This window comes from Streptomyces rubradiris (assembly GCF_016860525.1).
In the GTDB taxonomy this organism is placed as follows: Bacteria; Actinomycetota; Actinomycetes; order Streptomycetales; family Streptomycetaceae; genus Streptomyces; species Streptomyces rubradiris.
The window spans coordinates 692,060-747,481 of record NZ_BNEA01000015.1 but is presented as its reverse complement, the minus strand read 5'-3'; the positions used below and the strand labels follow the sequence as shown (position 1 = coordinate 747,481).

Here is a 55,422-nt window from a genome sequence, read left to right as displayed (position 1 = left end):
CCGGCTGCTGGGCGCGGCCCCCGACCCGGCCGCCGAACGCGCCGCGCTGGAGGCCCGCCAGCCCACCGGACGACTCGTCTCCGCCGCCGAAGTGGCCGCCGCCATCGCCTACTTGGCCAGCCCCCTGGCCGGCGCCACCACCGGCACCGCGCTCGCCGTCGACGGCGGCATGCAGGGCCTCAGGCCGCGGCCGGCGGCGCACCGGTGACCGTCCTCGGCCGCACCGGCGTCCAGGTCACCCGGCTCGGCTTCGGCGCCGCCGCCCTCGGCAACCTGTACACCCCGGTGAGCGAGGAGCAGGCGCACGCGGCGGTCCGGGCCGCCTGGGAGCGCGGCATCCGCTACTTCGACACCGCCCCGCACTACGGCCTCGGCCTGTCCGAACGGCGCCTGGGGGCGGCCCTGCGCGCCTACGACCGCGCGAGCTACACCCTCTCCACCAAGGTCGGCCGCCGCCTGGAGCCGGCCGACGGCACCGGCGACGACCGCGCCCACGGCTACGCCGTCCCCGCGACCCACCGGCGCGTGTGGGACTTCAGCGCCGACGGCGTCCGCCGCACCCTGGAGGCGAGCCTGGACCGCCTCGGCCTCGACCGGGTCGACGTCGTCTACCTCCACGACCCCGACGACCACGCCGAACAGGCCTTCCGAGAGGGCTACCCGGCCCTGGAACGGCTGCGCGCGGAAGGCGTGGTGGGCGCGATCGGCGCCGGCATGAACCAGGCCGGGATGCTCACCCGGTTCGTCCGCGACACCGACGTGGACGTGGTGCTGTGCGCCGGCCGGTACACCCTGCTCGACCAGAGCGCGGCCGACGCGCTGCTGCCCGAAGCGCTGCGGCGCGGGGTGGCGGTGGTCGTCGGCGGTGCCTTCAACTCCGGTCTGCTGGCGGCGCCGGCGCCCGGGGCGACGTACGACTACACCCGCGCCCCGAGGGAGTTGCTGGACCGCGCCCTGCGGCTGAAGGCGGCGGCCGAGCGGCACGGCACCACCCTGCGCGCCGCGGCCCTGGCCTTCTGCACCGCGCACCCGGCCGTGGCGAGCGTCCTGGCCGGCGCCCGTTCGGCGGCCGAAGTCCACGACTGCGCCGAGCAGTTCACCACGCCGGTGCCGGACGCCTTCTGGCGGGAGCTGCGCGACGACGGCCTGCTGCCCCCGGCGGCGGAGGAGCCGCCGTGACCCGCCTCCACGCCCCCTGAGCCGGCTGCCGCCTCCGAACCGGCTACGCCAGCCGCGTCGGCGGCAGATACTCCCGCACATACGTCCGCTCCCAGCACGCCCCCGTCTCCCGGAGCTCCCGCCAGCCGGTGTACCGGTAGCGGAACAGCCGGGCGCGGACATAGCGGGGCGGGGTGTCCGGCGGGAACGGGGAACGGCGCAGCAGCCTGAGGGTGTCCCGGTCGTTCTCCAGCAGGCGCTCCACCAGGCCGCCGAACCACTCACCGGCGTACGCGGGCGACAGCGCGGCGAACCACATCAGCCAGTCCAGGCGCAGGTGGTAGGGGGCGAACTGGCGCGGCCAGCGCCGGGGATCACCGGGCTTGCCCTTGAAGTCGTACTCCCGCCAGTCGGAGTCCGCGTGCGGCCGCTCGTCCAGGGTGCCCTCGACCACCACCTCGTAGCGGACCCGGCTGACGCTGCCGAACGCGCCGTAGGTGTTCACCAGGTGCAGCGGGTCGAAGGAGCGGTTCATCACCTGGCGGCGGGAGATCATGTTCAGCACGGGGTGGTAGCTGAGGAAGACCAGCAGCGCGCCGACCGCGAGCACCAGCACCTCGTACCACAACGGCGCCGCGGGCACCGAGGGCGCCGTCGCCGGCAGCCGCAGCGCGGACAGGGCGAGCACGATGGTGATCCAGTTCAGCCAGGAGAAGTTCCCGGAGAGCACCAGCCACAGCTGGGTGACGATCATCAGGGCGGCGGCGGCCGAGGCGATGGGCTGCGGGGCGAACAGCAGGAACGGCACGACCAGCTGGGTGACGTGGTTGGCGGCCACCTCCACCCGGTGCAGCGGCCGGGGCAGATGGTGGAAGAACCAGCTCAGCGGGCCCGGCATCGGCTGGGTCTCGTGGTGGTAGTCCAGACAGGTCAGCTTCCGCCAGCAGGCGTCGCCACGCAGCTTGATCAGCCCCGCGCCGAACTCCACCCGGAACAGGATCCAGCGCAGCAGGAAGAGCACGACGACCGGCGGCGCCACCTCGTCGTTGCCGAGGAACGCGGCCAGGAAACCGGTCTCCAGCAGCAGCGACTCCCAGCCGAACGCGTACCACGTCTGGCCCACGTTCACGATCGACAGGTACAGCGCCCACGGCACCAGCCACAGCACGATCCCCGCCCACAGCGGCAGCGCCGAGTCCGCCCCGGCCAGCAGCGCCGCCGACACCGCGCACCCCGCCCAGGCGCACCCCGCGAAGAAGCGGTCGGAGTAGTGCAGCTGGAACAGGCTGGGGGCGCGCCGGAAGGGCACCCGGGCCGTGAAGCGGGTGACGGGCAGCATGCCGCGTTCGCCCAGCAGGGCCCGGAACTGCAGGGCCGCCGTCAGGAACGCGACCAGGTAGACGGCGGCCAGAGCCCGCTGGAGGACCAGCCGGCTCAGCCAGTAGTCGGGTGCGGTGAACCAGTCCACGGCTGTGCGCGCCCTTCCGTACGGCGTCGCCGTCGCCACTCCCGGCGCGGCGTTCCCCGAGTTGCCAGCCAAACCTGAGCAATGCCAACAATAGGGCGTAATCACCCATAGTGATGTGGAGTGTGCGGTGCGGATACCCACCCGAACCCTGGTCACGGCCTGCGTGCTGTCGGTGGCGCTGCTGGCCGCCGGCTGCGCGGGTGCGGGCGTGAAGCAGACCCGGGTGGGCGACCTCGTCTTCCTCCAGGCCGCCGGGGAGCGGGGGCCCGGGCCCTTCACCGACTCGACGGCGACCGGCCCCGCCGCCTCCGAGTCCCCCCGGATCGGCGCCAAGGCCTCCGCCGGTGAGCTGGCGGCGCCCCTGCGCGCGGCCCGTACGGTGTCCGGGGCGACCCCCGGTCTGTACCGCGGCAGCCCGCGCGTCGCCCGCTGCGATGTCGAGCGGCACATCCGCTACCTGGCCGCGGACCCGGCCAGGGCCGACGCCTTCGCCGGTGTCGTCGGGGTCCGGCGGGCGGCGCTCCCCGGCTATCTGCGCGGCCTGACCCCGGTCGTGCTCGGCGCCGACACCCGCGTCACCAACCACGCCTACCAGGCCCGCCGGGCGGACGACTACCAGGCCGTGCTCCAGGCGGGCACCGCCGTCCTGGTGGACGACCGGGGCCTGCCGCGGGTGCGCTGCGCCTGCGGCAACCCGCTCGCACCGCCCGCGCCGACCCGCGGCGGGGCCAGCGCGCGGGGCACACCGTGGCCCGGGTACCGGCCGAACAAGGTGATCGTGGTCAGCCCGGCACCCCGGGCCGTCACCAGCCTCACCCTCGTCGACGCCGGGCACCGCACCTGGACCGAGCGCCGGACCGGCCACGACGTCCGCCGGGACCGCGTCGTCCCCCCGCCCGCCCGGACCACCACCAGCCCGTCCCCGACGACCCGCGCGACCGCGACCCCGGCCCCGACGGCCCCGACCACCCCGGCGGACAGGGCACCGAGCCGTACGGCTCCGACCACCCGGACGCCCAGCGCGCCGCCCGGCGGGCCCGGCACCCCTGGCCTCCCCGCGGCCGGCGGCGCCTGAGCGTGGGCCCCTCGCGCCCGCGGCCCGGTCGGCGAGTCGAAGAATCGGCCGGATGCTGGCAAGGTGGCCCCATGGCCGATCGGGGTGCGAGCGCCCTGTCACTCCCGGAGGACCGGCCCGTCCGCCCGGACCCGGTCCTCGCGCTCAACGGCATGGGCAGCTTCGACTGGGACCTGGACGCCGGTCTGTTCCACCTGGACGCCCAGGCCCTCGAGGTGCTCGACCTGCCGCCCGAGGAGTACGACGGGCGCCTGGACACCCTGAACGCCCTCCGGGTGCCCCCGCCGGAGGCCGCCCGGCTCGACGCCACCGTCGCCCGGGCGATCAAGGACGGCAGCGACCACTACAGCGCCTACTTCCGCATCCGCTGCCGCGACGGCACCATGCGCTGGACACACACCCGGGGCCGCCTGCGCCGCGACGACTCCGGCCGCCCGCACCGCGTCGTCGGCATCCTCCGCGACGCCACCGAGGAACTCGCCGACAGCACGGCACGCAGCCTCCGGTCCGCCCAGGAGGAGGCGTTCCGGCAGCAGACCGGCGTCGTCCAGGTCATCTCCGCCGCCCTCGCCCACGCCCGCAGCGTCCAGGACGTCATCGACGTGCTCAAGGACACCCACGGCGTCCGCCACCTGGGCGCGACCAGCCTGGTGATGGGCCTGGTGGAGGCCGGCCGCATCCGGCTGGTGGCCGAGGGCCCCGCGGGCAGCTTCGTCCCCGGCACCCGGGTCACCCGGATCGACGAGCCGTACCCGATGAGCGAGGTCGTACGCACCCTCAGCCCCCGGTTCATCGAGTCACCGGAGGAGTTCGCCGCGCACTACCCCATCCTGTGGCCGCACCTCACCGGCCTGCGCATCACCTCGGCCGCCTACCTCCCGCTGATCGCCCAGGCCCGCCCGATCGGCGCGATGGGCCTGCTCTACGACGACCGGCGCGGCTTCTCCGCCGAGGAACGCGCCGTCCTCGTCGCGCTCGGCAGCAGCATCGCGCAGAGCCTGATGCGCGCCATGCTCTTCGAGCAGGAGAAGGACCTCGCCCAGGGCCTCCAGCAGGCCATGCTGCCCCGCTCCATCCCCAGCGTGCGCGGCGCCGACATCGCGGTGCGCTACCGCTCGGCCGCCCTGGGCCGGGACATCGGCGGCGACTGGTACGACCTGATCCCGCTGCCCGGGGACACCCCCTCGGGAGAAGGCCGGGTCGGCGCGGTCATCGGGGACGTCCAGGGCCACGACACGCACGCCGCCGCCGTCATGGGCCAGCTGCGGATCGTGCTGCGCGCCTACGCCACCGAGGGTCACACCCCGGCCACCGTGATGGCCCGGGCCTCCGTCTTCCTGCACGAACTCGACACCGACCGGTTCGCCACCTGCCTGTACGCCGAGACCGACCTGGCCACCGGGGTCGTGCAGATGGTCCGCGCCGGGCACATCGACCCGCTGCTGCGCCACCGCGACGGCCGCTGCTCCCGCGTCCCCGTCGAGGGCGGGCTGCCGCTCGGCCTGTCCGCCGAGTTCGGCCGGCTGGAGTACCCCGTCGCCACCCTGGAACTCGACCCCGGCAGCACGCTGCTGCTGTGCACCGACGGACTGGTGGAGCTGCCCGGCACCGATCTGGACGACGGCATGTCCGGCCTCATGGGGCTGGTGTGCGAGGGACCCGCCGAGGTGGAGGCCCTCGCCGACCGGCTGATCCAGGCGGCCGAGGAGCGCGGCGGCGAAGACGACGTGGCGCTGCTCCTGCTGCGCCGCCGCGCCGCGCGGGCCGCCCGGCCCGGCCGCCGGCTCCGGCAGCACGTGGCGGCCGGCGATCCGGAGGGCCTCGCCCAGGCCCGGCACCTGGTCCGCGCCACCGCCCGGGCCTGGGGCGCCCGCGCACCGTCCGACGAGATCGAGCTGGTGGCCGACGAACTGATCACCAACGCCCTGCTGCACACCGGGGGCTCCGCGGTCGTCACCGTGCGGGTTCTGGAGGGCTCCGAGCGCCGGCTGCGCATCGAGGTCGAGGACTGCTCCAGCGCCCTGCCGCGGCGCCGCGACGCGGGCGAGAGCGGTGTGTTCGGCCGCGGCCTGCTCCTGGTGGAGCGGCTCGCCGACGCCTGGGGCGTCCAGGCGCGGGGCTCCGGCAAGGCGGTGTGGTGCGAGTTCCGGCTGCCGTAGCCACCGCGCCCGGCGGCGACGTGGCGTTGTCGGTGCCGGCTGGCACCCTGTACGTATGCCCGAACTGCCCGAGGTGGAAGCGCTGACGGACTTCCTGACCGAGCACCTGGCCGGCCGCCGGGTGGTGCGGCTGCTGCCGGTCGCCGTGAGCGTGCTGAAGACGTACGACCCTCCGCCCGGTGCCGTCGAGGGCGCCGAGGTGACCGCCGTGCGCCGGCACGGCAAGTTCCTGGACATCGAGACGGACGGCGGACTCCACCTGGTCGTCCATCTGGCCCGCGCGGGCTGGCTCCAGTGGCGCGACCCGCTCCCGGACGGCCCGCCGAGGCCCGGCAAGGGACCGCTGGCACTGCGCGTGGCGCTGGAGACCGGCGAGGGCTTCGACCTGACCGAGGCCGGCACCCAGAAACGCCTCGCCGTGTACGTGGTCCGCGACCCCGCCGAGGTGCCGGGCATCGCCCGCCTCGGCCCCGACCCGCTCGCCGAGGACTTCACCGAGGACCGCTTCGCCGCCCTGCTCCGGGACGAACGGCGGCAGCTGAAGGGCGCCCTGCGCGACCAGTCGCTGATCGCGGGCGTCGGCAACGCCTACAGCGACGAGATCCTGCACGCCGCGCGGATGTCCCCGTTCAAGCTCGCGGCCTCCCTCACCCCGGAGGAGGCCCGCCGGCTCTACGCGGCGCTGCGCGGCACGCTCGGCGAGGCGGTCGAGCGGGCCCGGGGCCTGGCGGCGGGCCGGCTGAAGGCGGAGAAGAAGGGCGGTCTGCGCGTCCACGGCCGCACCGGTGAACCGTGCCCGGTGTGCGGCGACACCATTCGTGAGGTCTCCTTCAGCGACTCCTCGCTCCAGTACTGCCCGACCTGCCAGACGGGCGGCAAGCCGCTGGCCGACCGCAGGCTGTCCCGGCTGCTGAAGTGAGGCCGACGGCCCGCCCCGTCACCGGACGGCGCGCCCCGTCACCGTCCCCGGACCGTGACCAGCACCTTTCCCCGCGCCGTGCGGACCTCGTAACGGGCGATCCGGTCCGGGCGCAGCGCCGTGGCCCCGAGCACGGTGACCGGCCGGCCGCCCGCGCCCGGGCCGGACCAGCCGGCCACGACCTGTTCGGAGCCGTCCCGGCCGACCGCGACCAGCAGGCGGGGGCGTGGCGGCCCGGCGCCGTCCCCCGCCTCCACACGCAGCTCGCTGCCCCACTCCTGGTCCGCCGAGGTGACCCGCGCCCACACCCCGGTACGCGGATCGGTGGCCGAGGCGACCCTGGTGGTCCGTGGGTCCGGCGGCTCCGCGTGTCCGGTGAAGACCACGGACCCCGTACCGGCCGCGGCCAGCACCACCGAGGCGGCCAGCCCGTACCCGAGCCGCCAGCGGCGCAGCCGGCGCAGGCGCGCCGGCTCGCCGAGCAGCCGGTCCAGCCGCCAAGGGCCGGGCTGGGCCAAGGTGTGCGCGAACGGCGCGGTGGCCCGGCGGTAGAGCATCAGCTGTCGGGTGGTGGGCCCGAACCCGGTCACGTGGGCCGCGCACCGGGGGCACTCCATGAGGTGGTCCTCGAAGCGGAATGCCTCCGCCGCGTCCAGCACGCCGAGCGCGTACGCGCCGGCGTCGCGATGCCGTTCCGGGGACCTCATGCCGAATCCTCGTGCCGATGGGTGCGGGCGGGGCTGCTCCGCGCCCCCACCCGTACGCGGCGGACCACCGGAGCGCTCAAGGCGCGCACACGATCGTGACCGAGGCAGGCGCCGGCGGCCCGGCCGTGGACCGGCGTGCGTCGCGGAAGACGCGGACGAAGACTCAGAACAGGTGGATCGCGAGGTGCCCCAGCGGCAGCCCCAGCCGCCAGGCCGGTGTCCACACCTTCGGGCCGTCGTCCTCCCCGAACACCGGCCCGCCGCCCGGCACCGCGTCCAGGTCCGGCGCGAGCAGCTCGGTCTCCTCCAGCCAGCGCCAGGCGTCGGCGGCCAGCGCCAGATCCGGGCAGGGAGCGCCGGAGCCGGCCGCCCGCTCGGTCCGCTCGGCCATGCGCGCCCGCACCCAGTCCCGCCACGGCTGGTCGTAGGCGGTCAGCGCCAGCCAGTTCTCCAGCTGGGAGATCACCCGGATGCCGGACAGCTCCCCGTCGGTGTCGGACAGGAAGACGGTCAGCGCCAGCGCGTCCCGGCCGGCCCGGAACTCGAAGGACGTCGGCGGCATCAGATCGCCGGTGCGCAGCAGCTCGTCGGCGATGTACTCGGCGTACAACCAGGCCATCGGGACGGCCAGTTCACCGCCGCCGGTACCGTCCGTGCTCTCGTGACCTCTGTGCAGCATCCCTTCCTGCCCTTCCTCCGGTGCGTACGCGTCGCCCGAACCTGCGGGCCCGGACCCCCGTCCGGAACGCGGATGAGGACAGCCCATGCCCGAACGGGGACCACAGCAAGGCGCTTTACCGAGGTTTGACCAGCCTTCCGGTTTCACCGCAGGTCGGCCGCGTAACCCGGGAGGACCCGGCGCAGGGCGCGCAGCGCGTAGTACGCGCGGGACTTCACGGTACCCGGTGGAATCCCCAGGGTCTCGGCCGCTTCCGCCACACTGGCCCCACGGAAGTACACGAGCACGAGCACGTCACGGTGGGCGGGAGTGAGTGTCTTCACAGCCTCCCGGACATCGAGCATCGCCGCGGCCCGCTCGGCGTGGTCGGCGGTCACCCGCGCGTTCTCGGGGACCTCGTCACCGGTCTCGGGCGGCCGGGCCCGCCGCGCCCGGCGGGCGTCGATCGCCAGGCGCCGGGCCACGGTCAGCAGCCAGGGCCGTACCGAGTCGAAGTCGTCGGCGTGCAGCGCCTCCGGATGCTGCCAGGCGCGCACCAGGGTCTCCTGGACGAGGTCCTCGGCGCGCTGGCGGTCCCCGTCGCACAGCCTGAGCAGCAGGGCGAACAGCGGACCGCCGTGCTCGCGCTGGAGCGCGGCCAGCTCGTGCTCGGCGGTCGTCGTCCCGTGGGTGAGTGAGGTTCCGGCCGTCATGGCCGTATGGCAGCGCAGGCCGCGTCCGGCGGACAGGGGGGCGGAGCGGGTTGTGCGACGGACGGTCGATCGCGTCGGCGAACGGTCGGCCGGGCGGTGCCCGGGACACCGGACGGGCTAACGACGCCACCCGGGCTGTTTATCCGACGCATCAGCTTCATACCCATATGCCCGTCACGGCTTCGTCTGTCCACACGACGACTCTGGGGTGAGTTGATGATCGGACGCACCAAGCAGGTGGCGCTGGTCCTGACCGCCGTCCTCGCGGCCGGGGCGGCCTGCCGGAACCAGTACCGGGAACCCGGCACACCGGGGCACGCGGCACCCCCGGCGTCCCCGGCGCCCGCCGCGGCCGGCCCCTTCACCCTGGTCGCCTCCGGGGACATCCTGGCGCACGCCACCGTCGTCGAACGGGCCGCCTACGACGCCGGCGGCGACGGCCACGACTTCCGCCCCATGCTCTCCGCCGTCCAACCGGTCGTCTCCGGCGCCGACCTGGCGCTGTGTCACCTCGCCACCGGCTACGGCCCTGAGGGCGACCCCACCGGCGGGCCCCCGCTCACCGCCCCGCCGCGGCTCGCCGAGGACCTCGCCGCCACCGGCTACGACGGCTGCTCCACCGCCTCCGCCCACGCCCTGGACGACGGCGCCGCCGGTGTCGCGCGCACCCTGGACGCCCTGGACCGGGCCGGGCTGCGGCACAGCGGGACCGCCCGCAGCGAGACCGAGGCCCGCTCGGTCGTGCTCCACCGGGCCGGCGGCGCCCGGGTCGCCCACCTGTCGTACACCTCCGCCACCGGCTACCCGGCGCCCGACGGCCGGCCCTGGGCGGTCAACCTGATCGACGCCGACCGGATCATCGCCGACGCCCGCGCCGCCCGGCGGGGCGGCGCCGACGTGGTCGTGGTCTCCGTGGACTGGGGCACCGAGGGCCAGGAAGAACCCGACCGGCTCCAGCTCGCCCTCGCCGGACGCCTCACCGCCTCGGCCACCGACGGCCGCCCGGACATCGACCTGATCCTCGGCACCTCCGCCCACGTCCCCCAGGCGTACGAGAAGGTCAACGGGACCTGGGTGGTCTACGGACTGGGCGACCAGATCGCCGGGCCGCTCCACGACCAGCGGGGCGCCCCGGACCCGCGCGGCAACGAGTCCACGCTCGGCCGCTTCACCTTCGCCCCGCCGGACCGGCCGGGCGGACCCTGGCGGGTGGTGCGGGCCGAGTTCGTCCCCCAGCTGTACGACCTCGACGCCGGCCGGGTGGTCGATCTGGGCCGGGCCATCACCCAGGGCGCCGAGCTGGAGGGGGCCCGCGACCGGATCCGGGACGTGGTCCTCAGCCGCGGCGCGGACCAGGACGGCCTGGTCATGGCCGAGTGATCAGTCGCCGGTCCGCCCGGAGGCCAGCACCGAACGCCGGTAGGAGTAGCCGAAGTAGATGACACAGCCGAGCGCGAACCAGATCGCGAACCGCACCCAGGTCTGCCACTGCAGGAACGTGATCAGCCAGACGGAGAAGAGCACCCCCAGCGCGGGCACGACCGGCATCCCCGGCGTGCGGAAGGTGCGCGGCAGGTCCGGCTGCCGGTAGCGCAGCACGATCACCGCCGCGCACACCACCACGAACGCCAGCAGGATGCCGATGTTGGTCAGCTCGGCCGCCTCGGCGATCGGGACGAAGCCGGCGATGGCCGCGGACGCCACCCCCACGATCCAGGTCACCCGGGTCGGCACGTGCCGTGTCGGGTGCGTCTTGGCGAACCACGTGGGCAGCAGGCCGTCCCGGGACATCGCGTACCACACCCGGGTCACACCCAGCATGAACGTGAACATCACCGTGAGGATGCCGATGATCGCCCCGACCGCGATCACGTCGGCCAGCGCGCCGAGGCCCACCGACTTGAACGCCGTGGAGAAGCCGCTCTCCTTGTCGATCTCCTTGTAGTTCTGCATGCCCGTCAGCACCAGGCAGGCCGCCACGTACAGCACCATCGAGATGACCAGCGAGTAGACGATCGCCTTCGGCATGTGCCGCTGGGCGTCCTTGGACTCCTCGGCCGCCGTCGACATCGCGTCGTAGCCGAACACCGCGAAGAACACCGTGGCCGCGCCGGTGAACGCCCCGCCGATCCCGTACGGGAAGAACGGCTGGTAGTTCCCGGTGTCGATGTGGAACACGGCCACCCCGATCACCAGCAGCACCACCAGCACCTTCAGGGCGACCACGAACGTCTCGAACCGGGCCGCGCTGCGGATGCCCAGGTTCAGCAGCCAGGCGATGAGCAGGCACAGCACGGCCGCGAACAGGTCGACCCGGTGCCCGCCGCCGGTGCCGGGCGCGCCCAGCATCCACTGCGGCAGATCGGCGCCCATCTCCCTGACCAGGAAGCCGAAGTAGCCGGAGATGCCGATGGCCACCACGGAGACGATCGCGGTGTACTCCAGCAGCAGGTCCCAGCCGATGAACCAGCCCGCGAACTCGCCGAGCACCGCGTACCCGTAGGTGTAGGCCGACCCCGCCTTCGGGATCATCCCGGCGAACTCGGCGTACGACAGCGCCGCGCAGGCGCTCGCCACACCGGCGATGAGGAAGGACACCAGCACCGCGGGCCCGGCCGTGCCGTTGGCCACCGTACCGGCCAGCGTGAACACGCCCGCGCCGATGATGCCGCCCACCCCGATCGCGGTGAGCTGCCACAGCCCCAGCGACCTCTCCAGCCGGGTGCCCTCACCGACCTCCGTCTCCTCGATGTGCTCGATGGGTTTGCGGCGGAGAATCCCCTGGCCCGCGCGGAGCCTGCCCATGCGTCTCACCTCTTCGCCCACGGCAACGGCTGACGGCGGATCATGATGTCTCAGCACCGCCGCCCAGGGAAGACGCCACGCACGGCCCGGGGCGCCGTCCGGGTACCCGCCGGACACGTCCCCTCGCGCCCGCCGGTCCCGGCCGGAGCGACGCCGCCGGGCGGTCTACGGCACGACCGTCACCGGCCAGCGGCCCGCCTTCACCAGGCGGACCGCCACCGAACCGACGATCCGGTGGCCGGCCTGCTCCGAGGCGCCCACCACCACCGCGTCCGCCTTCAGTTCGTCCGCCGCCTTCACCAGCCCGCCGTAGGGGTCGCTGCGGAAGGTGTGGAACTCCCAGCGCACCTCGAATATGCCCTTGACCCGCTCGGCCGCCTCCCGGATCTGCGTGATCAGGTCCTCGGCGATCTCGTCGGTGGTGTCCGCCACAGGCGCCCCGAGCGCCGCGCCCGCCGCGAGCACCGGCTGCACGTACACCACGGCCAGCAGCGCGTGCTGGCGCCGGGCCAGCCCTCCGGCGTACGCGGCGGCGCGCAACGAGGAGTCCGAGCCGTCCACGCCGACGACGATGACCTTCGGGCCGTCCGTGCCCCGCTCGAACGTGTGCGCGGGCTGTTCGTGCTGTTCCGTCACGCCCCGAGGCTAGCGGAACCCACTGTTCCCGCGCAGGGCCGGGGCCGCCGCCGGGCGCGGTGCCACGGGCACGGCGGGCGGGCGCCGCGGGAGCGCGTGACGGAAGGTCGCCGCGGACGCGTGTGCGCGGGGGAGGAGGCTGCTGCGGACGCGTGTGCGCGGGGGAGGAGGCTGCTGCGGACGCGTCCGTCCGCTCCGCTGTCCGGGTGCATTACCGCGCCGCACCGACGGCGTTGCGGTGCGGCGGAGTCCGGCCGGGCGACTGATGGGTCATGCAGAAGGATCAGTTGTTCACGCGGCGCCGGATGCTCCTCGCCGGTGTCGCCGCGCTCGGTTCGGCGGGCACCGCGGGAGCCGTCCTGGCGAGCGACGGCGAGGAGACCGTCCGGGCCGCCGCGGCCCCCGCCCCCGCGGCCGCACCCGGTCCCCAGGCCCGCCCCGCCCTGGGACCCTCCGCCTTCCGGCTCCAGCCGCTCACCGGATACGGGCCGCCGCGCACCCCGCCCCGCAAGCTCAAGGTGCGCGACGAACCCATCCTGCGGATCTCCGGCAGCGGCCGGCGCATGGTGCTGACCTTCGACGACGGCCCCCACCCGGACTACACCCCGCACATCCTCGACACCCTCGCCCGGCACCGGGTCCGGGCCATGTTCTTCGTCTGCGGGGAGTGCGTCGTGGACAACAGGGAACTGCTGGCCCGGATGGCCGAGGAGGGCCATGTCGTCGGCAACCACACCTGGACCCACCCGCTGCTGACGACCCTCGGCCGCGAGGAGATCCGCTCCGAGATGGAGCGCACCAGCGACATCATCGAGGACACCTACGGCGACCGCCCCCAGTGGTTCCGCGCCCCCTACGGTGCCTGGAACCGGGCCACCTTCCAGCTCGGCGCCGAGATGGGCATGGAGCCGATGGCCTGGACCGTGGACACCACCGACTGGATGGAGCCCGGCACCGACACCATCGTCGACCAGGTGGAGAGCGGCGCCGCCCCCGGCGTCGTGGTGCTCTCCCACGACGCCGGGGGCGACCGTTCGCAGACCGTCCGCGCGATCCGCGAATGGCTGCCCCATCTGCTGGACTCCGGCTATCACCTCACCGTGCCGCGCCGGCGGGTGTGAGGGCGTCCCGGTTCAGACGACCGCGGCCAGGCGGGCGAAGACGACGACGTTGCCGTCGTAGCCGTTCTGCTTCGAGAAGCCGCCCCCGCAGGTGATGACCCGCAGTTCCGGGGCGCCCTTGGAGCCGTAGACCCGGTCGCCGGGGAAGGCGTTCTTCGCGAAGACCTCGACGCCGTAGACCTCGAACACGGCGGTCTTGCCGTCCTGGCGCAGGACCTCGACCTGGTTGCCCTTCCGCAGCGCCCCGAGGCCGTAGAACACGGCGGGGCCCTGCTCGTTGTCCACGTGGCCGACGATGACCGCGGTGCCCTTCTCCCCGGGGGACACCGCGCCGGTGAACCAGCCGGCCTGGCCCGGTTTCTCCGGCGGCGGCGCGGCGACCCAGCCCTCCGGGTCCAGCCCGACCTGCACGACGGGGGCGTCCACCCGGATCGCCGGGATCCGCACCCGTCGTACGGGGGAGAACGGCAGCGCGGCGGGCGCGGGCGCGAGGGCGCCGAGGGTGGCGTGGGCGTCCGGGGCCGCCGCCGAGGCGGGCTGCGGCGGTCCGACGTCGAACTCCCCGGAGCCGTTGCGGATCAGGGCCAGACCGGTCAGCAGCACCAGCGCTATCACGCCCCACGGGGCGCGCCTCTTCCGCCGCTCCTCCTCTTCGGCAAGCAAGGCAAGCTTGGACGCAGACATTCGCCATCCCCTCTCGACGCGGTCGCGCCACGTCCCTCGCGCATGGGAAAACGCTAAGTCCCGCGCGGGTGGCGGGCGACGGGGCGATCGGCGAACGGGTGGCGGGCCGCACGCTCGGTGCGCCATCCGAGTTGCCGTTCCCAGGAATTTTCTGACGGTCCGTGACCTGCGGCAATATCCGATTGTGTGGTGATACGCCGGTGTGTCGGCTCACCAGGACGGACCATTCTCGACATGCGGGCGTGTTCCGCGCGCCCGAGGGTCGTCCCGGGAGGTGCTTCTCGCCGATCCACCGGGGACGGGACCCGGTGACCTCCCGCGGAGGAACACATGCGCAACCAACGCGCCCTGACGGCGGCGTGCACCACGGTCGCCGTCCTCGGGCTCGCCGTCCCCGTGGCCGTCGCGGACGGCATGGGCAACGGGGGCGGGCCGAGCGGCACCGACACCACAGTCATCGTCCCCGGCACCGGCAACATCGGCACCTTCAGCGGCAACGGCGTCATCCCCGGGAACGGCAACGGCAACGGCCATTTCAACGGGAACGGCAACGGGAACGGGAATTTCAACGGCAACGGCAACGGCAACGGAAACGGGAACTTCAACGGCAACGGCCGTGGCGGGGAGGGCAACGGCCGTGGGGGAGAGGGGAACGGGCGTGGCGGCGAGGGCAACGGGCGCGGGGGCGAGGAGAACGGGCGCGGGGGCGAGGGGAACGGGCATGGCGGCGAGGGCTTCGGCAACGGCCGCGGCGGAGAAGGCGGGGGCAACGGCCGCGGGGGCGAGGGCGGGGGCAACGGACGTGGGGGTGAGGGCTTCGGCGACCGGGGAGGCGACTTCGGGCACGGGAACGGCGGCGAGGGCCATGACGACGGCTTCGGCAACTCGCACGACATCTTCGTCACGCCCGATGTGCTCCCGGCCGGGGGCCGCCTCACCATCATCGTGAACGGCTGCCGGGGCGGCACCGCGAGCTCGGACGCCTTCGGCACCATCCGGCTGGAATCGTTCCGCGACGACACCGCGCGGGGCGTCGCCTTCGTCGACCGCGACGCCCGCCGCGGCCGGTACAGCGTCACCGTCCGCTGTGACGGCCGCACCCTGACCCGCCGGGACGCCTTCACCGTGCTCGGCGGTGTCAACGGCGGCCTGGGCGGCAGCCGGACCAGCGGCGCGACGCCCACCGACATGGCCATCGGCAGCGGTCTGGTGGCCACGGCCCTGGTCGGCGGCGGCGCCTTCTGGCTGCGCCGCCGGCATGCGAAGGGGGCCTGAGCCCACGGTGTGCCACGGAGGTCATCGGGACCGGCGCGACCGTCCCCGCGCCGGACACCCACATGACGACAGGCCTCCGCCCCCGCTTCCCGCGGAAGGCGGAACCGGGGGCGGGGGCCTGTCGTGGCCGGAAGTCAGCCGCCGGCGCCGGGGAACATGGTGAGGAACGGCTCCGCGGTCACCGCGATGCCCCGGCTGTACGGCGCGTCGAAGTCCCAGATGAGGAACAGCATGAAGGCGATGGTCGCGGAGAACAGCCCGGCCAGGACCAACTCCCGGCCGGTGCGCCGGATCTGGAGCGCGAACACCATGCCGATGGTGATCAGCCCGCCGGTGATCAGGCCCCACCACACGACCGGCGGCATGGTGACCCCGGTGGAGTCGGCGCGCGCGTTGCGCGCCTGGTCGGCGGCGGCCATCTGGTCCAGCAGTGGCTGGTAGGCCTGCGCCTCGAAGTCGTTCCCCGGACGGTAGTCGGTGACGTCCGCCCGGACACGGCCGAGCAGTTCGCCGCCGCGCTCGGTGACCTGCTGCTCGTCCGCCATCCGCCGCCACTCGGTGTGGACGACGTACTCGACGTAGGCGTCCACGTCCGCGCGGACCCGGTCCCGGACCTCCGGCGGGTACACGCGCACCCGCTCCGAGATCTCGTGCAGCGCCTGCGCCTCCGCCTGCACGTGGTCCTGCGCGGCGCTGCGGGCCTCCCACACGCCCGCGATGGCCAGACCCAGGACGATGGCGTAGATGACGCCGATCCACATCGTCATGTACTCGATGACGTCGGGGGTCTCGCTGGGATCCTCGTCCTCGGAGGCCGTCCGCTGCCGCACCAGTGTGATGACGACCACCACGGCACAGGCCCCCGCCATCGCGAGGACGAGAACAAGCCAATCCGACAACTGGTGCCTCCAGGAGTGAGGGGCCGGCGCGTCAGCGCGGGCGCAGGGCGGCGACGGCCACGATCGCCGGGATGGTGATGAGCAGGACGTAGGTGACGGGAGTGGTGTGCCGGCGCGCCGGACGACGGACGGCGTGCGGGTGGTACACCGGGTAACTCACGGGTGTCGCGGAGGGCCGCGGGGTGGGCCTGGGGGCCGGTTTCGGCGGGGGTTTGGGGGACGGGGTGGGTGTGGGGGTGCGGATGACGGGGGTGGGCGTCGGCGGGGGTGCCGGGGCGGGCCGGGCGGGTGGCCGAGGCGTGGGGGTGGCTGTCGGAGTGGGGGTGGGGGTGGGCGTCGGTTCGGGTGGTGTGGTCGGTGTCGGCTTCGGGGGTGGTGGGGGCTTCGGCGTGGGCGTGGGCGTCGGTTCGGGCGGACACGGGGGCGGGGGCGGTGGTTTCGGGCAGGGCGGGTCGGGCCAGTGATGGCCGCCGGGTGGGTGAGGCCAGTGGTGGTGGCCGGGAGGGTGGGGCCAGTCGTGGTGGCCGGGCGGGTGGGGCCGGTGGTGGCCGCCGGCGTGGGCCACCGCCACCGTGCCGTCCGGGCCCGTCGAGGCGTACGCGCAGGCGTCGGCCGACGCGGTGCCGGCCGGCCAGCCCACCAGGGCCCAGGTCAGTGTCAGCAGGGCCAGCACCCGTGCGGTGGGTGCGCATCGGGTCACTTCGGGTCCATGCACGAGGCAGATCATGAGGCGCGGCGGGACGGCGCTGCCCCACAGTGGCCCAAGGTTGCTCCGAACGAGGGAGTTTGACCGACCGGAGGTTTGACGGACGGAACAGCCGCATATGCCGAGTGCCCCGCCTGTCGGGGACCCCATGGAAGAGATTCCCGCCCGCCGTTGAACACGGCGGCCTCCTCTCCCCGTACCCATGGCCGTGCGGCGGCGCGGAAGGCGCCGCGGTATCCAGGTGACGATGGGGAGTTGACGATGAAGACCTCCTGGCGGACCGCCTCACTGGTGGCCACGGCCGCCGCGGTGCTGGCCCTGACGACGGCGTGCGGTCAGGACGCCGGCACCACTCCCGCGTCGGCGGCGCGGAACGCCGGGGCGACGGTCGCGGCGGGCGACGCCGCGGAGCCGGGCGGCGGCACCGCGATCGGCGCGGGCAACGGCTACGGCGCCGACGACACCCAGGACTCCACGGCCCCGGGCACCCCCGCGGGCGAGCTCACCGTGGCGAGCGACCCCGGACTCGGCAAGGTGCTGACCGACGGCTCCGGCCTCACCCTCTACCGGTTCGACAAGGACACCGCCGACCCGCCGAGGTCCAACTGCTCCGGCGACTGCGCCACCACGTGGCCGCCGGTCCCCGCCGACGACGCCACCGCCGGCGCCGGCATCGACCGGGCGCTGCTCGGCGAGGTTACCCGCGCGGACGGCTCCAAGCAGCTCACCATCGGCGGCCGGCCCGCCTACCGCTACGCCAAGGACGTCAACGCCGGTGACGTGAACGGCCAGGGTGTAGGCGGCACTTGGTTCGCGATCACCCCGACCGGGGAGAAGGCCGGGCGGTCCGCTCCGCCCGGGCTGTCCGTCCGCGAGGACCCGGAACTCGGGGAGATCGTCGTGGACCGCGAGGGCAGGACCGTCTACCGCTTCCTGAAGGACAAGGCCTGGCCCGAGTCCGTCTCGAACTGCTCCGGGGCCTGCCTGGAGAAGTGGCCGGCCGTCGCCCCGGTCGCCGCGGACGACACCAAGGGCGTGAAGAAGAAGGGCCTCATGCCCTTCACCCGTGCCGACGGGACCCGGCAGATGACCGTCGACTGCTGGCCCGTCTACACCTTCTCCGGGGACAAGGCCCCGGGCGACACCAAGGGTCAGGGCGTGGGCGGCACCTGGTACGCCGTGTCGCCCGACGGCAAGCCGGTCGGCGCCCCGGGCGCGTAGATCACCTCCCCAGGGTCGATCACCCGCCCCGGCCCGGCGCGCGCACGACGATCCGCCCCCTCCGCATCGCGCGGAGGGGGCGGATCGTCGTGCGCGCGCCGGAACCCGTCAGGGCGGTCGCGTCGTCACGGACCGGGGTCGTACGGGCACTTGCCGCAGGCAGTGACCGGGAACGGATGGTCAATTTCCGTTTCGGGTCGCTCCTTCGGCGGGCGATCAGTAGCCTCTGCTCGAACACCGGATCGCCTACACCTGTCCACGCTTTGGAGACATTTATGGAGCGTCCTGCCTGGGCCCCACGCAGCATCGACATCTCGGTGCCGAGCGTCTCGCGGATCTACGACTACTACCTGGGCGGTTCGCACAACTTCGAGGTGGACCGGGAGGCCGCGCGCCGGGCCATGGAGTTCATGCCGGGCCTGCCGAAGGTCATGCAGGCCAACCGGGCGTTCATGCGCCGCGCGGTGCGGTTCGCGGCCGGCGAGGGCATCACCCAGTTCCTCGACATCGGCTCCGGCATCCCCACGTTCGGCAACGTCCACGAGGTGGCCCAGGCCGCCGTACCGGGCGCCCGGGTGGTCTACGTCGACCACGACCCGGTGGCCGTCGCGCACAGCGAGGCCGTGCTCGCGGACAACGACGACGCGGACGTGATCGCCGCCGACCTCCTCAAGCCCCGGGAGATCCTGACCAGCCCCCGGCTGGAGAGGCTCATCGACCTGAGGCGTCCGGTGGCGCTGCTGCTCGTTGCCATACTGCACTTCGTGGACGACGCGGACGACCCGTACGGTGCGGTGGCCGAGCTGCGCGAGGCGCTCGCGCCCGGCAGCCTGCTGATCCTCACCCATGCCTCGTACGAGGGAATCCCGCTGCCCGCCGAGCGGGCCGAGGGAGCGGTGGACGTATACAAGGACATTCGCAGCCCGCTGATCATGCGCTCGCGCGACGAGGTCGCGCGGTTCTTCGAGGGGTACGACATGGTGGAACCCGGACTGGTGCAGATGCCGCACTGGCGCCCGGACTCGGCGCCGGAGGACGAGGACCCGTATGCCTTCTCCGGATTGGCCGGCGTGGGGCGTTCGGCGTGAGCGCGGAATCGGACGGGCCGGAGGACAGACTGCGCCGCCTGACGACCATCTGGAGCCGGGCGGTCTACCCGGTGACCTCGACCTCGCTGACCCGCGCCGAGTTCGCGGAGGAACTCCTGCCGCTCGCGCGCCGGTTGAGCGAGCTGCTGCACGCCCGCCTCTTCGACGCGGACGCGGCGAAGGCCGTCGGGGCCGCCCTGGTCGGCGCGCACTGCACCGACCCCGAGGCGCTGGTCCGCACCCTGGACTGCGTCGACGCCTACCTGGTCCTGTACTGCGGCGAGGACGGCCCCCAGGAGGAACTGCGGCTGCGTTCCTCGCGGTTGCAGCACGCGATGGCCGCCGGCTACGCCCAGGCGCTGCGCGAGCGCACCCGTGCCGAGCAGGAGGCCATCGCCCAGGCCGCGTTGCGGGCGCAGGGCGTGGTCGCCCAGGCGCTGCACGCCAGCGAGGCCCGCTTCCGCGCGGTCTTCGAGGGCGCCGCCATAGGGATCGGCATCGCCGACCTGCGCGGCAACGTCCTCCAGGTCAACGAGGCGCTGCTGCGCATGTTCGGCCTGTCCGAGCAGACCCTGCGCGGCCGGCGCGTCCAGGACTGGGCGCACCCCGAGGACGCCCCGCACATCCGGCGGCTGTACGAGGAGCTGGTGCGCGGCGAGCGCGAGCACTACCACGTGGAGAAGGCGTTCAACCGGCCCGACGGAACGGTCCTGTGGACCAATCTGACCGTCTCGCTGCTGCGGGACGCCGACGGCAGCCCGCAGTACCAGCTCGCCCTCATGGAGGACACCACCGAGCGCCGGCTGCTCAATCTGCGGCTGCGCTACGAGGCCACCCACGACGCCCTGACCGGCCTGCCCAACCGCACGCTGTTCTTCGAGCGGCTGGAGAAGGTCCTGAACGCGGGCGAGGGCCAGCGGTTCGGCCTGTGCTACCTGGACCTGGACGGCTTCAAGACCATCAACGACAGCCTCGGTCACGCGGCCGGTGACCGGCTGCTGGTGGAGGTCGCCGACCGGCTCCAGTCCTGCGCGACCGCGCCCGGCGAGATGGTCGCCCGGCTCGGCGGCGACGAGTTCGTGGCCCTGACCACCGGCCCCGGCACCGAGCGCGGGGTCGACGAACTCGCCGAGCGCATCATGAACGCGCTCGTGACCCCGATCAGCATCGACGGCCGCGATCTGCTGGTCCGGGGCAGCCTGGGCATCGTGGAGGGACCGGCCGGCGAGCGTACCGCCGCCGAGGTGCTGCGCAGCGCCGACATCACCATGTACCGGGCGAAGTCGGCGGGCGGCAACCGCGCGGAACTCGCCGACCCCGAGGCCGACGCCCGCGCCATCACCCGGCACGGCCTGACCACGGCCCTGCCGACCGCGCTGGAACGTGGCGAGTTCTTCATCGAGTACCAGCCCCTGGTGCACCTCGGGGACGGCAGTGTGCGCGGGGCCGAGGCCCTGGTGCGGTGGCTGCATCCGCAGCACGGTGTGCTCGGCCCGGACCGGTTCATCCCGCTCGCCGAGCACACCGGTCTGATCGTGCCGCTCGGCCGGTGGGTGCTGGAGGAGTCGATCCGGCAGGCCCGCGCCTGGCGCGAACGCCACGGCGGGCAGTGCGGCCCGCTGCGGATCAACGTCAACCTCTCGCCCTGCCAGCTCGGTCACCCGGGGCTGGTGCAGGACACCGTCGAGATCCTCGAACGCGCGGGCGTCACCCCGGACGCGCTGTGCCTGGAGGTCACCGAGTCCGCGCTCATCGGCGCCGACGACGACCTCCTCAAACCGCTGCGCCGGCTCGCCGAGATGGGCGTCGACATCGCCCTGGACGACTTCGGCACCGGCTACTCCAACCTCGCCAACCTGCGCCGGCTGCCGGTCAGCATCCTCAAGCTCGACCGCTCCTTCACCCAGGGCATGCAGCGGTTCCCCGCCGACCCCGTCGACCTGAAGATCGTGGAGGGCATCGTCTCCCTCGCCCACAGCCTCGACCTGGCGGTCACCGTCGAGGGCGTGGAGACCGGCGCCCAGGCCGAGCAACTGCGCATACTGGGCTGTGACACGGCCCAGGGCTGGTACTACGCCCGCCCGGGCCCGCCGGAGCGGCTCCACGACCTGACCCTGGTGGACGCGACGGGCTGACCGGCGCCCGGATTCCCGCGACCCGCCGGTCCTCTCCCCGCCTCGCCTCCCGCCCGGCGCGGGGAGCTCCTGCGGACCCGGGGCGATGACGGGGCAGGCCGTACGACCGCGGCGGCATCCCGCGCGCGGCGCGTGGCCGGGAGCGGCTGGGCGGCCGGTCCGCCGGTGGCCGTCGCGTCGTCCCGCTCTTCGCGCCACGGGACTTCCGGGGTGCCGTGCCGGCGTCGTCCTCGCCCCTGTCCGGACGGGCGGGGGCGGCCGGGACGGTCGACTACGTGCGGGCGCCCGGTCCGCCGGAGGCCGCCGCGTTGGCCCCTGTGGACGAAAGGGCTGCGGCGGGCGTGCCCGCGGGGTCCGGACCGCCGGCCTCCGCGCCGCGCGCCGTCGCGGCCACGGCGGCGGCCGACCGTACCAGCGCGGCCGTGGCCAGGGAGCGGGACTGCTGCGGCCAGGCGATCGCCAGGAGCGAGGGCGGTGCGTCGGTGACGGGCCGGTAGACGACCCCGGGGCGCGGGTAGCGGCCGGCGACGGACGCCGGCAGCACGGCCACCGCGTCGCCCAGCGCGACGAGCGTGAGCAGCTGGGCGAGGTCCCGGCCCGCGCCGCGCGTCTCTTCGAGGAACCGGTGCAGTCCGCCCGGCCGCAGGCCCAGGTCGGCGAGGGTGATCCGGTCGCGGCCGGCCAGCGGGTGGGCCGAGCCGAGGGCGGCGACCCGGCCCTCTTCGAGCAGGGCCTCGCTGTCCAGGCCGGTGCTGTCGAACGGCTCGTGCAGCAGCGCCGCGTCCGCCTCCCCGCGCCGCAGCAGCCCGGGCTGTTCCCGCCAGGCGCACAGCCGGACCGTCACCGGCAGCGCGCCGGGCCGGGCGGCGTAGTGCTCCAGGAGGGGCTCCAGCAGCCCCGCGTCGCCGTCGGCCTTGACCGCCAGGACCAGTTTCCGGTCCGGTCCGGCCGCGCGCCGCGCCCGCCGCCCGGCCGCATCGAGGGCGTCCAGCGCGAACCGTGCCTCCGGCAGCAGCACCTCGCCCGCCTCGGTCAGCGCGACGCGGTGCGTGGTCCGGTCGAACAGGGGCACCCCCAGCTCGGTCTCCAGCCGGCGGATCGCCCGGGACAGCGGCGGCGGGGAGATGCCCAGCCGCTCGGCGGCGCGGGCGAAGTTGAGTTCCTCGGCCACGGCGACGAAGTAGTGCAACAGGCGGGAGTCCACCCCGTACCCCTCCGCTCGGTATTGCCCTGAGGGTAACAACCCTGAGCCGGCCGGTCCTTCGGTTCCCGGGCCCCGGCGGGCAGGCTCGGGCACGTCTTCTTCCGCTCACTTTCTTCCGCTCGCCGAGCAGACCTCTCCGGAGCCCTCATGATCCTCGTCACCACCCCCACCGGCCAGATCGGCGGCCAGGTACTCGCTTCCCTCCTCGACGCCGGGGACGCGGCGGGACCGGTGCGCGTCGTCGTCCGCGACCCCGCCCGTCTGCCCTCGCGGGTACGCGACCGCGTGGAGGCCGTCACCGGCTCGCACGCCGACCCCGACGTCATGGCCAAGGCGTGCGCGGGTGCCGACCGGGTGTTCTGGCTGGTGCCGCCGTCGCTCACCGCCGACAGCGTCGAGGGCCACTTCCGCGCCTTCACCCGGCCGCTCGTGGACGCGATCGCGACGCAGGGCGTGGAGCGGGTCGTCGCCGTCTCCACCCTCGGCCGCGGGGTGGCCGGCCACGCCGGGCAGATCTCGGCCTCGCTGGCCGCCGACGACGAGGTCCGGGCCACCGGCGTGCACCACCGGGCGCTGTGCCCGCCGTACCTGATGGAGAACCTGCTCGCCCAGGCCCCCGCGCTGCGCGACGGCGGTGAGCTGGCCATGGCGGTGCCCGGCGACCGGGTGCTGCGCACCTGCGCCACCCGGGACATCGGCGCCACGGCGGCGCGCCTGCTGCTCGACGGCGCCTGGACCGGCCAGGCCGACGTACCGATGGCGGGCCCCGACGACCTGACGCCCGAGGGCATGGCCCGGGTGGTGTCCGAGGTGCTGGACCGGCCGGTCCGCTTCCGCCGGATCGGCGCCGAGGAGCAGAAGGCGGCGCTGCTGCGGTACGGCGCGAGCGAGGCCGCGGCCCAGGGCCTGGCCGACATGATGCGCGCCCTGGACGAGCAGGACTTCTACGGCGCCGGCGTGCCCGTCACCCCCGACGCCGCGCCGACCGGTTTCCGCCAGTGGTGCGAGCAGGTGCTCAGGCCCGCGGTCCTCGGCTGAGTCCGCGGCTCAGCGCTCCAGCAGCATCCGCTGCAACTCGCGCGCCGCCCGCGGCGGGGCCACGTCGCTGCGGTGGGCGAGCGCGATCGTACGGTGCAGTCCGGGCCGGGCCAGCGGGGTCACCCGCAGCCCGCGCCCGGCCCGGGTGGCGACCATGCGCGGCACCACCGCCACCCCCAGCCCGGCCCGGACGAACCCCAGCACCGCGTCCATCTCGCCGCCCTCCACCGCGAAGTCCGGTTCGAAGCCCTCCGCCCGGCACGCGGCCACGGTCAGCTCCCGCAGGTCGTACCCGTGCCGGAACATCACCAGCCGCTCGCCCGCCAGGTCGGCGATACGGATCACCCGCCCGCCCCGGCCGGGCGCCGGCGCCTCCGGCGAGGACACCACCACCAGGTCCTCGCGCAGCAGCTCCACCGTGGTCAGCGCGGGCGCCGGCGTCGGCAGCGGCAGTACGACCAGGGCCAGGTCGAGCGCACCCCGCGCCAGCTCGCGCACCAGGTCGTGGGAGCCGCCCTCCTCGATCAGCAGCCGGATGCCCGGATAGCGGTCGTGGAAGGCGCGCAGCACGTCCGGCAGCAGCCCGGTGCACAGACTCGGTGTCGCCCCCAGCCGCACCCGACCCCGGCGCAGCTGCACCAGCTCCTGCACCTCGTGCCGGGCGGTGTCCGCGTCGGCCAGGATGCGCCGGGCCAGCGGCAGCAGCGCCTCGCCGGCGTCGGTGAGCGTGATGTTGCCCCGGGCGCGCAGGAACAGATCCGCTCCCAGCTCCCGCTCCAGCGCCCTGATCTGCTGGGACAGCGACGGCTGGGCCACGTGGACCCGTTCGGCGGCCCGGGTGAAGTGCCGGGTCTCGGCGACGGCCACGAAGTACTGGAGCTGCTGGAACTGCACCTAGCCAGCATAGCCTCAGCCTATGGAAACAAGCTGCACCATGTCTTGGACCGATCGGGACCTTCGGCCCTAGCGTTCTGTGCCATGGCTCTGGCAACGCGGACGGACCGACGGCCGTCCATGGCGCGTACCGTGTGGGACAGCTCCGTCGGCAAGAAGACGGTCATGGCCGTCAGCGGCGTGATCATGCTGCTGTACCTGGTCGCCCACGTCATCGGCAATCTGAAGATCTTCTTCGGCCCGGACGAGTTCAACCACTACGGGCACTGGCTGCGCACCGTCGGCGAACCCTTCATGCACTACGAGTGGACGCTCTGGCTGATCCGGGTCGTCCTCGTCGTCGCCGTGGTCGCCCACGCCACCTCCGCCTACCAGCTCAGCCGCCGCGACCTCAAGGCCCGCCCCACCCGGTACGTCCACAGCAAGCCACGGGCGAGCTACGCGACGCGCACCATGCGCTGGGGCGGTGTCATCCTCGGGCTGTTCATCGTCTGGCACGTCCTCGACCTGACCACCGGCACCGTGCACTCCGGCGGCTTCCAGGAGGGACACCCGTACCAGAACGTCGTGGACACCTTCTCCACCTGGTACGGCAACGTCATCTACATCGTCGCGATGCTCGCGCTCGGCCTGCACATCCGGCACGGCTTCTGGAGCGCCGCCCAGACCCTCGGCGTCGGCAGCCGCGCCCGCGACCGCGCCCTGAAGACCGTCGCCAACGTCCTCGCGCTGCTGCTCACGGCCGGCTTCATCGCCGTACCCGTGGGCGTCATGACCGGAGTGGTGAGCTGACCATGACGTACACCGACTACGCGACCGGCGCCCCGGTCACCGACACCAAGGCCCCGTCCGGCCCGATCCACGAGCGCTGGGACACGCGCCGGTTCGAGGCCAAGCTGGTCAACCCGGCCAACCGGCGCAAGCACACGGTGATCGTGGTGGGCACCGGCCTCGCGGGCGGCTCCGCCGGCGCCACCCTCGCCGAACAGGGCTACCACGTCGTCCAGTTCTGCTACCAGGACTCCCCGCGCCGGGCCCACTCCATCGCCGCGCAAGGCGGCATCAACGCGGCGAAGAACTACCGCAACGACGGCGACTCCATCCACCGGCTGTTCTACGACACCGTCAAGGGCGGCGACTTCCGCGCCCGCGAGTCCAACGTGCACCGGCTCGCGCAGATCTCCGTGGAGATCATCGACCAGTGCGTGGCCCAGGGCGTGCCGTTCGCCCGCGAGTACGGCGGCCTGCTCGACACCCGCTCCTTCGGCGGCGTCCAGGTCTCCCGCACCTTCTACGCCCGCGGCCAGACGGGCCAGCAGCTCCTCCTCGGCGCCTACCAGGCGCTGTCCCGGCAGATCGCCGCCGGGAACGTGGAGATGCACCCGCGCACCGAGATGCTGGACCTGATCGTCGTCGACGGCCGGGCGCGCGGCATCGTCGCCCGGGACCTGATCACCGGGAAGATCGACACGTACTTCGCGGACGCCGTCGTCCTCGCCTCCGGCGGCTACGGCAACGTCTTCTACCTGTCGACCAACGCCATGAACTCCAACGCGACCGCGATCTGGCGGGCGCACCGGCGCGGCGCCTACTTCGCCAACCCGTGCTTCACCCAGATCCACCCGACCTGCATCCCGCGCACCGGCGACCACCAGTCCAAGCTGACCCTGATGAGCGAGTCGCTGCGCAACGACGGCCGGATCTGGGTGCCCAAGGCCAAGGGCGACACCCGCCCGCCGCACCAGATCCCCGAGGACGAGCGCGACTACTACCTCGAACGCATCTACCCGTCCTTCGGCAACCTGGTGCCCCGGGACATCGCCTCCCGTGCCGCGAAGAACGTCTGCGACGAGGGCAGGGGAGTGGGCCCCGGCGGCCAGGGCGTCTACCTTGACTTCGCCGACGCCATCAAGCGCATGGGCCGGAAGGCCGTCGAGGCCAAGTACGGCAACCTCTTCGACATGTACCAGCGGATCACCGACGAGGATCCGTACGAGGTGCCGATGCGCATCTACCCGGCCGTGCACTACACGATGGGCGGCCTGTGGGTCGACTACGACCTGCAGACCACCATCCCCGGCCTGTTCGCGATCGGCGAGGCCAACTTCTCCGACCACGGCGCCAACCGGCTCGGCGCCTCCGCCCTGATGCAGGGCCTGGCCGACGGCTACTTCGTGCTGCCGGCCACCATCAACGACTACCTCGCCCGCAACCCCCACCAGGACCCGGTCACCGACCAGCACCCCGCCGTCCAGGAGGTGCTGGCCGAGACCGAGGACCGGATCAACCTGCTGCTGGCGGTGGACGGCGACCGCACCCCGGACTCCTTCCACCGCGAACTCGGCGAGCTGATGTGGGAGTTCTGCGGCATGGCGCGCTCCGACGCCGGGCTGCGCAAGGCCCTGGAACGCATCCCGCAGATCCGCGAGGAGTTCTGGCGCCGCATCAAGGTCCCCGGCACCGGCGAGGAGTTCAACCAGTCGCTGGAGAAGGCCAACCGGATCGTCGACTACCTGGAGCTCGCCGAGCTGATGTGCCTCGACGCGCTGCACCGCACCGAGTCCTGCGGCGGCCACTTCCGCGAGGAGTCCCAGACCCCCGACGGTGAGGCGGCCCGCAAGGACGAGGAGTTCTCCTACGCCGCCGCCTGGGAGTTCACCGGCACCGGCGAGGCCCCCGTCCTGCACAAGGAAGACCTGGTCTTCGAGTACGTCCACCCCACCCAGCGGAGCTACGCATGAAGCTCACCCTGCGCGTCTGGCGGCAGAAGAACGCCGGCGCCGAAGGAGCGATGTCCACCTATGAGGTGGACGACATCTCGCCCGACATGTCCTTCCTGGAGATGCTGGACGTCCTCAACGAACAGCTCATCCTGTCCGGCGAGGAGCCCGTCGCCTTCGACCACGACTGCCGCGAGGGCATCTGCGGCGCGTGCAGCCTCGTCATCAACGGCGACGCGCACGGGCCGGAGCGCACCACCACCTGCCAGCTGCACATGCGGTCCTTCAAGGACGGCGACACCATCGACATCGAGCCGTGGCGGGCGTCCGCCTTCCCGGTGATCAAGGACTTGGTGGTGGACCGGTCGGCGTTCGACCGGATCATCCAGGCCGGCGGCTACATCACCGCCCCCACCGGTGCCGCGCCGGAGGCCCACGCCACCCCGGTGCCCAAGGCCGACGCCGACTTCGCGTTCGAGCACGCCGAGTGCATCGGCTGCGGGGCGTGCGTGGCCGCGTGCCCCAACGGCGCGGCGATGCTGTTCACCTCCGCCAAGGTCAACCACCTCAACGTGCTGCCCCAGGGCGCGCCCGAGCGGGAGACCCGGGTGCTGGACATGGTGGCCCAGATGGACGCCGAGGGCTTCGGCGGCTGCACGCTCACCGGAGAGTGCGCCACGGCCTGCCCCAAGGGCATTCCGCTGATGTCCATCACCAGCATGAACAAGGAGTGGCTGCGGGCCACCAGGAAGGCCGGCAAGAGGTAGCCGCAGCCTGAAGACGTTCGCCGACCACAGGCGGGCGGGCGGGGCCGGGGAGGTGCTCCCCCGGCCCCGTCTGGTGTTCCGGCTCCCGGTAGCCTGCCGCCGTGCTCTTCGGGAACGAGCGGACGGCATAATCCGGGCGAGGGCGAGGGCGAGGGCGAGGGCGAGGGCGAGGGCGAGGGCGAGGGCGAGGGCGAGGGCGAGGGCGAGGGCGAGGGCGAGGGCGAGGGCGAGGGCGGCTGCTCGCCGGCCGCGTCACCCGGGACGGCTGACCGGGGCGTTCACCCGCCCCACATCCGCGCTCCCGGCACCGGTCACGCGCACGCCAACCGGCCTCGGAAGAACAGGAGCGGAGGGCCGCGCGCACCGGGCCCGCCGCCCCTGCCGACCCGGCCCGTGCCCAGGAGTAAGCCATGACCGGCGTTCCCACTCTCGACCGTCCCCCGCAGCCCGCGGCCCCCGCCCGCTACACCGTCACCCTCGCCCGCGACGAGGCCGACGTGCGTGCCGCGCAGCGGCTGCGGCACGACGTCTTCGCCGGGGAGATGGGGGCCCTGCTGGCCACCCCGGAACCGGGGCACGACATCGACGCCTTCGACGCCTACTGCGACCACCTCCTCGTCCGCGAGGAGGCGACCGGGCAGATCGTCGGCACCTACCGGCTGCTGCCGCCGGAGCGGGCCGCCGTCGCCGGACGGCTCTACTCCGACGGCGAGTTCGACCTCACCGCGCTCGACGCGATCCGGCCGCGGCTGGTCGAGGTCGGCCGCTCCTGCGTCCACCCCGACCACCGCGACGGCGCCGTCATCGGCCTGATCTGGGCCGGCATCGCCCGCTACATGACCGACCGGGGCCACGAGTGGCTGGCCGGCTGCTGCTCCGTACCGCTCGCCGACGGCGGCGCCCTCGCCGCCGGCACCTGGCAGCGGGTGAGCGAACGGCACCTGGCGCCCGAGGAGTTCCGGGTCCGGCCCCTGCTGCCGTGGACGGCGCCCGCCACCGCCCCGGCCGCCCGCACCGAGCTGCCCGCCCTGCTGCGCGGCTACCTCCGGCTCGGCGCCTGGGTGTGCGGCGCACCCGCGCACGACCCCGCCTTCGGCGTCGCCGACCTGTACGTCCTGCTGTCCATACGCCGGGTCGACCCGCGCTATCTGCGTCACTTCCTCTCCCTCGTCCCGGCCTGATGAGCGGCTGGCTGCCCACCGCGCCGTGCACCCCGGCCGCCTGCGTGGAGCCCGTCCGGGCCACCGCGTCCGTTCCCCGGGCCGTGCTGCGGCTGACCGGGCTCGCGGCCCTGGTGCTGGCCGGGATCGCGCTGTCCCCGTTCGGCGGACGGGTCCCCGCCGCGTGGGTCCGGCGGTGGTGCGGGCTGATCGTGCGGGCCGCCGGGGTCCGGTTCCGGGTCACCGGCACCGCACCGCCGGACGGCGGGCTGCTGCTCGTCGCCAACCACGTCTCCTGGCTGGACATACCGCTGCTCGCCGCCGTACGCCCGGCCCGGATGCTCGCCAAGTCCGAGGTCCGGCGGTGGCCCCTGGCGGGCGCGCTCGCCGCGCGCGGCGGGGCCCTGTTCCTCGAACGGGACCGGCTGCGCGCCCTGCCCGGCACCGTGGCCCGGATCGCCGGCACGCTGCGCGCGGGCGGGGCCGTGACCGCCTTCCCCGAGGGCAGCACCTGGTGCGGACGCGCCCAGGGCCGGTTCCGCCGGGCCGTGTTCCAGGCAGCGCTCGACGCGGGTGTACCGGTCCAGCCGGTCGGGCTGCGCTACCGGCGGCGGGACGGCGGCCCCGGCACCGCGGCGGCCTTCGTCGGCGAGGACACCCTGCTGGCCTCGCTGTGGCGGGTGGCCCGCACCCGGGGCCTGGTCGCCGAAGTGGAGCTGCGCCCGCTGATCCGGCCGGGCACCCACCCCGACCGCCGCACCCTGGCCCGCGCCGCCCAGCCGCCCGCCCCCGAGCCCGCCTGGACCCACGCGGCCCTGGTCGCCGGCGCCCGGGCGCGCCCGCTCGGCCACGACACGCGGGCGGGCCGCCCGGTCCTCAGGGCATGACCGGGGCCGGGGCCGGGCCGGCCCGGGCGGTCAGGGCAGGACCCGCGCGAGATAGGGCGCGGTCGCGCTGCCCTGGGCCCGGGACACCTCGTCCGGTGGGCCCTGCGCCACGATGCGGCCGCCGCGGTCGCCGCCGCCCGGGCCGAGGTCGATCACCCAGTCGGCGCCCGCGACCACCGTCATGTCGTGCTCGACCACGACGACCGTGTGCCCGGCGTCGACCAGCCCGTGCAACCGGTCCGTCAGCACCTCCACATCGGCCGGGTGCAGCCCGGTCGTCGGCTCGTCCAGCAGATACAGGGTGTGGCTCCGGCGCCCCCGCTGGAGCTCGCTCGCCAGCTTGATCCGCTGCGCCTCCCCGCCGGACAGCTCGGTCGCGGGCTGCCCGAGCCGCAGATAGCCCAGGCCCACGTCCAGCAGGGTGCGCAGGCTCCGGGCGGCGGCCGGGGTGTCCGCGAAGAACTCCGCTGCCGCCTCCACCGTCAGGTCCAGTACCTCGGCGATCGTCCGCCCCCGGTACCGCACCTGGAGCGTCCCGGGGTTGTAGCGGGCGCCCGCGCAGTCCGGGCAGGGCGCGTAGGTGCTCGGCAGGAACAGCAGCTCCACGCTCACGAACCCCTCGCCCTGGCAGGTCTCGCAGCGCCCGCCGGGCACGTTGAAGGAGAACCGGCCGACCCCGTACCCGCGCGCCCGCGCCTCCTCGGTGCCGGCGAACACCTTCCGTACGACGTCGAACAGGCCCGTGTAGGTGGCCAGGTTGGAGCGCGGGGTGCGGCCGATGGGCTTCTGGTCGACCCGGACCAGCCGTCCCACCCCCGGCAGATCCTGCGTCAGCTCCCCGACCAGCGTGGACTTTCCGGAACCGGAGACACCGGTGACCGCGGTGAACGCGCCGAGCGGGACGCGGGCCGTGACCGCGCGCAGATTGTGCCGGGTCACCGGCCCCACCGTCAGCCAGCCGCGCGGCTCGCGGACCTCGCGCGCCGGACCGGGCGACTCGTCGAAGAGGTAGGCGGCCGTCGCCGACCCGGCCACGGAGGCCAGTTCGGCGGGCGGCCCGCTGTACAGCACCCGGCCGCCGCGCTCGCCCGCGCCGGGACCCACGTCGACCACCCAGTCGGCGCCGCGCACCACGTCCAGATGGTGTTCCACCACGAACACCGAGTTGCCGGCCGCCTTGAGCCGCTCCAGCACGGTGAGCAGCGCCTCGGTGTCCGCCGGGTGCAGCCCGGCGGACGGCTCGTCCAGCACGTACACCACGCCGAACAGCCCGGAACGCAACTGGGTGGCCAGTCGCAGCCGTTGCAGCTCGCCCGGGGACAGCGTGGGGGCGGCCCGGTCCAGGCTCAGATAGCCGAGGCCCAGCTCGACCACCGGCGCGATCCGGGACTTCAGGTCGGCGGTGAGGACGCGCGCCGTCTCGTCGTCGCCGTCGGGCAGCCCCGCGAGGTCGGTCAGCGGCAGCGCGGCGAGTTCGGCGATGGTCCGGCCGCCGTAGGTCACCGCGAGCGCCTCCGGCCGCAGCCGGCTGCCGCCGCAGTCCGGGCAGGGGGTGCTGGTCAGGAACCGCTCCGCCTTCGCCCGCAGGGTGGCCGACTTGGTGTCGGCGAAGGTCTTGAGCACATACCGGCGCGCGCTCGTGTAGGTGCCCTGGTACGGCCGTTGGATGCGGTCGGCGTCGCGCACCGGGTGGACGGTGACGACCGGCTGCTCGTCGGTGAACAGGATCCAGTGGCGCTGTTCGGCGGGCAGCTCGCGCCAGGGCCGGTCCACGTCATGGCCGAGCGTGTCCAGGATGTCCCGCAGGTTCTTGCCCTGCCAGGCACCCGGCCAGGCCGCGATCGCCCCCTCGCGGATGGACAGCGAGGGGTCCGGGACCAGCAACTCCTCGGTGGTGTCGTGGACTTCCCCGAGGCCGTGGCAGCGCGGGCAGGCCCCGGCGGCCGTGTTCGGCGAGAACGCGTCCGAATCCAGCCGCTCCGCGCCCGCAGGGTAGCTGCCGGCCCGCGAGAACAGCATCCGCAGCGAGTTGGAGAGATGGGTGACCGTGCCCACCGAGGAGCGTGAGGTGGGGGCCGAGCGGCGCTGCTGGAGCGAGACCGCGGGCGGCAGCCCGGTGATCTCGCCGACCTTCGGGGCCCCGATCTGGTGGATCAGCCGGCGCGCGTACGGCGCGACCGACTCGAAGTACCGCCGCTGGGCCTCGGCGTAGACGGTGCCGAACGCCAGCGAGGACTTGCCCGAACCGGAGACCCCGGTGAACACGGCCAGCACGTCCCGGGGAATGTCCACGTCCACGCCCTTGAGGTTGTGCTCGCGGGCGCCGCGGACGCGGACGTAAGGGTCGTAAGGGGTGTGCATCGGGGGAACTCTATCCGCCCCCGTGCGCCGCTACCGCGGAGGGTTGCCCGGGTCCTGCGGCCGGGTGCCGAACTCGTCCCTCAGCTTGTCCTGACCGGTGTCGACCCGTGACTGGTACTTGCCGCCGGTGCGCTGGTCGATGTAGTCGCCGCCCTTGTCGATGCCCTTGTCGGCCGTACTCTCGTGGCCCTTGATCATCTGCTTGAGCTTGTCCAGCATGGACATGGCAGCCTCCTCGTCGCTGACAGGCTTGCCCTCCCAGGGTCACCGGCCCGCGCCGGAACCGCATCTCGGGGACCGGGGGCTCACCGGCCCGGCGCGAACAGCGCGGCCAGCCGCCGGAAGGAGTCCAGCAGCCCCGTACGGTCGTAGGTGCTGGTCGTCACGAGCACCTCGTCGGCGCCTGTCTCCTTCAGCACCGACTCCAGCTCGTGCGCGACCTGCTCCGGGGTGCCCGCGATGTGCCCGGCGAGCGCGGACTCGTAGAAGTCACGCTCCTTCGCGGTCATCGTCCGACCCTCCACGGACTCGGCCGGGGCGAGCGGCGGGAAGGTACCGCGGGTGCGGGAGTAGGCCAGCGACCAGGCCTCGGGGACCAGCAGCCGGCGCGCCTCGGCCTCGGTGCCGGCGACCGCGACCGTGCCGGAGATCACCACGTACGGCTCGGCCGCCCAGCGGGACGGGCGGAACAGGGAGCGGTACTGGTCGATGCCGCGCAGCATCTTCTCCCGGCCCCGCAGATCGCCGATGACCATGGGCAGGCCCGCGCGGGCCGCGATCCGCGCGCCCTCGCCCAGGGCCAGCACGAACGGCGGCACGGTCAGGCCCTCGGCGGGCCGGGCCCGCACCCCGGTCGGCGAGCCGCCCGTGAACCAGTCCAGCAGTTCGCCGAGCTGGGCCGCGAAGTCCTCGGCGTCGCCCTTGTCCCGGCCCAGCGCCTTGCGCACCCCGTCCGTGAAGCCGACCGAGCGGCCCAGCCCCATGTCGACACGCCCCGGGAACAGCGACTCCAGCACCCCGAACTGCTCGGCGACGACCAGAGTCCGGTGGTTGGGCAGCATGACCCCGCCCGTGCCCACCCGGATGGAGCGGGTGGCGGCGGCGACCGCGGCGGCGAGCACGGTCGGCGCGGACCCGGCGACCCCGGGCACGCCGTGGTGCTCGGACACCCAGAACCGGTGGTACCCGAGCGCCTCCGCCTCCCGGGCCAGTGCGACGGTGTCCCGCAGCGCCTCGCCGGGCGGACGGCCCTCGCGGGTGCGCGAGCGGTCGAGGACGGAGAACCGGGTGCGGCTGATCACTGTGCTGCTCACGCAGTGTTCAACGCCGGGACGTGCCCAGGATTCCCGGAGGGCCGTGCGGGCGCGCGGCGAACGGCGGCTGGCTAGGGTGACTGTGTGACCGACCGCGACAGGCCGCCGATCGCCGTGTTCGACCTCGACAACACGCTGGCCGACACCGCCCACCGCCAGCACTTCCTGGAGCGCCGGCCGCGGGACTGGGCCGCGTTCTTCGCCGCCGCGCCCGCGGACCCGCCGCTCGCCGAGGGCGTGGCGCTGGCCGTGGAGAGCGCCCGCGCCCGCGAGGTCGTCTACCTCACCGGCCGTCCCGAGCGGTACCGCCGGGACACGCTGGACTGGCTCGCGGCGCACGGACTGCCCGAGGGGCGGGTGTTCATGCGGCGCGACGCCGACCGCAGACCGGCCCGCCGCACCAAACTGGAGATCCTGCGCCGGCTCGCCCGGGACCACGAGGTCGAGGTCCTCGTGGACGACGACGAGCTGGTGTGCGACGACGCCGAACGAGCCGGGTTCACCGTCGTACGGGCGCGCTGGGCGGAGAAGTCGGCCGCGGTCGAGGAGGCGCAGGAGCGGGAGGGCCGCACCTGACGCGCGCCGGGACGGCTCAGGCGTCCTCGATGCGGAAGCCGACCTTCAGACCCACCTGGTAGTGCTCGATCCGGCCGTTCTCGATCTGGCCGCGGACCTGGGTCACCTCGAACCAGTCCAGGTTGCGCAGCGTCCGGTCGGCGCGCGCGATGCCGTTGCGGATGGCCTGGTCCACGCCCTCGTGCGAGGTGCCGACGATCTCGGTGACCCGGTAGGTGTGGTTCGTCATGCGGGTGCTCCTTACGTCTCACGCCGTACTCCACCGTGCACTATCCGCGCCCGCTCCGCATGGCGTCGGAGGGCGTACCGCCGGGTAGCGCTTGACCTCCGCATTGGTACATACCAAAATCCAGCACACCCGTACGAGCCCACGCGCTCGTCCCCCCACGTCGGGCCCCACCCTGTACCAGCACCCCGCGGCACCCCCTGCCCGACAGAACAGGACCCTTCGTGAGACGTCGTCTGCTCGCCCTCGTCTGTGTCACCGGCTCCCTCGTCAGCGCCTGCGGGTTGCTCCCCGGCGACCACCAGGAGCGGAAGACCGTCACCGTGTGGCTGATGAAGGACAGCGCCTCCAAGGAGTTCCTGCGGCGGTTCACCGAGGACTTCGAGCGCACCCACGACGACCTGCGCCTCGACATCCGCATCCAGGAATGGACCGGCATCGTGGAGAAGGTCCGCGGCGCGCTCAAGGAGCCCTCCGGCGACGGGCCGGACGTCATCGAGGTCGGCAACACCCAGGTGCCGCTGTACGCCGACGGCGGCCGGCTCGCGGACCTCACGCTGGAGTCGATGCGGGACTGGGGCAAGGACACCTGGCTGCCCGGCCTCGCCCAGCCCGGCAAGGACGGCAACAAGCAGTACGGCATCCCCTGGTACGCGGCCAACCGGGTCGTCATCTACCGCAAGGACCTGTTCCGGCAGGCCGGCATCGCCCGCCCGCCGCAGACCCGCGACGAATGGCTCACCGCCACCGAGAAGCTCAACACCGGCGGGAACCAGGGCATTTACCTCGCGGGCCAGGACTGGTACACGCTCTCCGGGTTCATCTGGGACGAGGGCGGCGAACTCGCCGAGGAGAAGGACCACGAGTGGCGGGGCACTTTGGACAGCCCGGCCGCGCTGCGCGGCATGGACTTCTACCGCAGGCTCCAGGCGCTCGGCGCGGGCCCCGTGGACGCCGACGAGGAACACCCGCCCCAGTCCGGGGTGTTCGCCGGCGGCAAGGTCGCACAGATCATCGCCGTACCCGGGCTCGCGCAGTCGATCGTCAGGCAGAACCCGGAGCTGAAGGACCAGCTCGGCTTCTTCCCCGTACCCGGCCCCACCGCCGGCCGGCCCGGCGCCGTCTTCACCGGCGGCTCCGACCTGGTCGTCCCGCGCAACACCGACGACCAGTTCGCCGCGACCACCGTCGTCGGCGCGCTCACCGGCGACAAGTGGGACACCGAGCTGGCCCGCACCATGAACTACGTGCCCAACAAGACCACGCTGGCCGGCGCGGTCGCCGGCGCGGAGGGGGTCGCCGCCATGGCGGCGGGCGCGGCGCACGGCCGGGCGACCCCCTCCACCCCTCAGTGGGCCGACGTCGAGGCGGACAACCCGATCAAGGAGTACATGACCCGGGTGCTCCAGGGCGGGGACCCGGCGACCGAGGCCCGCCGCGCCTCCCGGAGGATCACCGAGGCGCTCGCCCCCGACGTGGGCTGAGCCGCCGCACTTGGCTCACCGCATCCCGCGCGGCGCACCGCGCTCACCGCACCACGCTCAGCGACAGCGCGAAGCGGCCCTGCGCGTCCGTCCACCAGTGCGTCAGCTCCAGCCCGGCGGCGGCGAGTTCCGCGGTCACCCCCTCCTGGCGGAACTTGGCCGACACCTCGGTTCGCAGTTCCTCGCCCGCCGCGAAGTCCACGGCGAGGTTGAGCGCGGGTACCTTCACACTCTGGGCGGTACGGGAGCGCAGCCGCATCTCGATCCACTCCCGTCCGGCGTCCCACAGGGCCACGTGCTCGAACGCCTCCGGGTCGAAGTCGGCGCCCAGCTCGCGGTTGATCACGGCGAGCACGTTCCGGTTGAACGCGGCAGTCACCCCGGCCGCGTCGTCGTACGCCCGGACCAGCACCCGCTCGTCCTTGACCAGGTCCGTGCCGAGCAGCAGCCCGTCGCCCGGGGCGAGCAGCGCGCGGACGGAGGCCAGGAACCGGGCGCGTTCGGCGGGCAGCAGATTGCCGATCGTGCCGCCGAGGAAGGCCACCAGCCGGGGCCCCGGCGTCGCGGGCAGGGTCAGCGGTGCGGTGAAGTCGGCGATCAGCGCGTGCACCCGGAGACCGGGACGCTCCTCGACGAGCGCCCGCCCGGCCCGCGTGAGCGCGCTCTCGCTGACGTCGACCGGGACGTACGCGGCGAGCGCGGGCAGCGCGTCGATGAGATGGCGGGTCTTCTCCGAGGAGCCCGAGCCCAGTTCGACCAGGGTGCGGGCACCGCTCGCGGCGGCGATCTCCCCGGACCGGGTGGCGAGGATCTCCCGTTCGGCGCGCGTCGGGTAGTACTCGGGCAGCTCGGTGATCCGCTCGAACAGCTCGCTGCCGCGGGCGTCGTAGAACCACTTGGGCGGCAGCCGCTTCGGGACGGTGGTGAGGCCGCTGAGGACGTCGGCGCGCAGCGCGGCCTCCGTCGCGTCCTCGGGGAGGGTGCGGGTGATGTGCAAGGGGCTCAACGGGAGGGCTCCTTCGAGGGTACGGCCGCCGGATCCTCCAGCGGGGCGAGGCGCACGCCGGCGCGGCTCGCGGTGAGCACGGTGCGGTCGGGGACCTCTCGCCAGAGCGGGTCGTCGTCGTACGGCTCGGAGGCGACGACCGCGCTCCGGCCGGGCTCCGCGCGGTACCACAGCGAGTCGCCCCAGGCGGTCGCGGTGATCGTGTCCCCGTCGGTCAGCAGCAGGTTCAGCCGGGACGCCGGGGCCGCCCGGGCCAGTTCGCGCACCGGTTCGCCGAGCGCCCGCCGGGGCGGCTGTCCGGCCTTCAGCCGGTGCAGGACCAGTGCCCAGACGAACGCGGAGTCGGTGCGGGCCTGGAGCGACAGCAGTTCGACCGGGGGCAGCGTGGACACCAGCGGGGCCGCCGCGTCCGGCCAGCCCGCGATCAGCCCGTTGTGGCTGAACAGCCACCGCCCGGCCGCGAACGGCGCCGCGGCGGCCTCGGCGTCCGCCCCCGCCAGCGTCGCGTCCCGGACCGCGGCGAGGACGGCGCCCGAGCGCACCACCCGGCCCAGGTCGGCGAAGGACAGGTCGGCCCAGATCGGCCCGGCCCGCCGGTAGCGGGCCGGCGCCGGATCCCCGGGCGCGTACCAGCCGACCCCGAACCCGTCGGCGTTGACCGTCCCGTACCGCTGCCGGCGCGGCGCCCACGACTGCCGGTACAGGCCGTGCGGCGGCTCCACGATCAGCCGCCCGAGCGACTCCTCGGGCCCCAGATAAGCGAGGTGACGGCACATCAGACGGCCTCCGAACGGGCGGTGCGGAACCCGGAGAAGATCTGCCGGCGCACGGGGTAGTCCCAGTTGCGGAACGTGCCCCGGCAGGCCACCGGGTCCACGGCGAACGAGCCGCCGCGCAGCACCTTGTGGCCGGAGCCGAAGAACACCTCGGAGTACTCCTTGTACGGGAACGCCCGGAACCCCGGGTACGGCAGGAAGTCGCTCGCCGTCCACTCCCACACGTCACCGATCAACTGCCGCACGCCCAGCGGCGACTGACCGGCCGGATAGCTGCCGGCGGGGGCGGGCCGCAGATGCCGCTGGCCGAGGTTGGCGTGCTCGGGCTCGGGGTCGGCGTCGCCCCACGGGTAGCGCCGGGAGCGGCCGGTGACCGGGTCGTGGCGGGCCGCCTTCTCCCACTCCGCCTCGGTGGGCAGCCGGCGTCCGGCCCAGCGGGCGTAGGCGTCCGCCTCGTACCAGCACACGTGCAGCACCGGCTCGTCCGGCGGCACCGGTTCCGTGATCCCGAACCGGCGCCGCAGCCACCGGTCGCCGTCCCGCCGCCAGAACAGCGGGGCGGTGATGCCGTGCCGCCGGATGTGCGCCCAGCCCTCCGGTGTCCACCAGCGCTCGGTGGTGTAGCCGCCGTCCTCGATGAACGCCTGGTAGGCGGCGTTCGTCACCGGGACGGTGTCGATCCAGAACGGCGCGACTTCCCGTGAGTGCGCCGGGCGTTCGTTGTCCAGCGCCCAGGGCTCGCCGGAGGTGCCCATGGTGAACGGGCCGCCGGGTACGAGGACTTCGGCCGGACCGGTGAACGGCGGTGCCGGGTCCGGGTCGGGCGCGGTCAGCGCCCGCGGGCCCTTCCTGAGCTGATGGGTGATCAGCATCGTCTCGTCGTGCTGCTGTTCGTGCTGGGCGATCATGCCGAAGGCGAAGCCGGCCTCGGTCAGCCGGGTGCCGTGGAAGTCCGCCGACGCCAGCAGGTCCAGCGCCCGGCCGCGCACCTCGGCCGCGTACCGGCGGGCCTCGGCGGGCGGCAGCAACGGCAGCTTGGGGCGTTCGGCGCGCGGGTGCTCGAAGGCGTCGTACAGGCTGTCTATCTCGGGCCGCATCGCCTCCCGGCCGCCGACCGCCCGCAGCAGCCACAGCTCCTCCTGGTTGCCGATGTGCGCGAGGTCCCACACCAGCGGGGACATCAGCGGGGAGTGCTGGGCGGTGAGGTCGGGTTCGTCGACACAGGTGGTCAGCAGCGTGGTGCGGGCACGGGCGGTGGTGAGGCAGGCCAGCGCCCGTTCGCGCAGCGCCTCGGTGTCCGTCTCGGTGGTCGTGGTGCCGGTCTCCGGGGCGGTCATGTGCGGATGTCCTTCCTCCCGTGGGCGCGGGTGTCCCCGGGTGGTCCTTCGTCCAGCAGGTCGTCGGCCGGGCAGCGGCCCCGGGCGACATGGCGGTCGCGGAAATCGGCCACGGCGTCGACGACCCGGGTCGTGGCGCCGAGCCGGGGCAGCGCCTCCAGGGCCGCCGCGAAACAGCCGTCGGCGGCCTCGCGCAGCTCCGGATCGGCGAGGGCGTGCCGGGCCGCGTCGGCCCACAGCGGATTGTGCGGGGCGGGCCGGTCCAGGGCCCGTTCGGCGAGCGGCTTCACGGTCCGGTAGGCCGTCTCGGCGGCCTGCGGGTCGTCGAACAGCGCGGCCGTCACCGCGAGGGGCACGAGCCAGCCGTCCGTGCCGGGCTGCGCGTCGATCATCCGCAGTTCCAGGTGGCCGCGCGGCCGGACCGGCGGGAAGAGGGTGCTCAGGTGGTAGTCGAGGTCCGCCCGGGTGGGCGGCCGGGGCGACCGGGAACGGGTCCACTCCCGGAAGGTGAGCCCCTCGGGAACCTCCCAGGGGCCGTCGTCCCGGCGGACGCACATCACCGGTGCGTCCAGCGCGTGCCGGGCCCAGGCGGCGCGCGGCTCGCCGTCCAGCGGGGGAGCGCCGGCCCGGCCGGGCCCTATCTCCATCCACTTCAGCTGACGGGTGGACCGCCAGCCGGTGCGCCGCAGGCCGGCCAGCGGGGAGTTGGCGAACGCGGCGACCAGGACCGCGCCCAACTGGTGCGCCAGCCACCAGCGCCGGGTGTGCCCCAGCGGGCCCGGCTCCTCGTGACCCGCGTCCACGCACACCTGGACGGAGGCGGAGGAGCACATCATGTGCCGGCCGGCCGGACCGGTGCGGTCCAGGCAGGTCTCCATGGCGTCGTAGCGGGGTGCGCGCAGGAACCTGCGGGGCGGGTGCCGGGGATCGTGACCGAGGCCGGCGAGACCGAGGCCGTGCCCGGCCAGAGCGGCCCGTACGGCGTCCAGGTCGGCGGAGACGGTGTCGACGCACTCCGTCAGGGAGGCGGCGGGCGGCGAGCTCAGCTCCAGCTGGCCGCCGGGTTCGACGGTGAGCGCCGAGGCCAGGGGCAGGGTGCGCACCGTGGCGTAGGCCGCTTCGAGTCGTTCGGGTGTGACCGGGAGCTGTGGCAGCTCCAGGGAGTGGACGAGCCACTCCAGCTCGACACCGAGGGCGCGGGGCGGTCCGGTCTTGAAGCAGATGCCCCGGATCAGGGCCTCCGCCTCGTCCTCGGTGACGACGGCGCCGTGCTCGGTACAACCACCGCCGTCGCTCTGTATGTCGGACATGTCGGGATTCTCCTGAGGCTCCAGCATGCCATCGGCCCATGGCGCGGGCCGAGCGGGTACGCATCCCAGCCAAGACCCTTCGGCGGGCGCGCACAAGAGTGCCGACCCGGACGTTCCGGGCTCGTCCTCAATTCCGTTGCATCGCGTACCAGCATCACCCAGGATGCCTGCATGAGCACGACGGGGGAGACCGCGCGGGGCGCGGTCGCGGCGCCCGCGGGGGTGGCGCCGTGAGCGCGCGCCTGCGCCAGATCGCCGCGGAGACGGAGCGGATCGTGGCCGCGGGCCGGTACCGGGCGCCGGACGGCCGGGAGGTGCCGATCGCGGAGGCGGTGGAGGCCGCGCGGGCGGGCACCCGGATCTTCGGTCCCGACCCGGTGCCGGTGCCGTCGGCGTCACCGCCTTGGGGGACGGGACCTTCGGGGACGGTACTTTCGGGAACGGGGGCTTCGGGGGCGGTGCCGGAGGGCGGCACGCGGTTCGAGGTCACCGGGGAGAGCAGCCTGGAGGCGGCCCGCCGGCTGGCCGACGGCCCCGTGGCCGTACTGAACTTCGCCTCGGCCCGCAACCTGGGCGGCGGCTACCTCAACGGCGCGCAGGCCCAGGAGGAGGCCCTGTGCCGCGCCTCCGCGCTGCACACCTGCCTGCTGACGGCCCGCGGCTTCTACGACCACCACCGCGCCGACCGCGATCCGTTCTACTTCGACCGGGTGATCCACTCGCCGGGCGTCCCCGTCTTCCGCGACGACCGGGGGCGGCTGCTCGCCGAGCCGTACCGCGCGGGCTTCCTGACGTCCGCCGCCCCCAACGCGGGCGTGATCCGGCGTACGGCACCGGAACGGGCCGCCGAACTGCCGGGCGCGCTGGCGGTCCGGGCGGAACGCGTGCTGGAGACGGCCGCGGCCCAGCGCTACCGGCGGCTGGTGCTCGGCGCCTGGGGCTGCGGTGTCTTCCAGAACGACCCGGCGCGGGTCGCGGGCGCCTTCCGGGCGGTCCTGGGTCCCGGCGGCCGGTTCGCGCGCACGTTCGACCACGTGGTGTTCGGCGTGCTGGACCGGACTCCGGGGGCGATGGTACGGGAGGCGTTCGCACGGGCGTTTCCCGAGGCACGCGGGGCATGAAACGGGTTCGGGCGAGGGCGTCGGGGAAGCCGACGGCACGCCCGGCCCGTCTCGCCGTCAGGTCCAGCCGTAGCGCTCACGCAGTCGCTGCCGGACCAGATGGAAGCGCATCCGGTCCAGCGCGCAGGCCTCCCTGCGCATGCCCTGCTCGTGCAGCCGTAGCACCCGGTCGACGTCCACCCAGGAGTCGCGGCCGAAAGCGGTCCCACGGGCCGCCGCCGATGGCCACCCACTCCCGGTCCCCGTCATGCCGCTTGCTGGACAGCGGCAACGCGAGGAACGCGCCCGCCGCCTCCCGGGCCACGACCGGCACCGGGCGGTCCTTGCCCCGGCCGTCGTTCTCCTCGTACGGCACCCACGTCCACCCGATCTCCCCGGGGTCGGGGTCGCCGTCGTGGGCCGGGGAGTACTCGGTGCGCACCCGGCCGACCTCGCGCGGGTCGGCCTCGGTGGTGGCGTAGGGGCCATGGCGGCCGGGGGCGCTCTCATCGGTGAACGTACTCACGCGGGCACCCTGACGGGCCGCGCGATTGGCCCCGTCACCGCGGGTGTCACGCCGTCGCCGCATCGGGGCGCGAGCCGATCCGCATGCCGGGGCGCCGGTTGTGCACGGTCAGGTACGTCAGCCCGGCCGGGCCGGCGGTGATGCCGCGCGCGGAGCCGTGCGGCAGCCAGACCAGGGCGCCCTCGGCGAGCGGCTGCCCGGGGTCCGGGGAGCCGTCGCCGAGCACGCCGTCCCCGGCGATGACGAGGACCAGCACGTCCAACTGCGTCTCGGTGTGGGCCGGGACCCGGCCGCCCGGGGTCAGCCGGACCACGTTCGCGTCGAGTTGGCGCCCGCTCTCGGCCAGCTTCCACAGCACCCCGGCGGGGACCGGCGGTGCCTCGGCCAGCGCGTGGGTCTCGCACAGGACGCGCGGCCGGGTCGCCGGGCGGGCGGCCGGTCCGGTGTCGGTCGCGGACGGCGATGTCATCTGGTGTTCCCCTCGGCTCTCGCGTTCCCCCGCTCGCACATCCCGGTCACCCTACAATTGATCCATGTACGATTCGTGAAAACCGGCCGGGGCGGAGAGGGGTGTCCGGACGTGAGCACGCGGGAGAGTCCGCGCCGCCGAGCGCTGCTGGACGTGCTGCGCGCGGCGCCCGCGCCGCTGGGGGTCGCGCAGGCCGCCGAGCGGATGGGACTGCACCCCAACACCGTGCGGTTCCACCTGGACGCCCTGGTGGCCGACGGCCTCGTGGAGCGCCGGAGCGAGGAGCCCTCCGGGCCCGGCCGGCCCCGTACGGTCTACACCGCGCGCCCCGGCATGGACCGTGGCGGCCCGCGCGACTACCGGCTGCTGGCCCGCATGCTGCTCAGCCGGTGGACCGCCGCCGACCCGGCCGAGGCGCGGGCGGAGGCCCGGGAGACGGGCCGGACCTGGGGCCGCTATCTGGCGGACCCGCCCGCGCCGGACGAGACACCGACGCCCGAACGGTCGACGGCCCGGCTGCTCGCCCTGCTGGACGGCCTGGGCTTCGCACCGCGGGCCGAAGGTGCCGGCGAGCCCGGCCGGCCCCCGGAACGGATCCGGCTGCGGCACTGCCCCTTCCTGGAACTGGCCGAGGAACAGGGCGGGTTGGTGTGCTCGCTCCATCTGGGCCTGATCCAGGGGGCGTTGGCCCGGATGGAGGCGCCGCTGACGGCCACCGGACTGGAGCCGTTCGCCGAACCGGACTCGTGCGTCGCCCATGTGGCCGGCGCGTCGGTGGCCTGAGCCTCCTGGCCCGCGCGCGCACCCATCCGCCCGACGAGTGCCCCGCGCGGAACCGCCGTTCCGCCGGAGAAAGGCCCGTGGTCCCCATGAACGACACCTGCGCCGCCACCGCCGGCGCGGTCACCTTCGTCTGGCTCGGGATGGTGCTGGCGATCTCCTTCCTGGAGGCGCCGCTGAAGTTCCGCGCCCCGGGTGTGACGATCCCCGTCGGGCTGGCCATCGGCCGGCTGGTGTTCCGGGCGCTGAACGCCGTGGAAGTCGTCCTGGCGGCCGTCGTGCTCGTCGCGGTCGCGGTGGGCGGCGCCCCGGCCGGGATCATCGCGCCGGCCGCGGCGGTGGCGGCGCTCCTCGCCGTCCGGCTCGCCGTCGTCCGCCGGCTCACGCCACGACCAGGACCAGGGGGACGCCCCGGCACGGGACCAGGCGGGGGCCGTCGTGGGTGCCGGGGCGGGCGGTGTCGGGCAGTGCGCCGAAGTCCGGGCCCCGGGTGAGGGAACCGGCCAGGCGGGCGGTGTCGGCGGAGGCGGCGACCCGGCCGTGGGCGTTCACCAGGTGGGCCGGGCGGGGCAGGCCGCGCAGCAGCGGGAGCACGGCCGCCTCGAAGTGCCGCAGGTGTCCTCCAGCCGACGGGACCGTCACACGGCGCGGTCAGAGGGTGAGGCGTACGGCGACGAGCCGCGCCGTCGACTCCCTGACGCACCGCTCGGCCAGCGAGCCGGCCGTGTCGTCGGCCCCGTCCTGCACCGCGGCGACGACCCGGCGGTGCCGGTCCGCGACTTCTTCACGATATGCGTCCTCGGCGAGGACCAGACAGGGCAGCGCACCCACCTCGCCCTGGAGGGCGACCTGTTCGCGGGTGAGCCGTGCGGACTGTGCTGCGGCGGCGAGTTCGACATGGAAGCGGCCGTACAGCCGGCCGCGCGCCGCCGCGTCCCCGGCCCGCGCCAGCTCCCGTGCCGTACGGCGCAGCGGCTCCAGGCCCGCGGGACCGGCGCGCTCGGCGGCGAGCCGGGCGGCGGCGCCGGTCAGCGCGGCCCAGTGGTCCCCGAGATCGCGCAGTTCCGCGGTGCTCCAGTCGCGCAGCCGCTCCTTGAGCCGGTCGTCGGCGGGGACCTCGGGCAGCGCGACGAAGCTGCCGCCGCCCCGGCCCCGCCGGGTGGTGACCAGCCCCCGTTGCCGCAGGGCCATGAGCGCCTCGCGCAAGGTGACCGTGGAGACGCCCAGTTGCCCGGCCAGTTCGCTCTCGCCGGGGAGTTGCTCGCCGTCGGCGAGGAGGCCCAGCTCTATGGCGTCGCCTATGCGGCGGACGACCGCGTCGACGCGGGCCCGGGTGTCCACCGGGCTGAAGACGGCCCGGCGGGCGCCGCCGTCTGTCTCGGGCCGGCTCACGGTCACCACCTTGCTCGTCGGCTGAAGATTTACCCTGACGCCCTCTTGAGAGGCGACCTATGAGTTCATAGGTTTGAGGTCAACGCTGAGCGCGCCAGAAAGGTTCCCGTGTGGAGGAACTCGCGATCCGCTTGCAGGGACTTCGGAAGTCGTTCGGCGAGACGCCCGCCGTGGCCGGCGTCGACCTGGAGATACGCGACGGCGAGTTCTTCTCGATGCTCGGCCCGTCCGGCTCCGGGAAGACGACCCTCCTGAGACTGATCGCCGGGTTCGAGACGCCCGACCGGGGCCGGATCGAACTCGCGGGACAGGAGGTCACCGGCCTCGCCCCGTACGAGAGGGACGTGCACACCGTCTTCCAGGACTACGCGCTCTTCCCGCACATGACGGTCGAGCAGAACGTCGCCTACGGGCTGCGGGTGCGCAAGGTGCCGAAGGCCGAACGGCTGGCCCGCGCCCGCGAGGCGCTCGCCGAGGTCCGCCTCGAAGGCTACGGACGGCGGCGGCCCGACCGGCTCTCCGGCGGACAGCGGCAGCGCGTCGCGCTGGCCCGCGCGCTCGTCGGCCGCCCCAGCGTGCTCCTGCTCGATGAACCGCTCGGCGCCCTCGACCTGACGCTGCGCCGGCAGATGCAGGTCGAACTCAAGGCGCTCCAGCGGGACGTGGGCATCACCTTCGTCCTCGTCACCCACGACCAGGAGGAGGCCCTCACCATGAGCGACCGGATCGCCGTCGTGGACCGGGGCCGGATCGCCCAGACCGGCACGCCCGCGGAGATCTACGAACGTCCGGCGACCGCGTTCGTCGCCTCCTTCGTCGGCGTCTCCAACCTCCTCGACGGCGAGACGGCCCACCGCATCACCGGCTCCCAGGGCACCTACAGCATCCGCCCGGAGAAGATCCGCGTCCTGAACGAGTCCGCCGGACCGGACGAGCCGGAACACGCCACCGTCACCGGCACCGTGGCCGAGGTCGTCTATCTCGGGGACGCCACCCGCTTCGTGGTCGACCTGGACGGCGGCGGCCGGCTCACCGCGCTCCAGCAGAACCTGGAGACCTCCTCGGCGGACGTCGCCGCCTACCGCGGCACCCGGGTCCGCCTCCGCTGGCACCGCCGGCACGCCGTCCGGCTCCCTTCCTGATCCCCCCACCCCTGGAGAGCGCCGTGCGTCTCATCCGTACCCCGCGCGCCGCGGCCTTCTGCGCCGCCGCGCTGCTGCTCACCGCCGCCTGCGGCTCCTCCGGATCCGGCGGCTCGTCCGCCCCCGGCGTCCACCCGCCCGCCCTGAAGGCCCCGGCGGAGCTGGGCCGCACCGAGGGGCAGGTCAACCTGATCGCGTGGGCCGGCTATGTGGAGGACGGCTCCAACGATCCGCGCGCCGACTGGGTCGGCGGCTTCGAGAAGCGGACGGGCTGCCAGGTCCGGTCCAAGGTCGCCGCCAGCTCGGACGAGATGGTCAAACTGATGAAGACCGGCGCGTACGACGCCGTCTCCGCCTCCGGTGACGCCTCCCTGCGCCTGATCGCCTCCGGAGACGCGGCCCCCGTCAACACCGGCCTGGTCCCGAACTACAAGGACGTCTTCGACGGGCTGAAGAACGGCGCCTGGAACTCCGTGGACGGCCGGATGTACGGGATTCCGCACGGCCGGGGCGCGAACCTGCTGATGTACAACACCGAGAAGGTGACACCGGCGCCCACCTCCTGGTCGGCCGTCTTCGACGGCGCCGCCCGGTACAAGGGGCACGTCACCGCGTACGACTCACCGATCTACATCGCCGACGCGGCCCTGTATCTCAAGGCCCACCGGCCGGAGTTGGGGATCAGGAACCCGTACGCGCTCGACCGGAAGCAGTTCGACGCGGCCGTGGCGCTGCTGAAGCGGCAGAGCAGGTACGTGGGCGAGTACTGGAGCGACTACCTGAAGGAGGTCTCGGCCTTCAAGAGCGGTGACTCGGTGGTCGGCACGACCTGGCAGGTGATCGCCAACCTCACCGCCTCCGAGGGCGCCAAGGTCAAGGCGCTCGTGCCTGAGGAGGGTTCGACCGGCTGGTCGGACACCTGGATGGTCTCCAGCAAGGCCAAGCACCCCAACTGCGCCTACAAATGGCTGGACTGGATCATCTCACCCAAGGTCAACGCCCAGGTCGCCGAGTACTTCGGCGAGGCACCGGCCAATTCCCGGGCCTGCGCCGAGACCACCGACGAGAACTTCTGCGCGACGTACCACGCCGCCGACGAGGGCTACTGGAAGAAGATCGCCTTCTGGAACACGCCTGTCGAACAGTGCCTGGACGGCCGCCGGGACGTGACCTGCGTACCGTACGCCGAGTGGGTCCGCGCCTGGACCGGGATCAAGGGCTGAGCCGTGCGAACCGAAGCCGGGCGGCACCCGGCGCGGCGGCTCGCCGCGGTCCTGCGCCGCCGGCCCCGGCTGCGGCTGACCCTCCTGCTCACCGCCCCGCTGCTCTGGCTCACCGTCCTCTACCTCGGCTCGTTGGCGGTCCTGTTCGTCTCCGCGTTCTGGACGACGGACTCCTTCACCTCCCAGGTGGTGAAGGTCTGGTCGACGGACAACTTCCACGCCCTGCTGACCACACCCGTCTACCGCCAAGTGGTGCTGCGCAGCGTCGCGGTGGCCCTCGCGGTGACCGCGCTGTGCGCGCTGCTCGCCCTCCCGGTCGCCTTCTACACCGCCAGGGTGGCCCCGCCGCGCCGGCGACCGCTGCTGGTGGCGGCGATCCTCACGCCGCTGTGGGCGAGTTACCTCGTCAAGGTGTACGCCTGGCGGCTGATCCTGTCCCAGGGCGGACTCGCCGACTGGATGCTCGCCCCGTTCGGACTGCGCGGTCCCGGCTACGGGCTGCCCGCCACGGTGCTCACCCTGACGTACCTGTGGCTGCCGTACATGATCCTGCCGCTGCACACCGCGCTCGCACAGGTCCCGGACGGGCTGCTCGACGCGTCCGCCGACCTCGGGGCGCGGCCCGGCCGCACCTTCCGCTCGGTCGTGCTGCCCCTGGTGCTGCCGTCCGCCGCCGCCGGTTCCGTCTTCACGTTCTCGCTCAGCCTCGGCGACTACATCACCGTGCAGATCGTGGGCGGCAAGACCCAGCTCATCGGCAACCTCGTGTACTCCCACATCGACCTCGACCTGCCCATGGCCGCCGCGCTCGGCACCGTGCCCGTGGTCGTGATCGTCCTGTACCTGCTGGCGATCCGCCGGACCGGCGCCCTCGACAACCTGTAGGAAGGAGCGCCATGCGTCTCGGCCGCACCGCGCGGATCGCCCTGCGGACCGCCGCCGCGCTCGGCTTCGCGGTGATCTACGTCCCGCTGGGGCTGGTCCTGCTCAACTCCCTGAACCCCGACCGGAGCGCGGGCTGGCCGCCGCCGGGACTGACCGGGCACTGGTGGTCGGTGGCCGCGCACAACCCCGGTGTCCGGCAGGCGCTGTGGGTCTCGGTGAAGGCGGGGGTAGGGGCCACCGCCATAGCGCTGGTGCTCGGCACGCTCCTGGCCTTCGCGGTGGCCCGGTACCGCTTCTTCGGCCGGGACACGGTGTCCTTCCTGGTGGTGCTGCCGATCGCGCTGCCCGGCATCGTCACGGGCATCGCGCTGAACTCGGCCTTCGGCACGGTGTTGGAGCCGCTCGGGGTGGGCCTCGGGCTGTTCACCGTGATCGTCGGACACGCCACGTTCTGTGTCGTCGTGGTCTTCAACAACGTGGTGGCCCGGCTGCGCCGTACTGCCGGTTCGTACGAGGAGGCGGCCCAGGACCTCGGCGCGAGCGGCTTGCGGGCCTTCGTGGACGTCACGTTCCCGCTCGTGCGCTCCGCGCTGCTGGCGGGCGCGCTGCTCGCCTTCGCGCTGTCCTTCGACGAGATCGTGGTCACCACGTTCACCGCGGGTCCGGGCGTCCAGACCCTCCCGCTGTGGATCTTCGACAACATGGCCCGGCCGCGGCAGGCACCGGTGGTGAACGTCGTGGCCGCGGTACTGGTCCTGCTGTCGGTGATCCCGGTCTACCTCGCCCAGCGGCTGTCCGCGGACACGGCGCCGTCGAGCCGCGTCTAGGTCCGGGCGGACAAGGCGGGGGGCCGAAGCCGGGCCGAGTACGAGGTGGGGGCCGAAGCCGGGCCGGCTCCGGCCCCCGGTGCGCGGACGGCTCAGGCGGCGGAGCCCACGTTGCCGTGCAGGCGGGCCACGACCTCGGTCAGCTGGGCGGCGACCTCGGCGTCGTCGGACGGGTGGGTCTCGGCGAAGCGGGTGACGGAACCCGGGATGGACAGCTTGATGTCCTCTATCACCTTGCCGCCGGCGATGCCCACGGCCTTGCGGGTGTCGTCCTGGGCCCACACGCCGCCGTACTGGCCGTAGGCGGTGCCGACCACGGCGACGGGCTTGCCGCCGAAGGCGCCGGCGCCGAACGGGCGGGACAGCCAGTCGATGGCGTTCTTCAGCACGGCCGGGATGGTGCCGTTGTACTCGGGGGAGAACAGCAGGAAGGCGTCGGTGGCCTGGGCGGCCTCGCGCAGCTTGACGGCGGCGGCCGGCACGCTGCCCTCCACGTCGATGTCCTCGTTGTAGAACGGGACCTCGGCCAGACCCTCGAAGATCTCGACCTCGGCGCCCTCCGGCGCGAGCTTCACGGCCGCCTCGGCGAGCTGGCGGTTGTGCGAACCGGCGCGGAGGCTGCCGACGAGCGCGAGGATGCGAACAGACATGGGAACTCCAAGGGGCTGAAACATCGCTGGGACGATCCGGACCGAAGTCCGTTTAAGTGTGTACCACCTCAAGCGGACCACGGTCCAGTTCTGTTCCCGATGCTTTACGCTGTCGACATGTCCAGCGCTCTGCCGCCCTTCCCGAAGCCTCAAGAGCCCTTCGACGCCCCCTTCCTGCTGGAGGTCGGCACGGCTCCCGGCGAGCCGGTCCTGCGCGCCGACGCGGCCCGCAACCGAGCCCGACTCCTGGAGGCCGCCGCCCGGCTGATCGCGGAGCACGGGGTGGCCGGGGTCACCATGGAGGCGGTCGCCGCGGCGGCCGACGTGGGCAAGGGCACCGTCTTCCGCCGCTTCGGCGACCGCACCGGGCTGCTGATGGCCCTCCTCGACCACTCGGCCCGCCGGCTCCAGGCCGACTTCATGGGCGGGCCCCCGCCGCTGGGCCCCGGCGCGCCGCCCCTGGAGCGGCTGCGGGCGTTCGGCGTGGCGGTGCTGTACCGCACGGCCGAACAGCTGGATTTGCAACTGGCCGCCCAGCCCGAGCCGCCCCGACGGTTCGTCCACCCGGCAGTCGGGGCGCTGCGCGCGCACCTCACGATGCTGCTCCGGCAGACCGTGCCCGACGGCGACTGCGACCTGCTCGCCCACACGCTGCTCGCCTCGCTGGACCCCGCGCTGATCCATCACCTCACCCGGCAGCGCGAGATGCCCATGGAGCGCCTGGAGGCCGCCTGGCTCGACCTGGTCGCCCGGGTGACCCGCACGGACCCGCCGGGCTGACCGGCCCCGAGCCGTCACCCGGAGCCCGCCGAGACCGTCGTGGCGCCACTGCCCGCCCCCACCCGGGAACCGGTCCGCGCCCGCCGGCCGAACCCCCTGGCCGAGATCGGCCGGCCGGGCCGGCGGTCAGCCCCCGTGGCCGCCGTCGGGTTGGCCGGTCCGGCGGTCAGTCCCGTGGCCGGCGCCGGGTCGGCCGGTCCGGCGGTCAGTCCCCCTGGCCGGTGAACATCTCCACCAGTGCCCGCGGGGCGTCGGCGGCGAACAGCAGTTCCTGACCGCGGGCGGACTCCGCCGCCGACGCCTCGGCACGCGGGAACATCCGGGCCTCGTACGATGCCAGCGCGGCCTCCGTGTCGTCGGGGTGCGCGGCCAGCGCCAGGCCCAGTTCGGCGCCGTCGAGCAGGGCCAGGTTCGCGCCCTCGCCCGCGAACGGGGACATCAGGTGGGCGGCGTCGCCGAGCAGGGTCACCCCGGGCACCCGGTCCCAGCGGTGCCCCACCGGCAGCGCGTGGATCCGGCGGGGCACCAGCGCCCCGTCCGCGTCGGCGACCAGCGCCCGCAGCCGCTCGTCCCAGCCGTCGAACTCCTTGAGCACGGCGGCCTTCGCCGCCTCGGTGTCGGTGAAGTCGATGCCGTCCAGCCAGTCCTCCGGCGCGACCACGGCCGTGTACACGTGCAGGCTGCCGTCGGGTTCGCGGTGCGCGAGGAACCCGCGGCCGGGGCCGAGCGCGAAGAACATGCCACCGCCGACCACCTCCGCGCTCACCGGGTGGCGCCGGTCCGCCTCCCGCAGGTCCGCCTCCACGAACGACACGCCCGTGTACGCGGGCCGGGCGGCGGAGACCAGGGTCCGGACCCGGGACCAGGCGCCGTCCGCGCCGACCAGCACGCCGGTGGTGAACTCGGAGCCGTCCGCGAGCGTCACCAGGTGCCGTCCGCCCTCCAGCGGGCGGGCACCGACGACCTTGGCGTCCCACCGGACGGTGCCCGCGGGCAGCGACCCGAGCAGCAGCTCGCGCAGGTCGCCCCGGTCTATTTCGGGGCGCCCGCCCGTTCCGTCGTCGACCTGCGCGAGCCGGACGGTGCCGTCCTGCCCGAGGACCCGGGTGGCCTGGCCGCCGGCGTGGACGCGGGCCAGGAACTCCTCGTGCAGGCCGGCGGCCCGCAGCGCCTCCTGGCCGGTGTCGTCGTGGATGTCGAGCATGCCGCCCTGGGCCCGGGCGCGGGGCGACGCGTCCAGGTCGAACAGCGCGGCCTCGATGCCGTGCACGTGCAGCACACGGGCGAGGGCGAGCCCGCCGAGGCCCGCGCCGACGACGGCGACGCGATGGTGGGGGAGAGGCGCGGTGGTCATGGGGTCTCCTGGCCTTCGGTCGGTACGGCGGTCCGCTCGATGCCGGTGATCAGGGTCTGGAAGGCCCACGACAGGCGGGCCTCGGGGGTGCCGGACAGCAGCGCCCCGGCGTCGGCGGCGATGTGCGGATGGGTGGCGGCGGGCGCCTCGCGCAGGGCCCGGGCCGCCGCCTCCCAGGCGGCCGGGGACTCCTCCCCGGCGTGCTCGGCGGCGGTCGCGGTGGCGTGCTGGAGCAGCAGGTCCACGCCCCAGGCGGCCTGGGCCCGGGGGACCCCGCCCTCCCGCAGCAGGCCGAGCAGGGTCTCGATCAGGCGCAGATAGTGCGGGCCGCTCGGCCGCGCGGTCAGTGCCGACCGGGCCAGGGAGGGGTGTTCGAGGAGCATCGCGGTGTAGCGGGTGAGCACCCGCTCCAGCCGTTCCCGCCAGCCGCCCTCGGCCGGCGCCGGGCCGACCGTGCCGAGCAGCTCGTCCAGAACGGCCGCGTGCAGCTCGTCGGTGTTGCGGACGTACACGTAGAGCGAGGCGGGGCCGGTGTCGAGTTCCTGCGCCAGCCGGCGCATCGTCACCTTGCGCAGTCCTTCGGCGCGCAGGATCGCGACGGCGGCGGCGACGATGCCCTCCCGGGTCAGGGCGGGCTTGGCGGGACGCTCCCGGCGGGAGCGGGGGGCAGCGGTCATGGGACCAGCGTAACGAACGTGTTCGTCGCGAACAAGTTCGTGTCGAACACGTTCGCCCGTACTGGCGCAGCCGGGTCTGGACGCGGTTGCGCAGGGGATCGGCGGGCTATCCCTCCTCCTGGTAGCCGCTCGCCTGCAAGGTGAACAGCTTGGCGTACGTTCCTCCGCCCAGGAGGAGCGCGTCGTGGGTGCCCTCCTCGGCGATCCGGCCGTCAGCCAGGACGACGATCCGGTCGGCGTCGCGCACCGCGCCGAGCCGGTGGGAGATCAACAGGCTGGTGCGGTGGGCCCGATGGTGGCGCAGGCGCAGATGGACGTCGTGTTCGGCCTCGGCGTCGAGGCCGGAGCTCGGCTCGTCGAGGATGAGCAGGTCGGGCTCGTCGCGGACGAAGGCCCGGGCCAGAGCCAGGCGTTGCCATTGGCCCCCGGACAGCGTCGTCCCCGTCTCGTCGTCGTGCTGGGCCTCCTGCGCGTACGTCCGGCTCAGCATGGTGTCGTAACCGTAAGGGAGTCGGGTCAGCATGTCGTGCACCCCCGCCCTGTGCGCCGCTTCCCGGATCCTGCCCGGTGCCGTGAGCGCCTCGACGTCACCGATGGCGATGTTCTCAGCGGCCGTGAGGTCGTAGGGCACGTAGTCCTGGAACACGGCGCCGAGGCGCCGGCGCAACTGCGGCACCGGTACCTGGCGGATGTCCACGCCGTCCCAGAGCACCGCGCCGCGCGTCGGGTCGTAGAACCGGCAGAGGAGTTTCACGAGGGTGCTCTTGCCCGCCCCGTTCTGGCCCACGAGGGCCACGGCCTCCCCGTACGGGAGGAACAGGTTCACTCCGCGCAGGATCCACGGGTGGTCCTCGGCGTAGCGGAACCAGACGTCGCGGAATTCCACCCCCTTGCGCAGAGCGGGCAGGTGTGCCTGCGCACGCGGTGGGTCGGGTGGGCCCTGCAGGTCCGGCCCCGCCCGTACGACCGCGAGGTAGTGGCCCATCATCAGCAAGTGCTGGTGCGCGTCGGCGAGTGATCGGATGACACCGGACAACGCGCTCTGCACGCCGACGACGGCGGCCACGAACATGGACACGTCCCCGACCGTCAGCTGACCGCGCCGGGCCGCGAGTGCCGCCCAGATCAGACCGGTCCCGGCAATGAACGCGCTGATCACGGCGAGCAGACTCTGCGTCAGGAACTCGCGGCGGTCCGTGCGGTGGGTCTCGGCGTCGACGGTCCGGCGTTCCGCGAGCATCCGCTCCTTGAGGAAACCGCTCGCTCCGAACAGGCGCACCTCCTTGGCCGCGTCAAGGCTGGAGAGCAGCATCTGGTAGAAGAACGCGCGCCGTTGGGCCGCGCTCACACGCCATTCCGTACGTGCCCGGCGGCGGGAGAGCTTCAGCTCGGCGATCAGAGCCGGTATGGCGCCGGCAGTGACCAGCATGGTCATCGTCGCGTCCATCGCGTACAACGCGGTCAGGAAACCGACGGCGGTCAGCGCGCCGCCTCCGACCCGCAGGCTGCCGTCCACCAGGCGCCCGATCGACTGCCCGGCCGCTCCGCGCGCCATGCGCAGCCGGTCCTGGAAGGCGGGGTTCTCGAACCGCGCCAGACCGTGGAAGGAGTTCACCGCGCTGTACAGACGGTCCACCGCGCGCAGGCTCACCGCTCGATCGAACCGCGCGCCCAGGAACTGGCGCAGCAACGGCAGCACCGCCGCCACCAGTCCCGTGGCGGCCAGCCCCGCGGCCAGGGCGAAGAGCTCCGTTCCCGCGACACCGGTGAGGCGGTCCAGGACGAGCCTGGTCAGCCAGGCCGTCACTACGGGAACCGCCGCCAGCCCTGTCGTGAGGGCCGCGAGCACCGCCAGGTTCCAAGGCGCCGCCCGCCAGGCCAGGACAGCGGTGCTGCGTACGGTGTCCGCCGCGGCCCTGGCGGTGATCCTGTCCTGCGCCTCGCTCATACCGCTCATACGCCGGCGCTCGCCCGGTCCCGGTCACGCACCGACCTGCGCGGCAGGATGCGCCCCGTGCCGGCGATCCGGCCGTCAGCGCCCATCTCGGCATACGCGGGCAGACCCTGGAGGGCGAAGGCCGTGGTGAGGTCGCCGCCCATGTCGGTGACCGCCACGCGTGCCACCGGGGTCAGGCGTTCCACATACGGTTCGATGTCGCCCGGCTCGTCCCCGTCCCGGATGACGACGGCCAGCACGTGGGCCCGGCCGTACTCGCGGGCCCGCTCCACCACATGAGGCAGGGTCTCCTCACAGGCGGGGCAGTCCGGTGACACGAAGACGACCATGAGCCCGTCGGGCAGGTTCTCGTGGGTGAAGGTCCGCCCGTCGGTGTCCACGGCGGAGAAGGCACCCACCGGTACCCCGACGGCGAGTCCCGAGGCCCGGTCCCACCCCTCGCCCGCCGGTGCGGCGGGGCGCTCCCGGAGCCGGCGGACGACTCCGAAGGTCAAAGCCAGGTTGAAGAGGCCCAGGAGCGCGAGCAGGAGTACGGCGGCGGTCAGGTACGGCATGGCGGAGCGTCCTTCCAGCAGTATGCGTTCGGAAAACGGGTTCAGTCGCCGCGCGTCAGGCGCCGGACGACGATGCCGACGATCTGGTGTTCGCGGAAGTAGCCGCAGAACCGCGAATCCAGGCTTTCGGCGGGATTGTCGCCCAGCAGGACCACCCGGCCGGGCGGCACCCGGGCGCCGGGCCCCTCCGGTACAGCGAGGGCGACATGCCCCGGCAGCGGGTCGCCCGGTACCGCCACCGCACGCTTGATCAGCCAGGTCGGCAGCGTTGCCCAGCGCTCGCCGGCCGGAGGGCGGGACACCACGAGATCACCCGTGCGTACCCGGGCGAGCGCGGAACGGCGGACCAGCACCCGGTCCCCCTCGGCGAGGGTGGGGAGCATGCTGACGCCGACGACGGTGACGACGACGTACCGCCGCCGGGTCAGAACCACCCCGCTGACCGCCAGTGCGACCAGCACGGCGCCCGCCATGGTGAGGTTCATCCGCGGGCCCTCCCGGCGCTCTTCGGGTCCGGCCGGCTCAGCAGATACGCCAGTTCGTCCAGGGCGACGGTGACGAGCGCGAGGAACACCCCCGCGCCGGCCGTGAACAGGAGCACGGCGGGCCGCGGGGCGGCG

Annotated in this window: 54 protein-coding genes and 3 pseudogenes (2 of these 57 only partly in view); 27 read left to right on the top strand and 30 right to left on the bottom strand. The window is 73.8% G+C overall.

Annotation, left to right across the window (positions count from 1 at the left end; all coding sequences use genetic code 11):
* Both Srubr_RS16670 and Srubr_RS16665 read left to right on the top strand, forming a co-directional pair.
* A protein-coding gene (locus Srubr_RS16670) for an SDR family NAD(P)-dependent oxidoreductase (RefSeq protein WP_189989260.1) crosses the window boundary here: on the top strand, positions 1-208 show its 3' end. It extends 551 nt beyond the left edge of the window; the window shows 208 of its 759 coding nt (coding positions 552-759); the start codon falls outside the window, past its left edge; it ends in the stop codon at positions 206-208.
* Complete coding sequence (locus Srubr_RS16665) at positions 205-1,179, top strand: aldo/keto reductase (RefSeq protein WP_189989258.1); 975 nt, start codon at positions 205-207, stop codon at positions 1,177-1,179. The genes Srubr_RS16670 and Srubr_RS16665 overlap by 4 nt, the downstream gene beginning before the upstream one ends.
* Before the next feature lie 43 nt (positions 1,180-1,222).
* On the opposite strand, the gene Srubr_RS16660 is transcribed toward Srubr_RS16665, so the two are convergent.
* Positions 1,223-2,626, bottom strand: a complete 1,404-nt coding sequence (locus tag Srubr_RS16660) for a lipase maturation factor family protein (protein ID WP_189989256.1) — start codon at positions 2,624-2,626, stop codon at positions 1,223-1,225.
* Between the two features lie 127 nt (positions 2,627-2,753).
* Here Srubr_RS16660 and Srubr_RS16655 point away from each other — a divergent pair, with 127 nt between their 5' ends.
* The 3 genes from Srubr_RS16655 (at position 2,754) to Srubr_RS16645 (ending at position 6,779) form a co-directional block, all read left to right on the top strand.
* The gene (locus Srubr_RS16655; RefSeq protein WP_189989254.1) at positions 2,754-3,701 is read left to right on the top strand and encodes a DUF6777 domain-containing protein; all 948 of its coding nucleotides are present in this window, start codon (positions 2,754-2,756) and stop codon (positions 3,699-3,701) included.
* Between the two features lie 71 nt (positions 3,702-3,772).
* Complete coding sequence (locus tag Srubr_RS16650) at positions 3,773-5,860, top strand: SpoIIE family protein phosphatase (RefSeq protein WP_189989252.1); 2,088 nt, start codon at positions 3,773-3,775, stop codon at positions 5,858-5,860.
* A gap of 55 nt (positions 5,861-5,915) precedes the next feature.
* On the top strand, positions 5,916-6,779 hold the full coding sequence (locus tag Srubr_RS16645; protein ID WP_189989250.1) for an Fpg/Nei family DNA glycosylase: 864 nt from the start codon (positions 5,916-5,918) through the stop codon (positions 6,777-6,779).
* A gap of 38 nt (positions 6,780-6,817) precedes the next feature.
* Here the strand turns inward: Srubr_RS16645 and Srubr_RS16640 are convergent, their stop codons facing one another.
* The 3 genes from Srubr_RS16640 to Srubr_RS16630 all read right to left on the bottom strand — a co-directional run bounded on the left by Srubr_RS16640 (position 6,818) and on the right by Srubr_RS16630 (position 8,857).
* A complete protein-coding gene (locus tag Srubr_RS16640; protein ID WP_189989248.1) occupies positions 6,818-7,486 on the bottom strand; it encodes a zf-HC2 domain-containing protein in 669 nt (222 codons plus the stop codon).
* A gap of 163 nt (positions 7,487-7,649) precedes the next feature.
* Positions 7,650-8,165: a hypothetical protein gene (locus Srubr_RS16635; protein ID WP_189989246.1), complete on the bottom strand. Its 516-nt coding sequence runs from the start codon at positions 8,163-8,165 to the stop codon at positions 7,650-7,652.
* A 143-nt stretch (positions 8,166-8,308) separates the two neighbouring features.
* Positions 8,309-8,857 carry a sigma-70 family RNA polymerase sigma factor gene (locus Srubr_RS16630; protein ID WP_189989244.1) on the bottom strand — a complete coding sequence of 183 codons (549 nt, stop codon included), beginning with the start codon at positions 8,855-8,857 and terminating at the stop codon, positions 8,309-8,311.
* A 216-nt stretch (positions 8,858-9,073) separates the two neighbouring features.
* On the opposite strand from Srubr_RS16630, the gene Srubr_RS16625 reads away from it, so the two are divergent.
* Positions 9,074-10,237 (top strand): CapA family protein, encoded by a 1,164-nt coding sequence (locus Srubr_RS16625; protein WP_189989242.1) that lies wholly within the window; start codon positions 9,074-9,076, stop codon positions 10,235-10,237.
* On the opposite strand, the gene Srubr_RS16620 is transcribed toward Srubr_RS16625, so the two are convergent.
* Complete coding sequence (locus Srubr_RS16620; protein WP_189989240.1) at positions 10,238-11,662, bottom strand: amino acid permease; 1,425 nt, start codon at positions 11,660-11,662, stop codon at positions 10,238-10,240. It lies immediately after the preceding gene.
* A 165-nt stretch (positions 11,663-11,827) separates the two neighbouring features.
* Positions 11,828-12,298: a universal stress protein gene (locus Srubr_RS16615; RefSeq protein WP_189989238.1), complete on the bottom strand. Its 471-nt coding sequence runs from the start codon at positions 12,296-12,298 to the stop codon at positions 11,828-11,830.
* Between the two features lie 272 nt (positions 12,299-12,570).
* Between Srubr_RS16615 and Srubr_RS16610 the strand changes: the two genes are divergently transcribed.
* Entirely contained in the window at positions 12,571-13,419 is an 849-nt protein-coding gene (locus tag Srubr_RS16610) for a polysaccharide deacetylase family protein (RefSeq protein ID WP_189989236.1), read from the top strand.
* A gap of 12 nt (positions 13,420-13,431) precedes the next feature.
* Here Srubr_RS16610 and Srubr_RS16605 read toward each other — a convergent pair whose 3' ends face one another.
* On the bottom strand, positions 13,432-14,103 hold the full coding sequence (locus Srubr_RS16605) for a class F sortase (protein ID WP_189989234.1): 672 nt from the start codon (positions 14,101-14,103) through the stop codon (positions 13,432-13,434).
* A gap of 330 nt (positions 14,104-14,433) precedes the next feature.
* Between Srubr_RS16605 and Srubr_RS16600 the strand changes: the two genes are divergently transcribed.
* A complete protein-coding gene (locus Srubr_RS16600; RefSeq protein WP_189989232.1) occupies positions 14,434-15,378 on the top strand; it encodes a hypothetical protein in 945 nt (314 codons plus the stop codon).
* Positions 15,379-15,512: 134 nt separating this feature from the next.
* Here Srubr_RS16600 and Srubr_RS16595 read toward each other — a convergent pair whose 3' ends face one another.
* Together Srubr_RS16595 and Srubr_RS41440 are read right to left on the bottom strand one after the other, a co-directional pair.
* On the bottom strand, positions 15,513-16,277 hold the full coding sequence (locus Srubr_RS16595; protein WP_189989230.1) for a bestrophin-like domain: 765 nt from the start codon (positions 16,275-16,277) through the stop codon (positions 15,513-15,515).
* 31 nt (positions 16,278-16,308) lie between these two features.
* Positions 16,309-16,437: a hypothetical protein gene (locus Srubr_RS41440; protein ID WP_268257559.1), complete on the bottom strand. Its 129-nt coding sequence runs from the start codon at positions 16,435-16,437 to the stop codon at positions 16,309-16,311.
* 807 nt (positions 16,438-17,244) lie between these two features.
* Between Srubr_RS41440 and Srubr_RS16590 the strand changes: the two genes are divergently transcribed.
* The 3 genes from Srubr_RS16590 (at position 17,245) to Srubr_RS16580 (ending at position 21,427) form a co-directional block, all read left to right on the top strand.
* Complete coding sequence (locus Srubr_RS16590) at positions 17,245-18,204, top strand: SCO0930 family lipoprotein (protein WP_189989805.1); 960 nt, start codon at positions 17,245-17,247, stop codon at positions 18,202-18,204.
* Positions 18,205-18,479: 275 nt separating this feature from the next.
* Positions 18,480-19,292 (top strand): SAM-dependent methyltransferase, encoded by an 813-nt coding sequence (locus Srubr_RS16585; protein WP_189989229.1) that lies wholly within the window; start codon positions 18,480-18,482, stop codon positions 19,290-19,292.
* Positions 19,289-21,427, top strand: a complete 2,139-nt coding sequence (locus Srubr_RS16580; protein WP_189989227.1) for a putative bifunctional diguanylate cyclase/phosphodiesterase — start codon at positions 19,289-19,291, stop codon at positions 21,425-21,427. The genes Srubr_RS16585 and Srubr_RS16580 overlap by 4 nt, the downstream gene beginning before the upstream one ends.
* Positions 21,428-21,698: 271 nt before the next feature.
* Here Srubr_RS16580 and Srubr_RS16575 read toward each other — a convergent pair whose 3' ends face one another.
* On the bottom strand, positions 21,699-22,631 hold the full coding sequence (locus Srubr_RS16575; RefSeq protein WP_189989225.1) for a LysR family transcriptional regulator: 933 nt from the start codon (positions 22,629-22,631) through the stop codon (positions 21,699-21,701).
* 147 nt (positions 22,632-22,778) lie between these two features.
* Between Srubr_RS16575 and Srubr_RS16570 the strand changes: the two genes are divergently transcribed.
* The gene (locus Srubr_RS16570) at positions 22,779-23,669 is read left to right on the top strand and encodes an NAD(P)H-binding protein (RefSeq protein ID WP_189989223.1); all 891 of its coding nucleotides are present in this window, start codon (positions 22,779-22,781) and stop codon (positions 23,667-23,669) included.
* Between the two features lie 9 nt (positions 23,670-23,678).
* On the opposite strand, the gene Srubr_RS16565 is transcribed toward Srubr_RS16570, so the two are convergent.
* Entirely contained in the window at positions 23,679-24,563 is an 885-nt protein-coding gene (locus Srubr_RS16565; RefSeq protein WP_189989221.1) for a LysR family transcriptional regulator, read from the bottom strand.
* A gap of 120 nt (positions 24,564-24,683) precedes the next feature.
* Here Srubr_RS16565 and Srubr_RS16560 point away from each other — a divergent pair, with 120 nt between their 5' ends.
* The 5 genes from Srubr_RS16560 to Srubr_RS16540 all read left to right on the top strand — a co-directional run bounded on the left by Srubr_RS16560 (position 24,684) and on the right by Srubr_RS16540 (position 30,097).
* Positions 24,684-25,355: a succinate dehydrogenase gene (locus Srubr_RS16560; protein ID WP_189989219.1), complete on the top strand. Its 672-nt coding sequence runs from the start codon at positions 24,684-24,686 to the stop codon at positions 25,353-25,355.
* Between the two features lie 2 nt (positions 25,356-25,357).
* Positions 25,358-27,304: a fumarate reductase/succinate dehydrogenase flavoprotein subunit gene (locus Srubr_RS16555; RefSeq protein WP_189989217.1), complete on the top strand. Its 1,947-nt coding sequence runs from the start codon at positions 25,358-25,360 to the stop codon at positions 27,302-27,304.
* The gene (locus Srubr_RS16550) at positions 27,301-28,050 is read left to right on the top strand and encodes a succinate dehydrogenase/fumarate reductase iron-sulfur subunit (protein WP_030780434.1); all 750 of its coding nucleotides are present in this window, start codon (positions 27,301-27,303) and stop codon (positions 28,048-28,050) included. The genes Srubr_RS16555 and Srubr_RS16550 overlap by 4 nt, the downstream gene beginning before the upstream one ends.
* A 410-nt stretch (positions 28,051-28,460) precedes the next feature.
* Positions 28,461-29,231, top strand: coding sequence for a GNAT family N-acetyltransferase (locus Srubr_RS16545; RefSeq protein WP_189989215.1), 771 nt, complete (start codon positions 28,461-28,463; stop codon positions 29,229-29,231).
* Entirely contained in the window at positions 29,231-30,097 is an 867-nt protein-coding gene (locus tag Srubr_RS16540) for a lysophospholipid acyltransferase family protein (protein WP_189989212.1), read from the top strand. The genes Srubr_RS16545 and Srubr_RS16540 overlap by 1 nt, the downstream gene beginning before the upstream one ends.
* Before the next feature lie 30 nt (positions 30,098-30,127).
* On the opposite strand, the gene Srubr_RS16535 is transcribed toward Srubr_RS16540, so the two are convergent.
* From Srubr_RS16535 to Srubr_RS16525, 3 genes are all read right to left on the bottom strand, one after another.
* On the bottom strand, positions 30,128-32,458 hold the full coding sequence (locus tag Srubr_RS16535) for an ATP-binding cassette domain-containing protein (protein ID WP_189989211.1): 2,331 nt from the start codon (positions 32,456-32,458) through the stop codon (positions 30,128-30,130).
* A 30-nt stretch (positions 32,459-32,488) separates the two neighbouring features.
* A complete protein-coding gene (locus tag Srubr_RS16530; protein ID WP_189989209.1) occupies positions 32,489-32,683 on the bottom strand; it encodes an antitoxin in 195 nt (64 codons plus the stop codon).
* Between the two features lie 80 nt (positions 32,684-32,763).
* A complete protein-coding gene (locus Srubr_RS16525; RefSeq protein ID WP_189989207.1) occupies positions 32,764-33,771 on the bottom strand; it encodes an LLM class flavin-dependent oxidoreductase in 1,008 nt (335 codons plus the stop codon).
* A gap of 84 nt (positions 33,772-33,855) precedes the next feature.
* Between Srubr_RS16525 and Srubr_RS16520 the strand changes: the two genes are divergently transcribed.
* Positions 33,856-34,347, top strand: a complete 492-nt coding sequence (locus Srubr_RS16520) for a phosphatase domain-containing protein (protein WP_189989205.1) — start codon at positions 33,856-33,858, stop codon at positions 34,345-34,347.
* A gap of 16 nt (positions 34,348-34,363) precedes the next feature.
* Here the strand turns inward: Srubr_RS16520 and Srubr_RS16515 are convergent, their stop codons facing one another.
* Positions 34,364-34,576, bottom strand: coding sequence for a dodecin (locus Srubr_RS16515; RefSeq protein WP_189989203.1), 213 nt, complete (start codon positions 34,574-34,576; stop codon positions 34,364-34,366).
* Positions 34,577-34,797: 221 nt separating this feature from the next.
* Here Srubr_RS16515 and Srubr_RS16510 point away from each other — a divergent pair, with 221 nt between their 5' ends.
* A complete protein-coding gene (locus Srubr_RS16510) occupies positions 34,798-36,057 on the top strand; it encodes an extracellular solute-binding protein (RefSeq protein WP_189989200.1) in 1,260 nt (419 codons plus the stop codon).
* A 43-nt stretch (positions 36,058-36,100) separates the two neighbouring features.
* On the opposite strand, the gene egtD is transcribed toward Srubr_RS16510, so the two are convergent.
* From egtD to egtA, 4 genes are read right to left on the bottom strand one after another with little or no spacing between them, the layout of a single operon-like run.
* Positions 36,101-37,063 (bottom strand): L-histidine N(alpha)-methyltransferase, encoded by a 963-nt coding sequence (gene egtD, locus Srubr_RS16505; RefSeq protein ID WP_189989198.1) that lies wholly within the window; start codon positions 37,061-37,063, stop codon positions 36,101-36,103.
* The gene (egtC, locus tag Srubr_RS16500; RefSeq protein WP_189989196.1) at positions 37,060-37,839 is read right to left on the bottom strand and encodes an ergothioneine biosynthesis protein EgtC; all 780 of its coding nucleotides are present in this window, start codon (positions 37,837-37,839) and stop codon (positions 37,060-37,062) included. Before egtC ends, egtD begins: the two co-directional genes overlap by 4 nt.
* Positions 37,839-39,176 (bottom strand): ergothioneine biosynthesis protein EgtB, encoded by a 1,338-nt coding sequence (gene egtB / locus Srubr_RS16495; protein WP_189989194.1) that lies wholly within the window; start codon positions 39,174-39,176, stop codon positions 37,839-37,841. The genes egtC and egtB overlap by 1 nt, the downstream gene beginning before the upstream one ends.
* Positions 39,173-40,486: an ergothioneine biosynthesis glutamate--cysteine ligase EgtA gene (gene egtA, locus Srubr_RS16490; RefSeq protein ID WP_189989193.1), complete on the bottom strand. Its 1,314-nt coding sequence runs from the start codon at positions 40,484-40,486 to the stop codon at positions 39,173-39,175. Before egtA ends, egtB begins: the two co-directional genes overlap by 4 nt.
* A gap of 230 nt (positions 40,487-40,716) precedes the next feature.
* Between egtA and Srubr_RS16485 the strand changes: the two genes are divergently transcribed.
* A complete protein-coding gene (locus Srubr_RS16485) occupies positions 40,717-41,607 on the top strand; it encodes a TIGR02452 family protein (RefSeq protein ID WP_189989190.1) in 891 nt (296 codons plus the stop codon).
* Positions 41,608-41,664: 57 nt separating this feature from the next.
* Here the strand turns inward: Srubr_RS16485 and Srubr_RS16480 are convergent.
* A pseudogene (locus Srubr_RS16480) lies at positions 41,665-42,112 on the bottom strand (type II toxin-antitoxin system PemK/MazF family toxin).
* Between the two features lie 46 nt (positions 42,113-42,158).
* Entirely contained in the window at positions 42,159-42,581 is a 423-nt protein-coding gene (locus Srubr_RS16475; protein ID WP_189989188.1) for a hypothetical protein, read from the bottom strand.
* 111 nt (positions 42,582-42,692) lie between these two features.
* On the opposite strand from Srubr_RS16475, the gene Srubr_RS16470 reads away from it, so the two are divergent.
* Together Srubr_RS16470 and Srubr_RS40765 are read left to right on the top strand one after the other, a co-directional pair.
* Positions 42,693-43,364, top strand: a complete 672-nt coding sequence (locus Srubr_RS16470) for a helix-turn-helix transcriptional regulator (protein WP_189989186.1) — start codon at positions 42,693-42,695, stop codon at positions 43,362-43,364.
* 86 nt (positions 43,365-43,450) lie between these two features.
* Positions 43,451-43,738: pseudogene (locus tag Srubr_RS40765) on the top strand (hypothetical protein); the annotation flags it as partial.
* Between the two features lie 4 nt (positions 43,739-43,742).
* Here the strand turns inward: Srubr_RS40765 and Srubr_RS16465 are convergent.
* Together Srubr_RS16465 and Srubr_RS16460 are read right to left on the bottom strand one after the other, a co-directional pair.
* A pseudogene (locus Srubr_RS16465) lies at positions 43,743-43,982 on the bottom strand (hypothetical protein); the annotation flags it as partial.
* Between the two features lie 30 nt (positions 43,983-44,012).
* Positions 44,013-44,753: a FadR/GntR family transcriptional regulator gene (locus Srubr_RS16460; protein WP_189989183.1), complete on the bottom strand. Its 741-nt coding sequence runs from the start codon at positions 44,751-44,753 to the stop codon at positions 44,013-44,015.
* A 110-nt stretch (positions 44,754-44,863) separates the two neighbouring features.
* Here Srubr_RS16460 and Srubr_RS16455 point away from each other — a divergent pair, with 110 nt between their 5' ends.
* From Srubr_RS16455 to Srubr_RS16440, 4 genes are read left to right on the top strand one after another with little or no spacing between them, the layout of a single operon-like run.
* Positions 44,864-45,895 carry an ABC transporter ATP-binding protein gene (locus Srubr_RS16455; RefSeq protein WP_189989181.1) on the top strand — a complete coding sequence of 344 codons (1,032 nt, stop codon included), beginning with the start codon at positions 44,864-44,866 and terminating at the stop codon, positions 45,893-45,895.
* A 23-nt stretch (positions 45,896-45,918) separates the two neighbouring features.
* On the top strand, positions 45,919-47,118 hold the full coding sequence (locus Srubr_RS16450; RefSeq protein ID WP_189989179.1) for an ABC transporter substrate-binding protein: 1,200 nt from the start codon (positions 45,919-45,921) through the stop codon (positions 47,116-47,118).
* Between the two features lie 3 nt (positions 47,119-47,121).
* Entirely contained in the window at positions 47,122-48,003 is an 882-nt protein-coding gene (locus Srubr_RS16445) for an ABC transporter permease (protein WP_189989177.1), read from the top strand.
* A gap of 11 nt (positions 48,004-48,014) precedes the next feature.
* Entirely contained in the window at positions 48,015-48,830 is an 816-nt protein-coding gene (locus tag Srubr_RS16440; protein WP_189989175.1) for an ABC transporter permease, read from the top strand.
* 92 nt (positions 48,831-48,922) lie between these two features.
* On the opposite strand, the gene Srubr_RS16435 is transcribed toward Srubr_RS16440, so the two are convergent.
* Positions 48,923-49,480, bottom strand: a complete 558-nt coding sequence (locus Srubr_RS16435; protein ID WP_189989173.1) for an NADPH-dependent FMN reductase — start codon at positions 49,478-49,480, stop codon at positions 48,923-48,925.
* Between the two features lie 99 nt (positions 49,481-49,579).
* Here Srubr_RS16435 and Srubr_RS16430 point away from each other — a divergent pair, with 99 nt between their 5' ends.
* Positions 49,580-50,260 (top strand): TetR/AcrR family transcriptional regulator, encoded by a 681-nt coding sequence (locus Srubr_RS16430; protein ID WP_189989171.1) that lies wholly within the window; start codon positions 49,580-49,582, stop codon positions 50,258-50,260.
* Positions 50,261-50,465: 205 nt separating this feature from the next.
* On the opposite strand, the gene Srubr_RS16425 is transcribed toward Srubr_RS16430, so the two are convergent.
* The 6 genes from Srubr_RS16425 to Srubr_RS16400 all read right to left on the bottom strand — a co-directional run.
* Positions 50,466-51,614, bottom strand: a complete 1,149-nt coding sequence (locus Srubr_RS16425) for an FAD-dependent oxidoreductase (protein ID WP_189989169.1) — start codon at positions 51,612-51,614, stop codon at positions 50,466-50,468.
* Positions 51,611-52,291: a TetR/AcrR family transcriptional regulator gene (locus Srubr_RS16420; protein WP_189989167.1), complete on the bottom strand. Its 681-nt coding sequence runs from the start codon at positions 52,289-52,291 to the stop codon at positions 51,611-51,613. The genes Srubr_RS16425 and Srubr_RS16420 overlap by 4 nt, the downstream gene beginning before the upstream one ends.
* Positions 52,292-52,397: 106 nt before the next feature.
* The gene (locus Srubr_RS16415; protein ID WP_189989165.1) at positions 52,398-54,248 is read right to left on the bottom strand and encodes an ABC transporter ATP-binding protein; all 1,851 of its coding nucleotides are present in this window, start codon (positions 54,246-54,248) and stop codon (positions 52,398-52,400) included.
* Positions 54,245-54,802, bottom strand: coding sequence for a TlpA family protein disulfide reductase (locus Srubr_RS16410; RefSeq protein WP_189989163.1), 558 nt, complete (start codon positions 54,800-54,802; stop codon positions 54,245-54,247). The genes Srubr_RS16415 and Srubr_RS16410 overlap by 4 nt, the downstream gene beginning before the upstream one ends.
* 41 nt (positions 54,803-54,843) lie before the next feature.
* Positions 54,844-55,287, bottom strand: a complete 444-nt coding sequence (locus Srubr_RS16405) for a S26 family signal peptidase (RefSeq protein ID WP_189989161.1) — start codon at positions 55,285-55,287, stop codon at positions 54,844-54,846.
* On the bottom strand, positions 55,284-55,422 hold the 3' portion of the coding sequence (locus Srubr_RS16400; RefSeq protein ID WP_189989159.1) for a MauE/DoxX family redox-associated membrane protein. The gene runs 422 nt beyond the window's last position; only the last 139 of its 561 coding nucleotides appear in the window; the start codon falls outside the window, past its right edge — the gene reads right to left on this strand; its stop codon occupies positions 55,284-55,286. Before Srubr_RS16400 ends, Srubr_RS16405 begins: the two co-directional genes overlap by 4 nt.

Coding starts and splice junctions, on each gene's coding strand:
- Srubr_RS16650 (WP_189989252.1), top strand. CDS start 3,773: ATGGCCGATCGGGGTGCGAGCGCCCTGTCACTCCCGGAGGACCGGCCC.
- Srubr_RS16645 (WP_189989250.1), top strand. CDS start 5,916: ATGCCCGAACTGCCCGAGGTGGAAGCGCTGACGGACTTCCTGACCGAG.
- Srubr_RS16640 (WP_189989248.1), bottom strand. CDS start 7,486: ATGAGGTCCCCGGAACGGCATCGCGACGCCGGCGCGTACGCGCTCGGC.
- Srubr_RS16635 (WP_189989246.1), bottom strand. CDS start 8,165: ATGCTGCACAGAGGTCACGAGAGCACGGACGGTACCGGCGGCGGTGAA.
- Srubr_RS16630 (WP_189989244.1), bottom strand. CDS start 8,857: ATGACGGCCGGAACCTCACTCACCCACGGGACGACGACCGCCGAGCAC.
- Srubr_RS16625 (WP_189989242.1), top strand. CDS start 9,074: ATGATCGGACGCACCAAGCAGGTGGCGCTGGTCCTGACCGCCGTCCTC.
- Srubr_RS16620 (WP_189989240.1), bottom strand. CDS start 11,662: ATGGGCAGGCTCCGCGCGGGCCAGGGGATTCTCCGCCGCAAACCCATC.
- Srubr_RS16610 (WP_189989236.1), top strand. CDS start 12,571: ATGCAGAAGGATCAGTTGTTCACGCGGCGCCGGATGCTCCTCGCCGGT.
- Srubr_RS16605 (WP_189989234.1), bottom strand. CDS start 14,103: ATGTCTGCGTCCAAGCTTGCCTTGCTTGCCGAAGAGGAGGAGCGGCGG.
- Srubr_RS16600 (WP_189989232.1), top strand. CDS start 14,434: ATGCGCAACCAACGCGCCCTGACGGCGGCGTGCACCACGGTCGCCGTC.
- Srubr_RS16590 (WP_189989805.1), top strand. CDS start 17,245: ATGAAGACCTCCTGGCGGACCGCCTCACTGGTGGCCACGGCCGCCGCG.
- Srubr_RS16585 (WP_189989229.1), top strand. CDS start 18,480: ATGGAGCGTCCTGCCTGGGCCCCACGCAGCATCGACATCTCGGTGCCG.
- Srubr_RS16570 (WP_189989223.1), top strand. CDS start 22,779: ATGATCCTCGTCACCACCCCCACCGGCCAGATCGGCGGCCAGGTACTC.
- Srubr_RS16560 (WP_189989219.1), top strand. CDS start 24,684: ATGGCGCGTACCGTGTGGGACAGCTCCGTCGGCAAGAAGACGGTCATG.
- Srubr_RS16555 (WP_189989217.1), top strand. CDS start 25,358: ATGACGTACACCGACTACGCGACCGGCGCCCCGGTCACCGACACCAAG.
- Srubr_RS16550 (WP_030780434.1), top strand. CDS start 27,301: ATGAAGCTCACCCTGCGCGTCTGGCGGCAGAAGAACGCCGGCGCCGAA.
- Srubr_RS16545 (WP_189989215.1), top strand. CDS start 28,461: ATGACCGGCGTTCCCACTCTCGACCGTCCCCCGCAGCCCGCGGCCCCC.
- Srubr_RS16540 (WP_189989212.1), top strand. CDS start 29,231: ATGAGCGGCTGGCTGCCCACCGCGCCGTGCACCCCGGCCGCCTGCGTG.
- Srubr_RS16535 (WP_189989211.1), bottom strand. CDS start 32,458: ATGCACACCCCTTACGACCCTTACGTCCGCGTCCGCGGCGCCCGCGAG.
- Srubr_RS16530 (WP_189989209.1), bottom strand. CDS start 32,683: ATGTCCATGCTGGACAAGCTCAAGCAGATGATCAAGGGCCACGAGAGT.
- Srubr_RS16515 (WP_189989203.1), bottom strand. CDS start 34,576: ATGACGAACCACACCTACCGGGTCACCGAGATCGTCGGCACCTCGCAC.
- egtC (WP_189989196.1), bottom strand. CDS start 37,839: ATGTGCCGTCACCTCGCTTATCTGGGGCCCGAGGAGTCGCTCGGGCGG.
- egtB (WP_189989194.1), bottom strand. CDS start 39,176: ATGACCGCCCCGGAGACCGGCACCACGACCACCGAGACGGACACCGAG.
- egtA (WP_189989193.1), bottom strand. CDS start 40,486: ATGTCCGACATACAGAGCGACGGCGGTGGTTGTACCGAGCACGGCGCC.
- Srubr_RS16475 (WP_189989188.1), bottom strand. CDS start 42,581: ATGACATCGCCGTCCGCGACCGACACCGGACCGGCCGCCCGCCCGGCG.
- Srubr_RS16440 (WP_189989175.1), top strand. CDS start 48,015: ATGCGTCTCGGCCGCACCGCGCGGATCGCCCTGCGGACCGCCGCCGCG.
- Srubr_RS16435 (WP_189989173.1), bottom strand. CDS start 49,480: ATGTCTGTTCGCATCCTCGCGCTCGTCGGCAGCCTCCGCGCCGGTTCG.
- Srubr_RS16430 (WP_189989171.1), top strand. CDS start 49,580: ATGCTTTACGCTGTCGACATGTCCAGCGCTCTGCCGCCCTTCCCGAAG.
- Srubr_RS16425 (WP_189989169.1), bottom strand. CDS start 51,614: ATGACCACCGCGCCTCTCCCCCACCATCGCGTCGCCGTCGTCGGCGCG.
- Srubr_RS16420 (WP_189989167.1), bottom strand. CDS start 52,291: ATGACCGCTGCCCCCCGCTCCCGCCGGGAGCGTCCCGCCAAGCCCGCC.
- Srubr_RS16415 (WP_189989165.1), bottom strand. CDS start 54,248: ATGAGCGGTATGAGCGAGGCGCAGGACAGGATCACCGCCAGGGCCGCG.
- Srubr_RS16410 (WP_189989163.1), bottom strand. CDS start 54,802: ATGCCGTACCTGACCGCCGCCGTACTCCTGCTCGCGCTCCTGGGCCTC.
- Srubr_RS16405 (WP_189989161.1), bottom strand. CDS start 55,287: ATGAACCTCACCATGGCGGGCGCCGTGCTGGTCGCACTGGCGGTCAGC.